Below are 57671 nucleotides of genomic sequence, written 5' to 3' on the forward strand. Positions count from 1 at the left end.
TTAACGGAATGCCGATGGAAGAGGTAGATAATTTCGCAGAATATGTAGATTATCCGGTAAATAAATTCCTGATGACAGGAGAACCGGAAAAGATTGCAAAAGCACAGGATGTGATGCGACAGACCTTTGGAGAACAATTAAACATTTTCCGCTCAGAACCGTTTTTCTTAGAAATTGTTCCACCATCCATTGATAAGGCATATTCTCTTGGAAAACTGTTAGAATATCTGGGAGAAAAGAAGGAGCAGATGATCTGCTGTGGAGATGGCTTTAATGACAAGTCTATGATTGCATTTGCCGGGCTTGGTGTGGCAATGGCAAACGCACAGCCGGAGGTAAAAGAGGTCGCAGATTATATTACCACTTCCAATGATGAAGACGGAGTGGCGCTTGTAATAGACAGATTCATGTAAGGAAGGCGTATGGCATGCAGAAAATAACAGAACTATTGTCAAAGGGAAAATCACCATATCATGTAACAGAATGGACAGGAAAGCAGTTACAGGAGGCAGGGTATGAAGAATTAAAGCTGCAGGAATCCTGGCAGCTTCATGCAGGCGGTAAATACTATGTAAGACTGTATTCCGGTATGGTAGCAGCATTCGCTGTTCCGGAACAGCTGGACAGAAAGACGGCACTCCGCCTGATGCTGGCCCATACAGATTTTCCATGTTTTAAAATAAAACCGAATCCTGAAGTGAAGACGAAGGATTACAGGCAGTTAAATGTGGAGCCATATGGCGGTATGCTCAAAAATACATGGTTTGACCGTCCACTTGGAATTTATGGGAAAGTGGTATTAGAATCGGAACATCCATTTGCACCGGAAGTAAAGCTTTTCGGAAGTGAGGAACCATCAGCAGTGATTCCGTCATTAGCACCACACCTGAACCGTGAGGCAGGCGGAAAACAGGAATATGATATGCAGAGAGAACTGCTTCCACTGCTTGGAATAGAGCAGGACGGAGACGTTACAGAGAATTTTTTCACGGATTACTTAAAAGAACAGCTTGGGGCAGAGGCAAATGAGGTTTTAAGCTATGATTTATTCCTTACCAATATGGATGAACCGGAATTAATAGGAAGTGATAAGAAGCTTCTTTCTTCTCCGAGAATCGATAATCTGGCATCGGTAGCAGCAATTGTGGAGACAATGTGTGAAAAAACGACCGGAGATTCACTGGTTGTGGCAGGATTATTTGATAATGAGGAAATCGGCAGCCGCTCCAAGCAGGGAGCAGACAGCAGTCTTCTTAAGGATATCATAATGAAGATTGGTGCAGCCTTTGGAATGGCAGAAACAGAGGTAAATGATATGCTCCGGGGAGGCTTTCTCTTGTCTATAGACGGAGCTCATGCCGTACACCCGAATTACGCAAATAAATCAGATATTACGAATGATGTGATATTGGGAAAAGGAATTACCGTAAAGACTTCTGCCAGCCAGCGGTATCTTTCTGACAGTGAGGCAACAGCGGTGGTGATGCAGCTTTGTAAAAAGACAGATATTCCATATCAGGTGCAGGTAAACCGTTCTGGAATGCCGGGTGGACAGACCCTTGGACCAATTGCGGTTTCCTACCTGCCAATGCAGGGGGCGGATATTGGAATTCCAATGCTTGCCATGCATTCAGCAAGAGAACTGGCAGATATGAGAGATTATCAGGCATTGGTAATGTTTTTGAAAATATTTTCTGCATAAAGAAATTGCAAAAAAGGTTGGACTTTTTGGAAAAATATCACAAAATGTCGTTGACAATCGGCAGGATTCAGTACAAAATTAGTAGTATAACGTAATGCACAGAAAGTGCATTGATTGGAGGAAATATATGGCGTTGGGAAAGAACAAAAAAATTGTAAATCTGGTTCAGTCAATCAGTGAGATGAAAGAAGAGAATTATGCTGCAGGTTCACCGGAACTGCAGCATATGTATGAACGCATGAATGCTGGCAGACGTCAGCTTGCACAGGTATATGGGGAAGATATGAAGGCAGTTATGACAATGAGTGCTTTGGGTTTGAAAGTTGGGCATGATACCGTAAAGATGACAACGGCAGCAGAGGATGTCAATACAGCAACAAAGACAATCCATGATGCAACAGCAGAAACATCCAGTATTGCAGAGGAAGTAAGAAATGCCCATGAGGGTCTGACCAATACAATTATTGATGTATCAGAGAAAACTACTGATATTTATAAGAAGATAGAGAATGGCCAGGAAGAACTGACAGCTATCCGGGATTTATCCAAAGATGCAATCTCAGAATCCACAGAAATGAAGAAAAATATGGATGCATTGATGGATGTTATCAATCATATGAATGAAGTCATTGAAGGCATCAATGCAATTTCCGAACAGACCAACCTGCTGGCATTGAACGCATCAATTGAGGCAGCAAGAGCAGGAGAAGCAGGAAAGGGATTTGCCGTTGTAGCGGAAGAAATCCGTCAGCTGGCAGAGGGAACCAAGCAGTTAACCGGAAATATGGGTGAATTCGTAGAAGGAATCCGCGATGCTTCTGAGAAGAGTTCTAAGAGTGTGGATGTTGCAATTACATCTCTTGACAATATTGATCAGAAGATTAATGCTGTATGGAATATTAATGACGAGAACAAGAAAAATGTTGGAACCATCAGCGAATCGATTGGTTCCCTTGCTGGTATCAGTGAAGAAATCAGCAGCTCCATGAATGTGCTGGAAACCCAGGTGTCCTGTATTGAGGACCAGTGCAGTAATCTCAGCAATGATGCAGAATTGCTGACCGTTATAAATGTAAATTTAAAAGGTTCGTTAGAACCATTAACCCAGGTTGAAACGGGTATGGATAATGTGGCGAAGGTTATAGGAGAAATGAGCCGTGATGCATTTTACCGTATGGATAATGCAGTTTTTGATACTTATGTACAAAAAGCAATGGAAGCACATAGGGCATGGCTTGAGACTTTACATACCATGGTAACTGAGAAGAATGTCCTTCCGTTACAATTTGATGATACAAAATGCGGCTTTGGTCATTTTTACCATTCCATGCATCCGGGAAATCCGGCAATTGCACCGGTCTGGAATGCGCTGGCAGAGAAACACAGAAGATTCCATGGCTATGGAAAAGAAGTGCAGCAGGCACTGTTCGATGAAAATGCTGAAAGAGCAGAAGAAATTTATCAGGAAGCAGAGAAATGCTCAAATGAATTACAGAATGATTTTGCTTCAATTTTAAATATTTCTGCAGGATTATCCCAGAACGGACAGAGTGTGTTTGCGTAAACAGAAAGTAAGAAAAGGATATTTTATGCCTGAATTTTTTAAAAACAATGAAATGGAAGAAAGAGTCATCCTGGTTGGCGTAAGCAGCCAGGATGGCGATGATACAGAAGACTCCCTGGATGAATTGGAGGAGCTGGTGAAGACTGCCGGAGCAGTAACGGTGGGCAGGGTAATCCAGAACCGTCAGACAATACATCCGGGGCTTTATATTGGTAGCGGAAAAGTAGAAGATCTGCTGGATGAAATTGCATGGACCAATGCAACAGGAATTGTCTGCGATGACGAACTAAGCCCGGCACAGCTTCGGAATCTTTCGGATGCCCTGAACGTAAAAGTGATGGACAGAACCTTAATTATCCTTGATATTTTTGCTGCCAGAGCATCTACCAGTGAAGGAAAGATACAGGTGGAGCTGGCACAGCTTCGTTACCGCATGAGTCGCCTTTCCGGCGTAGGAAAGAGTATGTCAAGGCTGGGAGGAGGAATTGGAACGAGAGGTCCGGGAGAGAAAAAGTTAGAGGTAGACCGTCGTCTGATTGCATCAAGAATCAGCCAGCTCAAACGGGAGTTAGAGGAAGTAAAACGACACCGGGAAGTGAATCGTGTGGCAAGACAGCGGAATCATGTTCCAGTGGCAGCGATTATAGGGTATACCAATGCCGGTAAATCAACCCTTTTAAATGCTCTGACCGGAGCTGGAATTCTTGCAGAGGATAAACTTTTTGCAACCTTAGACCCGACTACCAGAATGTTAGAACTTCCGGGAAGCCAGAAGCTTTTGCTTACGGATACGGTAGGGTTTATCCGGAAACTGCCGCATCATCTGATTGATGCCTTCCGTAGTACTTTAGAGGAAGCTAAGTATGCAGATTTTATCATTCATGTGGTGGATGCATCCAATCCACAGGCTGCCAAGCAGATGCATATTGTATATGAGACATTGCACCAGTTAGAGGTTACAGATAAAAAGATACTGACATTGTTTAATAAGCAGGATGCTATTACAGACCGGGAACCATTGCGGGATGGCAGGGCAGATATTACTTTACGGGTATCTGCAGCAAGAGGTGATGGCCTAGAAGAACTGAAAGACTGTCTTGCCCGGATACTGCGGGAGAACAAGCGCTATCTTGAGACAGTGCTGCCATATGACAAGGGTGGATTGCTGCAGCAGATAAGAGAAACAGGAGAATTAATAGCAGAAGAATATCTGCCGGAGGGAATCCGTATAGAAGCATATGTACCTCCGGCGCTATTTGAGAAAATACATGCATGAGCAGATTGCCCCAGAACTGCTTGTATGCTAAAATAGGAGCAACAGGAGGTATTCCACATGACAATCTTAATAAAAGGTGGCCGCATTTTAGATCCGGCTACGAAAACAGATGATGTAATGGACCTTTTCATAGAAGATGGAGTCATTACCAAAAGAGGGAAAAATATTAAAAAAAAGGCAGAGAAGACTATTGATGCCAAAGGACTGTATGTAATGCCGGGACTCGTTGATATGCACGTGCATTTGCGGGATCCAGGATTTACCCATAAGGGCGATGTTGAAACAGAAACCCGTTCCGCAGCACGAGGCGGATATACCACGGTACTTGCAATGCCAAATACCAAGCCGGTGGTAGATAATGCTGATGTGGTACGTTATGTACATCATAAGGCAGAAAGTGTCGGACTGGTGCATGTATTACAGGTTGGCGCTATAACAAAAGGACAGCAGGGAGAGGAATTAGCTGACATCAAAGAGATGGCGGAGGCAGGAAGCCCTGCAATCAGTGAAGATGGCAAATCAGTCATGAATTCACTTCTTGCAAGAGATGCCATGCTGGTAGCAAGGGACTGTAACATTCCGGTACTGTCACATTGCGAAGATAAGAATCTGGTTGGCTCCGGCGTGGTCAACGAGGATGAGAATGCAAAACGGTGGGGACTGGCTGGAATTACCAATTCCGTAGAAGATATCATGATTGCAAGAAATATCCTGTTATCCAAAGATACCGGTGCACACCTGCATCTTTGCCACTGCTCCACAAAGAACAGTGTAAACATGGTAAAATATGCCAAGTTAGAGCATATTCCGGTATCCGCAGAGGTATGTCCGCATCATTTCACACTGACATCAGATGATATGGTAGAGGGAGATACCAATTATAAGATGAATCCGCCACTTCGCCGTAAAGAGGATGTGGAGGCATTGAAAAAGGGACTTTCCGACGGAACCATGGAAGTCATTTCTACAGACCATGCACCGCATACAGCAGATGAAAAAAATAGCAGCATGGTAAAGGCACCATTCGGAATTGTTGGAATGGAAACTGTAGCAGCACTGACTTATACAGAACTCGTGCTGGGTGGATACTTAACACCGATGCAGATGGTAGAGAAGATGAGCTATAACCCGGCACAGATTCTTCATTTGAAGAAAGGAACTTTGGAAGAGGGAAGAATGGCAGATGTCATGCTTTTTGATCCGGAATGCACTTATGCCATTGATAAGAACAAGTTCTGGTCGAAAGCAAAGAATACACCATTCCACGGCAGAAAAGTAACCGGTAAAGTAATGATGACTATCTGTGACGGCAAAATTGTATATGATGCAGCAGAAGAATAAGAAAAAGAAAGGCTTAAAGATATGATTAACAAATTAATTAAAAAAATCGAGAAAACCCATGCACCAATCGTTGTCGGCTTAGATCCGATGTTAGATTATGTTCCGGAACATATTAAGGCAGCAGCATTTAAGGAGCGTGGTGAGACTTTAGAGGGCGCAGCAGAAGCAATCTGGCAGTTTAACAAAGCAATTGTAGATGCCACTTATGATCTGATTCCTGCTGTAAAACCACAGATTGCCATGTATGAGCAGTTTGGAACAGAGGGTGTGAAAGCATATCAGAAGACAGTAGATTACTGCCACTCCAAAGACCTTGTGGTAATCGGAGATGTAAAACGTGGCGATATCGGTTCTACATCCGCAGCTTATGCAGTGGGACATCTTGGTAAAGTCCAGGTGGGAAGTAAGAAGCTTTCTGCTTTTGATGAAGACTTTGCAACCGTTAATCCATATCTTGGTTCAGACGGAATCAAGCCTTTCCTGGAAGTATGTAAAGAAGAGAAAAAAGGTATCTTCATTTTAGTTAAGACCAGCAATCCATCCAGTGGAGAATTCCAGGACAGATTAATTGATGGCAGACCACTGTATGAATATGTCGGTGAAAAGGTAGCACAGTGGGGCGAAGAAGTCATGGGAGATAACTACAGCTATGTGGGAGCAGTAGTAGGAGCAACCTATCCGGAGATCGGAAAAGTCCTTCGTAAAGTAATGCCAAAGAGCTTTATCCTGGTTCCGGGATACGGTGCCCAGGGTGGAAAAGGAGCGGACTTAGTACATTACTTCGACGAAAACGGACTGGGTGCAATTGTCAATTCATCCCGTGGAATCATTGCCGCATATAAGCAGGAAACATATGCATCTTTTGGAGCAGAGCATTTTGCAGATGCATCCAGAGCAGCAGTAGAGGCAATGATAAAAGATATCGATGGAGCTTTACAGGCAAGATAGGAGAAGAAGATGGCAGAGAAGTTTAAAGAACAGGCGATTATTATCCGCCAGGAAGAAATTGCGGATGACATTTACAGTATGTGGCTGCGTACGGAAGAGATTGCAGCACATGCAAAAGCAGGTCAGTTTGTATCTGTATATTGTAATGAAGGAAGCAGGCTGCTTCCAAGACCAATCAGTATCTGTGAAATTGATAAAAAGGATAATGCCATCCGTCTGGTATACCGTAAAGTTGGAAAGGGAACAGAAGAGTTTTCCGGTATGCATACCGGCGGAATTCTTAATATAACAGGACCGCTGGGAAATGGATTTCCGAAGAAAGAAAAGAAAGCGTTCTTAATTGGTGGTGGAATTGGTATTCCACCAATGTTAGAGCTGGCAAAAGAATTGGACTGTGAAAAGCAGATGGTACTTGGTTTCCGGGATGAGCTTTTCCTGATGGATGAATTCCGTGAAGAAGGAGAAGTCTATGTGGCAACTGAGGACGGAAGTGCCGGGACAGAAGGAAATGTATTGGATGCCATCCGTGAAAATGGGCTGACAGCAGATATTATCTATGCCTGCGGACCAAAGCCGATGCTGGCAGCTATTAAGGAATATGCAAAAGAGAAACAGATTGAGTGCTGGATTTCTATGGAAGAACGTATGGCTTGTGGAATCGGAGCCTGTTTAGCCTGCGTGTGCCAGTCTAAGGACAAGGACGAACATTCCAATGTCAATAATAAACGTGTATGTAAAGAAGGACCGGTTTTCCGGGCTGAGGAGGTGGAACTTTAATGAATACAAGAGTGAATCTGGCAGGAGTATTATTGAAGAACCCGATTATGACAGCATCCGGAACCTTTGGCTCCGGTCAGGAATACAGTGAATTTGTAGATTTGAATAAACTGGGTGCAGTAGTGACGAAAGGTGTTGCCAATGTACCATGGCCGGGGAATCCGACCCCTCGTGTGGCAGAAGTGTACGGTGGAATGTTAAATGCTATCGGTTTACAGAATCCTGGTATTGATGTATTTGTACAGCGTGATATTCCATTTCTTACCCACTATGACACACGCATTATTGTAAATGTTTGTGGAAAAACAGCCTCCGATTATATAGAAGTTGTGGAAAGACTGGCCGAACAGCCGGTAGATATGCTGGAAATCAATATTTCCTGCCCAAATGTCAAAGAAGGCGGTATTGCCTTTGGACAGAATGCAGCTTCTGTAGAAGAAATTACAAAAGAAGTGAAAAAATATGCAAGACAGCCGGTTATTATGAAATTGAGCCCGAATGTAACGGATATTACAGAGATGGCAAAAGCGGCAGAAGCAGGCGGAGCAGATGTAATTTCCCTGATTAATACACTGACTGGAATGAAGATTGATGTAAACCGCAGAAAATTTGCTTTGGCAAACAGAACTGGTGGGATGTCCGGACCGGCAGTGCATCCAATTGCAGTGCGTATGGTATATCAGGCAGCCCAGGCAGTGAATATTCCGATTATCGGAATGGGAGGTGTACAGAGCACGGAAGATGCATTGGAACTGATACTGGCAGGAGCAACCGCAGTATCTGTGGGAACTGCAAACTTTACCAATCCTACCGCAACGATTGATATTATCAATGGTATACAGGATTATATGGAAAATAATGGAGTTGAAGATATCAATGAACTGATTGGTGCAGTCACTGATTAATGGGACTGTTTTTGATGCTGCCGGAAGAATATCACGGGATTCACAGGGGATTATCTTTTGCTACGAAATACCGCAGTTCTAAAATGCGTGTTTTTCTTTTTGTTATGAAAACAGTCTTTCCAATGTTTGTCAGAATATCGACACAGTTCGCCGAAACACAGATGCCTGATAAGGGCTGTTAGGGGCACTGGGAATTTCGTCTGGCAACAGGCAACGCAGGTACAGGGATGTACCAGCGAGGCACAATTGAACATGGATGTGAATTTGTGCCGGTTGCCAGACAAAAAGCAACGCATACCGAAATCCCCTGTGCCCCTTGCAGGCATTATGTGGCATCTGTACCCGGCGGACAGCGTCGATATTCAGCCAAAGCAACCGGAAAGACAGTTTATAATCAAGAAAAACACGCATTATAAGAACTGTTGGCATTTCATACCGGATAAAGATAAATCTCCTGTAATCCCGTGATATTATTGGGGCAATCATCTTTTTGTCCCCTTTCGCAACCGCCTAAAGGAATGTAATTGCCAGAAAGGATAGAAACAGTGGAAAAGATTTGGAATTTCTTTGAAAATCTTGATGAACTTGTATATGTCTCAGATGTTGATACATATGAGCTTGTGTATATGAACCGGAAAACACGGGAAAACTTTGGATTTCAGACCCAGGAGGAAATAAAAGGAAAGAAATGTTATGAGGTGATGCAGCATAATGCCGCCCCTTGTAGTATGTGCAATAATCAGGAACTGGTAGAAGGTGAGTTTAAAGAATGGAAGTATTATAATCCGGTTCTTGGCAAACATCTGTTGTTGAAGGATACTATGCTGGAACAGGATGGTCGACGTTACCGGGTAGAAATTGCACTGGATGTCAGCAACGAAGAAAAACAGGGAAGTCTGATTCAAAACTATGAAAATATGGAGGCTATTATAAATGAGGGCATAAGAATTGCGTTAAATGCCCCTACATCAGAACAGTCACTGGAAATTATCCTGGAATATCTTGGAAAGGCATTGAATGGAGAACGTACCTATATTTTTGAAAAAAACTTATTGGGAAATGACGATAACACCTATGAATGGGTAGCGAATGGTATCAGGCCTGAGAAAGATAATTTGCAGAATGTTCCGGCTGAAGTATGCGAGAACTGGTACCGCAATTTTAGGGAAGGCAAAAATATTATCATTGGTAATCTGGAAAATATACGTGAGAGTGATCCACTGCAGTATGAGAATCTGAAACAACAGAATATTTCAACGCTGGTAGTAGTTCCACTGTATGAAGGTCAGAAAATCATCGGTTTTTATGGAGTTGATAATCCTCCCGAAAAAATGTTGGATTATACTTCTAATATGCTTCAGATTATGGGATATTTTATTGTCTCCAGCATCAGAAGGCGTAATCTGGTGCGGGAATTGGAACGGATGAGCTATAGTGACCAGCTTACGAAACTTGGAAACCGGTTCGCCATGGAACAGTATGTTACAGATGCATCAGGGACTTCATGCTTTGGTGTGGTGTATTGCGATATTACAGGACTGAAAAGGGTAAATGATACTTTAGGTCATCAGGCAGGTGACCAGCTCATTCTGCGTGCCGGCGAATTACTCCGTGAGGAATTTTCAGACTATGGACTGTTCCGTATTGGAGGGGATGAACTTCTGGCACTGTGTGCAGGTATCGGAGAAGAGGAACTGAAGCAGCGGATAGAACGTATGAAGGCTGGCATGAAGAAAAAAGATGTAATAATGGCAGTCGGATCAGTATGGCAGGAAAGCTGGGAGCGTGGATTTGACCTCTTGCTGATGGAAGCTGAACGCAGAATGTATCAGGAAAAAGCAGCTTATTATAATAATGCCGGTATAGACCGGCGCCATTAAGAAAAATGCATTGAGGTTTTCAGGGAAGTATGGTAGCATAAGAAATTAGGTAAAAGAAAAAAGTGATAGTTCACTGTTGACATATTCAGGAGGTTTCATACATGGAAGCATATAAGAAAGAGTTTATTGAATTTATGGTGGAGAGTGAGGTTTTGAAATTTGGTGACTTCACATTAAAGAGTGGAAGAAAGTCTCCATTCTTTATGAATGCAGGTGCATATGTAACCGGTTCACAGTTATCCCGCCTTGGAGAATATTATGCAAAAGCAATTCACGACCACTATGGTACCGATTTTGATGTGCTGTTTGGACCGGCATATAAGGGAATTCCGCTTTCTGTTGCAACAACAATCGCATTCAGCCGTCTTTATGGCAAAGAGATTCGTTACTGTTCTAACCGTAAAGAAGTAAAAGACCATGGCGATACCGGAATTTTGCTTGGAAGCAAAATCAAAGATGGTGACCGTGTTGTTATTATTGAGGATGTAACGACATCCGGAAAATCTATTCAGGAGACATTCCCAATCATTCAGGCACAGGGAGATGTAACCATTCTTGGACTGATGGTATCCTTAAACCGTATGGAAAAAGGACTTGAGACAGACAAATGCGCATTGGATGAGATTCAGGAGAAATATGGTTTTCCTGCAAATGCAATTGTCAGCATGGCAGATGTGGTAGAGTGTTTATACAACCGTCCTTGTCAGGGCAGGCTTATCATTGATGATAAGATGAAAGAAGCAATTGATAAATATTATGAGCAGTATGGGGCAAAATAAACAGCAAAAATGAAATGGGGAAAAGGAATTGAGTCAGAAGACGAGAAAACTGCTTCGTATCGGAGCATGGATTTTATTCGTAATATATCTGGGTCTGCTTTGCTATTTCCTGTTCTTCTCAGAAATGATGGGAAGAACCTATTCCGAAAGAAGCTACCATTATAATCTTATGCCCTTAAAAGAAATCAAGCGGTTTATTATTTACCGGAAGGTACTGGGGACGAAAGCAGTCTGCTTTAACCTTCTGGGAAATATTGTCGCTTTTATTCCTTATGGAATGCTGCTGCCATTACTGGCACATAATCAGAGAAAGTTCTACCGGATAGTGCTTTTGAGTTTTGACTTCAGCCTGCTGGTGGAACTGGTACAGCTTGTATCCAAGGTAGGAAGCTTTGATGTAGATGATCTGATTTTAAATACCATCGGCGGGGCAATTGGATATGTTGGATTTTTGCTGGCAAATCATATCCGGTGTCACAAATTTGAGCAGAAAGAATAGACTTCGGTACAATATGGTATCGGGAGAAAGAACATGAGAAAAAGACGAAGAGGATACAGAAAATATAAATTTACAGAAAAAACACTTTCGAAAAGAGGAATTACAGCACTTGTTCTGGCATTACTGTCACTGGTCAGTTTTGTGGTGATGGTAGTTCTTGCATTCAGAAGTGCCGGTAATTTAAGCATATACATAGCCTGCTATGGAATCCTCGCTTTTTTTGCAGCATTAGCCGCAGTGATTCTTGCAATTATAAGCCTGAAGGAGGAAAATTCATTTCGCAGCATTCCGTATGCTGCTACATTTTTCTCGATTTTTTCACTGCTTATCTGGATAGCTGTCTATGCAGGCGGTATTCTGTTGTAGGCAAAATTAGAAATATAAAGGATATAAAGTATGGAATATCAGAATTTAAACGCAGAAGAAAGAGAAGCAATTACAGAACGACTGGATTTGGTAACGGAACGGATACATGAACTTGCGGCAGAACCGGAGGTTTGTGAGCCGTTCCGTGCTTATTTTAAAGGAACGGCAGCATTTATTGTAAAAACGGAAGAAGTATTGCGGCAGGTATTAAATGACAGCTTCTGCAGCCAGAGCAGGGAAACATTACAGAAGATAAATGAAGCATTGTATGAGGATATTTTGCCGGAGCATTATAAAGAAAGCTATGCCAACCCGGATTATGCCTGTGAAACATTGGGAGAGGAATACGGTACACTGCTTAGTATGCTTTACGCAGAGCTTCGGAGCCTGATTCCTTATGCTTATGAGGGCGATGTGGAAGCCTATACCTGCTTCTGTGAATTGTTTATCCAGGTTTATACCTGTTTTAATGACGAAGAGGGAACAACCCCGAAAGAAGTGCAGCAGGCAATTTACTGGTTCTTCCACGATTACAGTGAATTATTTACAGAGCGCAGCGTCTGTGAAATGGTAGATGCCAGCCGGGATTTTTTTACCCGGATTGTAATGGATTCTGATTTACAGGATTTAAAATACCTTTATTATTATGGAGAACCAGTCGGAGAAAATGAAATCCGTATGGCAGAGTATATGAACCAGCTTCCGCAGGAGAAGATTCAGGCAATGGCAGATACTTATACGGAAGGCTACCGGATTGGCTTTATTACCACCGGAAAAGACTTATCCATAAAATCTACCGTAAATGTGGAATATGCCATCGGAATGGAACGTATGGTGCGGGCAGCAATTGCTAATTTTGAGAAGATGGGATTAAAACCGACGATTTACCGGGATGCGTTTTCTTCCTTCCGTAACCGCGGCAATTCCAAGCGGGGCTGCTATGCGGCTTCTGTGAACCGTCAGTTTGATTATGACCATAAAGCAGATAAAGCAGTATATTTAGATAAAGCCTTTGTGGAACGCCGATTAGAGACACTCCGGACTGTATATGAAGATAAGAAAGAACTTGCAGCAGGCTACGCAGGTCCGGCTGTAATCGAGGTGTTCGGAGAGCCGTTATTTGAACCGGAAAATAAAAAAACTGCCTGCCATTACAGTGATAAGCAGAATGAATTAAATGTCTATTATGCGTCACAAGCTGGGCAGATTACCAATCAGTATATTAAGGGAGAGGAAAGAAGCTTTACGATTATTGCTTATCCGCTCCCGCAGATTGGCAGCAACTTTGAAGAAATCTTTGATAAGACGGTAGAATTAAATACACTGGATTATACCCTGTACCGGGATATGCAGGCGAAAATTATTGAAGTATTAGACCAGGGAGTCCGGGCACATATCAAGGGAAAAGGCAATAACGAAACAGATATGACCGTGGAATTATACCGCCTTAAGAATCCACAGGAAGAGACTATCTTTGAAAACTGCGTGGCAGATGTCAATATTCCGGTAGGGGAAGTATTTACTTCACCGGTGCTGACCGGAACCCACGGAGTACTGCATGTATCTTATGTCTATCTTAACGGACTCCGGTATGAGAACCTGAAAATGACGTTTGAAGATGGAAAAGTTGTGGATTACAGTTGCAGTAATTTTGACAGTGAAGAAGAGAACCATAAATATATTTATGATAATGTGCTGATGCACCATGATACGCTGCCGTTAGGGGAGTTTGCTATTGGAACCAACACCACGGCATACCGGATGGCAAAGGACTTTGATATTGCAGATAAATTGCCGATTCTGATTGCAGAGAAGACAGGTCCACATTTTGCAGTGGGAGATACCTGTTATTCCCAGGCAGAGGATACGCCGGTTTATAATCCGGATGGCAAAGAAATTGTGGCAAGGGACAATGAAATCTCAATTCTTCGGAAAGAAGACGAGAGTAAGGCATACTTTAACTGCCATACGGATATTACGATACCGTATGATGAATTAGACTGCATTTATATTGAACGGGCAGATGGCAGTACCGGGGATATTATAAGAGATGGCAGGTTTGTAGTACCGGGCACAGAAAAACTGAATGAGCCGTTGGAAAATAAGACTTCATTTCCGGCGTAAAACAGTGTATACTAAAAGGACAAGTATCTATGAGAAAAGGAGAAAGAAAATGGCAAAAGTAGGAATTGTAATGGGCAGTGATTCAGATATGCCTGTAATGGCAAAAGCAGCAGATATTTTGGAACAGCTTGGAATCGAGTATGAGATGACAATTATTTCCGCACATCGTGAGCCGGATGTATTTTTTGAATATGCAAAGAGCGCAGAGAGCAAAGGATTTAAAGTAATTATCGCAGGAGCAGGAATGGCAGCACATCTTCCGGGAATGTGTGCAGCAATCTTCCCTATGCCGGTAATCGGAATTCCAATGCATACCACATCTTTAGGCGGAAGAGATTCTCTTTATTCTATCGTACAGATGCCGACCGGTATTCCGGTAGCAACCGTTGCAATCAATGGTGGCGCAAATGCAGGAATTCTTGCAGCAAAGATTCTTGCAACATCAGATGATGCATTATTGGCACGATTAAAAGAATATTCTAAGAATTTAAAAGAGCAGGTAGAAGCAAAGGATAAGAAGCTTCAGGAAGTCGGCTACAAAGAATACATGAAATAGCAGGCGTAAGTGAGTCAGTATGCCTTTATCGTTGACGAGCGGCGAAATCATTAGATAAGAATAGTGAAATAGAGGAAAAAGAAAAGGGTAGAGAGAAAAAAGTTTTAAAAATAAGGTTGAGGAGAATACGAATGAAAACAACACTGATTATTATGGCGGCAGGCATTGGCTCCCGTTTTGGCGGCGGAATTAAGCAGCTTGAGAAAATGGGACCAAATGGCGAGATTATTATGGACTATTCCATTTATGACGCGGTGGACGCAGGTTTTGATAAGGTTGTATTTATCATTCGCAAGGATATTGAGGCGGATTTTAAAGAAATCATTGGAAACAGAATCGGAAAACAGGTAGAAGTAGATTATGTATTCCAGGATATCAATGATATACCGGAAGGCTTTACAGTGCCGGAAGGCAGAACAAAACCATGGGGAACCGGTCAGGCAGTATTATGCTGCAAAGGCGTAGTGAAGGAACCATTTTTAGTCATCAATGCAGATGATTATTACGGAAAAGAAGCATTTGTAAAGATGCATGATTTTCTGGTAAATCATGAAGAGGATAGGGAAAGATTCCGTCTTGGAATGGCTGGATATATCCTGAAGAACACACTGAGTGATAACGGAACTGTTACCCGTGGTGTCTGTGTGGTAGATGAAAAGAGTGGTTATCTTGAAAAAATTTTAGAGACACACAGCATCTATGCCGATGAAAAAGGAAAAGTACATTGTGAAGAAGCTGATGTGGCAGAATGGATTCACCCGGATGTAAATGTATCTATGAACATGTGGGCTGGCTATCCGGATTTTATTGATTATCTGGAAGAGGGCTTTCGTGAGTTCTTAGCACATATTGAAGACAATCCGATGAAGAAAGAGTATCTGCTGCCAAATATTGTGGAATTGCTTTTGAATCAGGATAAGGCAACCGTAAAAGTTTATGAGACAGCAGACCGCTGGTTTGGAGTTACTTATTTAGAGGACAAACCATTTGTTGTGGATTCCATCCGCGGACTGATTAAAGACGGTGTCTATCCGGAAAATCTTTGGGCATAGAATTGGAGGATTGTAACATGAAAAAGAAGAGAATTGTGATTGCATTAGGACATGAAGCATTGGGAACAACACTTCCGGAACAGAAGAAAGCAACCAAGCTTACCGCAAAAGCAATCGGAGATTATATTAAGGATGACTGTCAGGTAGTTCTTTCCCACAGCAATGGACCACAGGTGGGAATGATACATACTGCAATGGCTGAATTCGCAAGAATTTATCCGGAATATACTGCTACTCCGATGTCTGTCTGCTCTGCTATGAGTCAGGGCTATATCGGATACGATTTGCAGAATGCCATTCGTACCGAATTATTAAACCGTGGAATTTACAAACCGGTATCTACTGTTTTAACACAGGTAACCGTAGACCCATACGATGAAGCATTTTATCATCCAACCAAAATTATCGGCCGTGTCATGACAGAGGAAGAGGCAGAAGCAGAAGAGAAGAAAGGGAACCATACGGTAAAACAGGGCGATGGATACCGCCGTATCGTAGCAGCTCCAAAGCCAATGGACATCGTAGAAATTGATGCAATCCGTGCACTTTCCGATGCAGATCAGGTAGTAATTGCCTGTGGTGGTGGCGGTATTCCTGTATTAGAGCAGGATAATAATCTAAAAGGTGCCAGCGCAGTCATTGAAAAAGACCTTGCAGCAGGCAGACTTGCAGAGCTTTTAGATGCTGACCAGCTCATTATCTTAACTAGTGTAGAGCGGGTATGCTTAAATTATGGTACAGCCAATGAACAGCCATTGGATGAGATGACCGTAGAAGAAGCAAAACAGTATATGGACGAGGGACAGTTTGAAGAAGGAACCATGCTTCCGAAGATTCAGGCAGCAATCGATTACATCGGCAATTCTGCAGTCCGTTCCGTACTGATTGCAAACTTAGAGGAAGCATTAGATGGTGTCAGCGGATTAAAGGGAACTTTGATTCATAAGTAAGATGATATAGGGAAATGTGAGGGAATCTATGAGAACATCAGAAAGAAGCACATTCCATAAGGGCAGCAGGCACTCGGCAGTTACCGTATGCCTGTTGCTTGTTATGTGTCTGGTATTTCTGACCGCTTGCGGGAAGGATAAAAAAGACGATACAGTTGCGAATGTGAATACCGAAGAAACATTAACAAATACAGAGGTACCAACAACAGAAAATGTAATTGACACCGAAGAAGTTGTAGATACGGAAACAGAAACAGAGACGGAAACAGAGCATGTTCCGGCAGTATTGAATCCGGATACGGTAGTTTATGCAGAAGAGACTGTTTATACGACAACAAGAGTCAATGTGAGGGTAGAACCTTCTACCGATGCAGAGGTTTATAAGAAATTATCTGCAGGAAAAGAACTTACCCGCACTGCAAATGATGGAAGCTGGAGCCAGGTTTCATTGGATGAAGGAACTTATTATATAGCATCCGATTATCTGACCACAGAGAAGCCGCAGGAGCCGGTAGCATTGACTGGAAGTGCGGGAACCGGAATTACATCCGGAAGCGGTGGACATGTCATCTGCATTGACCCGGGACATCAGAGCAGAGGAGACAGTACACCGGAGCCGGTAGCACCGGGATCTTCTGAGACCAAGGCAAGAGTAACCGGAGGAACATCCGGCGTTGCAACCGGACAGACAGAATATCAGCTTAACTTATCCGTCAGCTTAAAATTGCGGGATGAACTGGTAGCAAGAGGTTATACCGTAGTCATGACAAGAGAAACCAATGATGTGAATCTCAGTAACAGCGAGCGGGCAGCCATTGCAACCAATGCGGGAGCAGAAGCATTTGTCCGTATACATGCCAACGGATCTACCAACAGCGGAGCCAATGGGGCTATGACAATCTGTCAGACCGCATCCAATCCATATGTAGGAAGCTTTTACAGCCAGAGCCGATCCCTTTCCCAGAATATACTGGATAGTTTGTGTGCCCAGACAGGTGCAAAGAAGGAATATGTGTGGGAGACGGATACCATGAGTGGAATTAACTGGAGTACCGTGCCGGTAACGATTGTAGAAATGGGATATATGACAAATCCCACCGAAGATTCCAACATGGCAACGGACTCTTATCAGACTCAGATTGCACAGGGAATCGCCAATGGGATTGATGCTTATTTTGCCGGTAATTAGGCAAGATAGTTAATGACAGCAAAGAGAATGAGATCTTCTTTTGGAGAAGCATTTGCAATGCTGTGGGACTCTCCGCTTTTGCAGACGCAGGTATCACCGGCTTCTAAAGCAACGATGGTTCCGTTATCGTCATAGGCTGCATGACCGGAGAGAATGGTGATGATTTCTTCTTCCCCTTCATGCATATGCTTTCCGAGAGAACAGCCCGGTCTTAAGATGAGTTTTGCAATCATCTTGGCTGGGCTTTCATAGTCTATAGGATTGACGGAACGGATAATCTCAACAGTGCCGGTTCCGCCTTTCATATTTTCGTTAAAAATATGTTTTAATTCAGATGCTCTATGATACATATATTACCTCCTGAATAGTTGTGCTATGCATTACAGTATAGCCAGTGAGCAGTCAAATGTAAATATGTATTGTGATAGAAAATTATTGCCAATAAGAATGAAAAAGAAATACAGGAGACCTTTATGAATTTATTATCAGCAGAGAATATAACCAAGACATTTACCGGAAGAAAGTTATTTTCCAATGCCTCCTTTTATTTGCAGGAAGGAGAGAAAGTCGGAATTGTGGGAATTAACGGAACCGGAAAATCCACTTTACTGAAAATGCTGGCAGGCTTAGAGGAACCGGATGCTGGAGAAATCACCAAGGCAAATCATGCGGTAATCCGCTATCTTCCGCAGATGCCGGAATTTGGAGAAGAAGAGACTGTTTTAGAAAGTGTACTGGTAACGGCACACCGGAAAAATCAGGCAGATGCTTCCGGGGAAGATTATCAGATGTGGAATTTAGAGAGCAAGGCAAAATCCATGCTCACAAGACTTGGCGTATATAATTTTGAGGAAAAGACGAAAAACTTATCCGGTGGAGAAAGAAAACGTCTGGCTCTTGTGGCAGTGCTTTTAACACCCTGCGATATTCTGCTGTTAGACGAGCCTACCAACCACCTGGATGCAGATATGGCAGAGTGGCTGGAAGGATACTTAAAGGGCTTTAAGGGAACACTGATTATGGTAACCCATGACCGGTATTTTCTGGACAGCGTATGTAACCGTATTGCAGAAATTGATAAAGGCTCCATTTACAGTTATCAGGAAAATTATTCCGGTTATCTGAATTTGAAGCAGGAGCGTATGGATATGGCAGTTGCCGGGGAACGGAAGCGGCAGTCCATCCTTCGCAAGGAGATCGCCTGGATGCAGCGGGGCGCAAGGGCAAGGTCTACCAAGCAGAAAGCACATATCAGGCGCTATGAGAATCTTAGAGACCAGGCGGGACCACAGTTTGATAAGCAGGTGGAATTAAGCTCGGTTTCCAGCCGTATGGGAAAGACGACGGTAGAGCTTCATCATATCAGTAAATCCTATGGAGAAAAAAAGCTGATTGAGGATTTTTCCTATATCTTTCTTAAGAATGACAGAGTCGGATTTGTGGGACATAATGGATGCGGTAAGACCACTTTGATGAAGATTATCGATGGCAGGGTAAAGCCGGATGCCGGAGAACTGGTTATCGGACAGACCATAAAGATAGGCTATTATTCCCAGGAGATTGAAAAGGATGCATCGGCGGGAGTTGCCTATATGGATCCGTCTTTAAAGGTTATTGAATATATCCGCAATACTGCAGAATATGTCCGGACAGAGGATGGACTGGTGTCCGCATCAGCCATGTTGGAGCGTTTCTTATTTCCACCGGAAGAACAGTATGGCGTTATCGGAAAACTTTCCGGTGGAGAAAAGCGGAGACTGAATCTGCTTCGTGTATTGATGGAAGCACCGAATGTACTGATTTTAGACGAGCCGACCAATGATCTTGATATTACCACACTGGCAATCTTAGAGGATTATCTTGATAATTATGATGGAATCGTCATTACGGTATCCCATGACCGGTATTTCCTTGACCGTATCGCAAAGCGGATTTTTGCATTTGAACAGGGAAACATAAGACAGTATGAGGGCGGTTATACGGATTATCTTGCCAAGCGGCCGGAGGAAGAGACTGCAGCAGGAAATGCAGGCACAGAGACTTCCAGGAAAAAAGCAGATCAGGAGGAAAATGCGGACACCATAGAGAATACCGAAAAGAAGGATTCCAGGGCGACCTGGAAGAGCGGCAGGAAGTTGAAATTTACCTGGCAGGAGCAGAAGGATTATGAGACCATTGAGGACGATATTGCAGCTTTGGAAGCAAAGTTAGAAGAACTGGATGAGAAGATGGGAAGCTTTGCCAGTGATTTTGTAAAGTTAAATGAGCTGACCCAGGAGAAGATAAAAGTGGAAGATGAATTAGAGCATAAGATGGAACGCTGGGAGTATTTAGAAGAACTGAATGCCAGAATAAAGGCTCAGGACAAGTAGGAGATAAGGCTATGGAGAAGGAAAAAAACAGTAAGAATATTATGGATTATGCAACGGTTACACTCTTAGATGCAGAGAATGCCATTGAAATCATCGACCAGACAAAGCTGCCGGGAACGATAGAACTGATCCGGTTAAAGAGTGCACAGGAAATCTGGGATGCCATTTATTTATTAAAAGTCCGTGGCGCACCGGCAATTGGTGTAGTAGCAGGCTTTGGCATTTATCTTCTGGCAAAAGAAATTGAAACAGAGGATTATGAAGTCTTTTATGAAACTTTTCAGAAACAGAAAGAATATTTGAATTCTTCCCGCCCGACCGCAGTCAATCTTTCCTGGGCATTAAACCGGATGGAGAGAGTCTGCATTGCAAATAAAAATAAGCCGGTTGCAGAGATAAAAGAATTGCTTCATAAAGAAGCCCTTGAGATTCAGGAAGAAGATATCAGGGTCTGCAAAAGCATCGGAGAACACGGACTGGCACTGGTGAAGCCGGGTGATGGTATTTTGACCCATTGCAATGCCGGACAGCTTGCCACCAGTAAATATGGAACTGCTACAGCACCGATTTATCTGGGGGAAGAAAGAGGTTATCATTTTCATGTATTTGCAGATGAGACAAGACCTCTTTTGCAGGGGGCGAGACTTACTTCTTTTGAACTGCATGCAGCAGGGGTGGATGTGACCCTGATTTGTGATAATATGTCAGGCGCCGTTATGAAGCAGGGGCTGGTACAGGCTGTATTTGTAGGCTGTGACCGGGTGGCAGCCAATGGAGATACGGCAAATAAAATCGGAACCTCCGTTGTGGCAACGGTAGCAAAGCGGTATCATGTACCTTTTTATGTCTGTGCACCGACTTCTACCATTGACTTAAATACAGCAACCGGGGATGATATCTGCATTGAAGAGCGTCCGGCAGAGGAAGTGACGGAGATGTGGTATCAGGAGCGGATGGCACCGGAAGGCGTCAAAGTATACAATCCGGCATTTGATGTGACAGATCACGATTTAATAAGCGGAATTGTAACAGAGTATGGAATCGCAAGAGAGCCATATACGGAGAGCTTAAAAGAAATCCTTTCGAAGAGAAATGCATAAGGTATCAATTTTTGTGCAAACTGATATCTTGAAAAGTATCTATCAGTAAGGTATGATAGTAATAATGAGGTTTTAATAAAAATATAGGCGGTGTCGATCACGTACACCGCCTGTTTAGCGAAAAGAGGGAATAGAAATGGCAATAAAGTTTCAGAAAGAGCCAATGAATGCACATTCATCCATAAAGCATGTAATCGGCGTAGTCAGCGGTAAAGGTGGTGTTGGAAAATCTTTTGTCACAGCATCCATGGCAGCCGCTATGCGTAAGAAAGGTTATGAAGTAGGTATTATGGATGCCGACATTACCGGACCATCCATTCCAAAGATGTATGGAATTCACGGAAAAGCAGTCGGAGATGGAAAAGAGATTCTTCCGGCAGTGGCAGAAGACGGAACCAGGATTATGTCTGTAAATTTATTGGTTGATACAGAAGAAACACCGGTTGTATGGCGTGGACCAGTCGTTGCCGGCGTAGTAAAGCAGTTCTGGAGTGACGTGGTATGGGGTGACATTGATTACCTTTTTGTAGATATGCCACCGGGAACCGGAGATGTTCCACTGACTGTATTCCAGTCTCTTCCGGTAGAAGGAATCATTATCGTAACTTCTCCGCAGGAACTGGTTCAGATGATTGTAAAGAAAGCATATAACATGGCAGGGATGATGAATGTTCCTGTCCTTGGAATCGTTGAAAATTACAGCTATTTAAAATGTCCGGATTGTGGAAAAGAGATTTCCTTATTTGGAGAAAGCCATATTGATGAAATCGCAGCAGACCTTGATTTGTCCGTTCTTGGAAAACTCCCATTGGACCCGGCATATGCAAAAGCTGCCGATGCAGGACAATTTTATACTATGGACAACCCATATATTGCCAAAGCAATTGAAGCGTTGGAACAAATTTAGATAATAACAGGTAATCTGCCATTTCGGTGGGTTACCTGTTTTATGCGGGAAAATATGTTTCCCGTAGTTAAAGCGGATGCAGCATAGCAACAGAAAAATGCATGAAAAGCACCGCAGACGTGGAAAATAAAATTCCACGGATATCACACATTATATTTTAAGGAGGAGCTTTCGTTATGAACGAACGAAAAGACGCAATTCGCGACGCACGGACACTTGGTGTTCCGAAGATGCTGTTGTTAGGACTTCAGCACATGTTCGCAATGTTTGGCGCAACCATTCTTGTGCCGATTCTGGTGAACAGCTATTTTGAGGGAGAAGGCCTTTCCGTACAGGTTACTTTAATCTGTGCCGGTCTTGGAACTTTATTCTTCCACCTTTGTACCAAATTAAAAGTACCTGCATTCTTAGGTTCATCCTTTGCATTCTTAGGAGGATTTTCTACGATTGCACAGTTGGATACCGGAGTCTTTGCAGACATGACCATGGGAGAGAAGCTTCCATATGCCTGTGGTGGTATTGTTGTTGCAGGAGCTTTATATCTGATTCTTGCACTTGTTATCAAGGTCGTAGGAGTAAAGAAAGTAATGCGTTTCCTGCCACCTGTTGTAACAGGACCAATCATCATCTGTATCGGCCTTTCCCTTGCACCATCTGCAGTAAACAATGCATCCACCAACTGGATTCTTGCACTGATTGCACTGGCAGTTATCATTATCTTTAACATCTGGGGAAAAGGAATGTTCCGCATTATCCCGATTCTTTTAGGTGTTGTCATTTCCTATGCAGCAGCACTGATTATGCAGGCAGCAGGACTGACTAATCCGGATGGAAGTGCTATCTTAAACTTTACCGAAGTAGCATCTGCAAGCTGGGTAGGACTTCCTCCATTCCAGTTATGCAAATTTAACCTGACTGCAATCTTGGTTATGGCACCAATCGCACTGGCAACTATGATGGAGCATATCGGAGATATGTCTGCAATTTCTGCAACTGTTGGTGAGAACTTCATCGAAGATCCGGGACTTCACAGAACCTTAATCGGTGACGGACTTGCAACCGCATTTGCAGGTATGGTTGGTGGTCCTGCAAATACTACATATGGTGAGAATACCGGTGTATTGGAATTAAGCCGTGTGCATGACCCTAGAGTGATCCGTATTGCAGCTGTATTTGCAGTTATATTAAGCTTTATTCCGAAAATGGCTGAAATCATTGGCTCCATGCCATCTGCAATCATCGGTGGTGTCAGCTTCATGCTTTATGGTATGATCTCTGCAATCGGTGTCAGAAACGTAGTAGAAAATCACGTTGATTTTACCAAATCCCGTAACTTAATCATTGCAGCAGTAATCTTAGTCAGCGGACTTGGATTTTCCAATGGACTTACCTTTACCATTGCAGGAACCAGCATTACCTTAACCGGACTTGCAATCGCAGCTTTAGCTGGAATTATCTTAAATGCAATCTTACCTGGTAAAGATTATCATTTCGGAGATGATCCAAAGGCAGATGCCAACCGTGGACTTGACATGAATCCGATTCAGGAAGAAGATATTCAGTAAGTAATAAAAAGCAATTTATGTAGAAAGAAACAGGTCATATTCAGCTTGTGAGGGCTGGGATGACCTGTTTTGCGTTGCTTGGGAATGGCTGGAGTTTAGTTTTTTAATATTTCATTAAGTTGTTTCGAAATCAAAGGAAACACGGTATACTATAAGCAGCAGTAAAAGTGATGAAAACGTACGGAAAGAAGAGGAACATATCATGTTAGAACAGTTATTACATATAGATGGGCAGATTTTATTATGGATACAGGAGTATCTGCGATTCCCGGCACTGACTTCCGTGATGAAGGATATTACAAATCTTGGAAATGCTGGAATCTTATGGATTCTGATAACCATTGTGCTTTTGTTGGACAAGAAGACGAGGAACGTAGGCTATATGTCGGCACTGGCTTTAATTGGTTCGTTAATTGTAGACAATATTTTACTTAAAAATCTGGTGGCAAGAACCAGACCCTATGAAGTGGTTGATGGATTGAAGCTTTTAATTGAAAAGCAGCCAGATTATTCTTTCCCATCGGGACATACCGGAAGTTCTTTTGCATCAGCAATTGTATTATGGAAAGAGCTTCCTAAAAAATATGGAGTAATGGCATTAATTGCAGCTGTTCTGATTGCATATTCACGGTTATATGTAGGGGTGCATTATCCATCGGATGTGTTGGCAGGAGTGGTGATTGGAACCGTACTGGCGTTAGTTTCGGTATGGCTGGTAAAAAAGATTCAGGGACAGAAGAAACTTGTGAAATAAAAAATGTTTCTAAACCGGATAAGAAAAAAGTAGAGTCAGGAAACAGACTCAAGGCAGGAGGAGAAGGATGGAATTACAGCAGGCGGTGGAATTATCAAAGCGGGTTCAAAATGAAATCAAAAAAAGCGTAAAAGGAAAAGATGATTGTATCCGGAAGGCATTCTGTGCAATTTTAGCAGGAGGACATATTTTAATTGAAGATGTACCGGGAGTGGGAAAGACAACGCTGGCACTGGCTTTTTCGAGGGCATTGTGCCTTGAAAATCACAGGGTACAGTTTACGCCGGATGTGCTGCCGGCGGATATTTTGGGATTTTCCATGTATGATAAGGAGCAGAGCGGCTTTTATTATCATCCGGGTGCAGTCATGTGCAATCTGTTTTTGGCGGATGAGATTAACCGGACTTCTCCAAAGACCCAGTCAGCCCTGTTAGAGGTTATGGAAGAGGGAAAAGTGACGGTAGATGGCATCAGTCATCCGGTTCCGAAACCATTTCTTGTAATGGCAACCCAGAATCCGAAGGGAAGTGCCGGGACACAGATGCTGCCGGAATCCCAGTTAGACCGTTTCATGATTTGTATGAGCATGGGATACCCGGATTTGAAAAGTGAGATTGAGATTGCCAAAGGAAAGAGCATCGGACAGAGCTATGAGAGCATAGAAGGTGTGATGACAGGGGCGCAGCTGCAGGCAATGAAAGAAACCGTAGAAAATATTTTTATACATGACAGAATTTATGAATATATGATGGCGCTGATTCATGCCACCAGAAAAAATCCTTATATTGAGCTGGGCGTCAGTCCGCGTGGAATGGTGGCACTGACGAAAATGGTGCGTGCCAATGCATTTTTAAATGAGAGAGATTATGTGATTCCGGCTGATGTAGAGGATGTTTTTTATGATGTCACAAAGCATAGAATCGTATTAAATACCAAAGCACGGGTCACCGGGGTGTCCGGGGAAGCAGTTCTTGAAAAAATTATGGAAGATACCACAAAACCAACTTCATTTAAGGGAAAAGAGTAGCCTATGGCAGCAGGACTGATACTTGTACTTATTGTTGGTGCATTAGGATATCTTGGAATCATTTATACCAGCCCGGCATTGATGCTTTTGGCGATTTGCTGCGGAGTAATGCTGTTTTTAGGCTATGGCTATATTTTATATATGATGCTTCGGGTAAAATGCCGGATTCAGATTCCGATTGTTATGGCAGAGCAGGAAGAAGGCGTTATGATCTGTGCGGTGACGGAAAACCGGAGCAGGCTGCCATTGCCGAAGGTAGTATACCGGATGGATTACCGGAATTCTTTTGGCAGGAAAAAAAGAATATTATCCATACAGGCGGCAGCGGATGCAAAGAGCAGCAGCCGGATGAGCGTGGAGGTAGCAGCAAAAAGCAGTGGAAATTATACATTCCGGCTGGTTCGGGTAAGATTTTATGGCCTGCTTGGAATCGGCTATCTGACCAGGTATGTGCGCTATGAGGAACGGCTTTCCATTATGCCAAAGATAACACCGGTAATGATAGAGGTGGGATTAGCTTCCCGGTATTTTCAGGGAGAATCGGAAGTATATGATGATAAAACCGGGGGAGATGACGTATCTGAGGTATTTCAGATCCGTTCCTTTCAGCCGGGAGATAAAATCCAGAATATTCACTGGAAATTATCGGCAAAAGAAGATGAACTGATGGTGCGGGAAAACAGCCAGTCGATGGGCTGTCCGGTGGTGATTCTTCTTGACATCAGCGGAGGACAGAAAGAGACGGAGAAGCAGAGAAACCACTTTTTTGAAATGGTAATTTCGATTTCTTTTGGACTGGTGGAAAAACAGTGCCCTCATTATATCGCATGGTATGATGAAAAGGAACATGACCTCATCCGGGTAAGGGTAGATAAGGAAGAGAAGGTATATTATTTTATTCTGCTTTTGTATGGAGCGGTTCAGAGCCGGGAAAAGATGGATATTGCACTTTTATATCAGGAGAAATACCGGGGTGAGACAGCAGTTACAAAGATAGAAATGAACCTTGCAGGAAAACTTATTGTGGCAGGAACGGAAATAGAAGATTTCGCAAAAGCGGAGATTAGAGTATGAGAAAAAAGAAGAAAACATATGCATCGGTTATGAAAAAGACCGGAAACATACGGTATTCGCAGAAAGGACGGCGGGCAGGAAAAATTGCATTGCCGCCGCAGGTCATGCGTGTGGGAATGCAGAGCCTGCTGGCTGTACTTTGGGAGCTTTCCATGTTCTTTATATTTGGAGACATCTTTCTGACTAATCGGTTTGGAAAGCCTGCATTGATATGGGTTTCTGTTTCTGCGGCAGCATTGACGTTTTCTTTTTCCTATTTTAAGAAGGCGGACAAGTGGCTGCTGCCTGTGGGAGAACTGCTGGTGGGACTGGTGCTTAGCCGGAAAGAGCTTTACCCAGGGCTGGCAGGACTGATCCGGCTGGTAGTGCAGAAAATCAATATGTACTATAATGTGCAGATTGTATCCGGATTTGAACGGTATCTTGATTTAAATCCGGTGGTAGAAGTAACAGCATGGCTGTTAGTTATCTTGTCTATTCTGCAGATTTATTTTCTGGTGGTAAGAAAACGGCTGGCTGGAGTGTTGATTCCACCGCTACTTCTTATAATGCTGGATTTTGCGGTGGGCTATGCACTATCAAAGCGGGCATTGATTTGTTTCTCACTGGCTGCGGCAGGAAGCTTTGGTTACCGGGCTGCCGGCCGGGTGGAATTAAAGCAGTTGGAATATCTAAGGCAGAAAGCAGTATGCCTTTTTCTGGTGGTGGCGGTAGTTGTCTCTTCGCTGGTATTTAGAGTGGCAGAACCGAAAGCCAAAGAAATGGTGGCAAGAAGAAGTGAAATTGAAAAAACTGCGCAGGATATGGTAACAGAAATGGCAATGACAGCTGCCAATCTTTTGGCAGAAATTCCTTTTGGTAAAGATATTTTCTCCTTCCATCAGCCGGGACGGGTCAGCAATATGGCACCGGAATTTGAGGACAAGCCGGTTATGGAAGTGACTGCTTATCAGATACCGGATGATACGGTATATTTAAGAGGTTATGTAGGCGATTATTACAAAAATGGAAGCTGGAAGACTTATGATTCCAGTGATTTTGTGACTGCCATGCAGGAAGTGGACAGCAGTCTTAAGGAACAGACCGCGGGACAACAGGTACAGAATATTCTGGCATATACCCAGAGCTATTATACCTATTACTGGGATACCATTTACCGGGTGCAGTATTTTGATGAGAAAGACCCCTATGCATACCTGCCATACTATACGTTGGCAAGCTATTATCAGGATGAACGGCAGCCCGCCGGGGTTCTTATGGATGGAGACCGTACTGTGCTCCGAAATGGCAATGACGTTCTGGAAGTAGACGGAACCATAAGAAACAGCATGTCACATCTTTATATGAATGCTTTGTTTACAGCAGATTTGGCAGATGGTGCTTATGTGGACCGGAATGAGACACTGAGCGAATCGGAAGTAAATGAAATTATAGAGAATATGAATAGCTGGCGGTATGATTTGGCTGGGTTTAACAGTAAATTACCGGAAGACGAATGGGCATTTATAAAGAAATATAATGAGTATACGGAAAAATATACGTATGTGCCGGAAAATCTCACAAGAATCCGGGAACTGGGAAATCAGTTGGAAGCGGAGTATGAAAGAGATTATTCGGATTTTGTAGATAACCGATTTACTGAGAATGGTACTTATTATGATAATATTTATAACTTTAAGGAAATCTATGCAGTCTATCTGGTGAAACGGGAACTGGCGAAGTGTAACTATAATCTGGATTTGGACAATGTGCCATGGGGACAGGATGTAACAGAACATTTTCTGTTTGATACGAAGGAAGGCTTCTGTCAGCATTTTGCCAGTGCGGGAACACTGCTTCTGCGGCAGATGGGAATTAAGGCACGGTATGTCAGCGGCTATGCTGTAAGTACATCGAAGTTTAAGATGGACAGTGATGGTAATTATACGGCAGAGGTTCTTGATAATCAGGCACATGCCTGGACGGAAATCTATATAGACAGTGTTGGCTGGGTGCCGGTGGAAATGACACCGGGAAATAAAACCGGCATTGACCGTCTGGAGATTCAGCAGGAAAGTGACAGCATTACCATCCGGATGAATGATGGCAGAACAGCTGACCTAATTACGCTGGAGCGAAGTGATTATCAGGACAGTTCCAAAGATGACAGTCAGTCGGATTTATCCGGCAGCGGAATGCCAAATACGGAAAATCAGAATACAAAAAATCAAAACACAGAAAGTCAGGATACAGAAAACCCGGATACGGAAAATCAGGGCACGGAAAACCGGAATACAGAAAATTCCATGCAGGATGGCAATAAGGCAGGAAAACAGAATCAAAAGGGAAGCCGTTTAAAGGTCATTTTGATTGCTGTGGTAATCATCATTCTGCTTCTTGCAGCAGGTATCTGGTATTACTTAAGAGCGATAGAAGGAAAACGGAAGAAGGGAACACATAGTTACAAGCGTATCATCCGTTGGAATTCGAACCAGATTTATCGTATTTTACGGCGGAAGGGCATTGTAAATGCAAAAGTACAATCCGACCGGGCATTCCGGGAACAGCTTTTAAATTATGGGGGCTGGAGCATGGAAGAAAAGGAACATTATCTTCAGATTCTTGAAGTGGCAGCGTATAGCCATAAGAAACTTACCAGAGAGGATGTGCAGTTTGTACAGAAGCTTTACCGGAAACTGAAAGAATAAAAAGAGAAGCTTTGCAAAAAAAAACAACAGCCGCGCCAGTGTATACACTGATACGGCTGTTGCGATGGCATTATACGGTTTCCGGTTCGTCGTAATCAACACCAAAGGTTTCTACGGTAACGGTTTTCATTCGCTGGTCTTCCATTGGACGGTCGCTGTAGTCGGTTGCAACTTCTGCAATTTTATTTACCACATCCATGCCTTCGATGATTTTACCGAAAGCAGCGTAAGCACCATCTAAGTGTGGAGCATCCTTATGCATGATAAAGAACTGGGAGCCGGCAGAGTTTGGCATCATGGAACGAGCCATGGAAAGAACGCCTGCAGAATGCTTTAAGTCATTGGCAAAGCCGTTCTGTGCAAATTCACCCTTGATACCATATCCTGGACCGCCCATTCCGGTTCCTTCCGGGTCACCACCCTGAATCATAAAACCGTTGATGACACGATGGAAGATAAGTCCATCATAAAATCCCTTGTTGACAAGGCTGATAAAGTTATTTACTGTGTTAGGAGCAACCTGCGGATATAATTCCGCTTTCATAATATCTCCGTTTTCCATTTCAAATGTAATAATAGGATTCTGAGCCATTGTAAGATACCTCATTTCTGTTCATTGAATTCATCCTGCATAACAGAATGTAGTTCTACTATAGCGGAAAAAGGCTTTTTTGTAAAGAAAGAGAGAAGGGAATATGTGTCACTGGAATATTGTAAACTGGAACTGTATCATACGAAAAGAAACATTAGAAGAAAAACTTCCGGCAGAAGAAAAACATGCATTAAGCCGCCTGCAAAAAGAACTGTCAGAGCAGAAAAAAGTGGGACTTCTTTTTACAGATGCTGATTTGGAAAAAGATATCACATTTTTCCTGAGCGGACATCATGTAAAGCCGGAGGAATGTATGCTGCTTGCAACAGAACCGGAAGAAGTGGCATGGGCGAAAAAGGATGCAGATGCAGACTCAGACTCAGACCAGCTTACCATCATTGGCTATGAAGTACCGGATTTTTCAAAACAGATGCCTTTAAGCAATGTGGATATGCTGCTTCTTGGACTGGAAGAAGTGGACACAGAATTTTTACTTCGGACATTTCAGCGGAAGCATCACCTGCCGTGGCGGATACTAGAGACAAAGCGGTGCTATCTGAGAGAGATTACGTTAGATGACATGGACGATTTATTTGATTTATATAATAAGAAGGGAATCTCCGATTATATCGAGCCCCTTTACGAAAGGCAGGAAGAGGAGGAGTACCAGAGAGCATACATTGAAAATATGTATGGCTACTATGGATATGGCATGTGGCTGGTAAAGGGAAAAGACACCCATCAACTGATTGGAAGAGCCGGGATCGACTATCGCAAACTGCTTGACGAAGAAATTATCGAGATGGGCTATGTCATTGCACCGGAATACCAGAGGCAGGGTTATGCATATGAGGTCTGTCAGGCAATCATGGCATGGGTAAAAAATAATCTTGAATTTCGAAGAATTGACTGTCTGGTGGAGCCGGGGAATGAAGCATCGTTGGGACTGCTTCATAAACTTGGCTTTCAGGAAACAGAGAAGATAAAACAGGATGGAAAAATATTCCGGCATTTCTGGTATTTTTATCCGTGATTGGAAAGTTAAACGGCAGGAGACATTTTTATACATAATATAAATCTTTTTTTCATATATAGTACAAAGCGAAAATGTATCCGGAACATGATATAAAAAATAAGTTACGGATGCAGGCGCAAGGTACGAAGATGGATGGAGGATATATGGGAAAAGAGAAGGTGGCAGGAAAAGGAAATCTTTTTACGACAATGGGCAAAGTGTTGCTGGTCATGTATATTCTGACGGGAATGCTGCTTTTTATTCTGGCGGCAGTCTTATATAAAATGGAATTAAGCGAAGCTGCGGTAAATATCAGCATTATCATAAGCTATATTGTAGTGGGATTTGTCGGCGGCTTCATCATTGGAAAGATTAAGAAGAGCCGGAAATATCTGTGGGGAGCCGTGATGGGGCTATTATATTTTGCAGTGCTGCTCATTGTGTCCCTGATATTGAAAAAGGGACTGGATTCCGGAATGCAGCATATCCTTACAACACTGATTTTATGCACTGCTTCGGGAACTGTGGGAGGAATGCTCAGTTAAAAAAAGTGCTTTTCTTATGAAAGACTATGTGTTATACTAACTAGAGGTATTTTTTCGAAAGGAGATAACGAGATGAAACATATTAAGACCCTGAATACAAGAAAGTTACAGAATACAGTAAAGAAGGGCGGATGCGGCGAGTGCCAGACATCTTGTCAGTCAGCATGCAAGACTTCCTGTACTGTAGGAAACCAGACTTGCGAGCATTGCAAATAATTACCAAAAGTTCAGATTGAGAACGAACGAAACGACCGTACGCCTGCGCGGACGGTCGTTATAATGTTGTAAGAAAGTGAGGAAATATTGTAGTGGTTCACCAGTATAAAAACAACGGCTATAATATTGTCCTGGATGTAAACAGCGGCGCCATCCATATTGTGGATGACTTAACCTATGATGTCATTGCATTGTGGGAAGAGACAAGCCGTGAAGAAATCATACAGAGACTGAATAAGACCTATGATGAGGCGGAGATAAAAGAAGCAATTGAAGAGATAGAGGAATTGCAGAAGAACGGAGATTTGTTCACACCGGATGATTATGAAGAATACATCGGTGATGTAACAAAGCGTCCTACTGTAGTAAAAGCACTGTGTCTGCATATTGCCCATGATTGTAACCTTGCCTGCAGATACTGTTTTGCAGAAGAGGGAGAATATCACGGCAGACGTGCGTTAATGTCCTATGAAGTAGGAAAAGCTGCATTGGATTTCCTGATTGCCAATTCCGGCAACCGCCGGAACTTAGAGGTGGACTTCTTCGGTGGAGAACCTACCTTAAACTTCCAGGTGGTAAAAGATTTAGTAGCATATGGAAGAGAGCAGGAAAAAATACATAATAAGAATTTCCGGTTTACACTGACCACAAATGGCGTTCTTTTAAATGACGATATTATGGAGTTTGCCAATAAAGAGATGGACAATGTTGTATTAAGTATTGACGGAAGAAAAGAAGTCAATGATTATATGCGTCCGTTCCGTGGTGGTCAGGGAAGCTATGATGTGATTGTTCCGAAATTCCAGAAATTTGCAGACAGCAGAAATCAGGAACGCTACTACGTGCGTGGAACCTATACCCATCATAATTTAGATTTTTCCAAGGATGTACTGCATCTGGCAGACCTTGGGTTTAAGCAGATTTCCGTAGAGCCGGTTGTGGCACAGGAGACAGATGATTATGCCATTCGTGAGGAAGACCTGCCACAGCTTTTTGCAGAATATGATGCACTGGCAAAAGAGATGGTAAAACGGAAAAAAGAAGGAAAAGCATTCAACTTCTTCCATTTTATGATTGATTTGGAGGGCGGCCCTTGTGTTGCCAAGAGACTTTCCGGATGTGGTTCCGGAACCGAGTATCTGGCAGTAACACCTTGGGGAGACTTGTATCCATGTCATCAGTTTGTTGGAAATGAAGATTTCCTGATGGGAAATGTTTTTGAAGGCTTAAAACGTACCGATATCCGGGATTCCTTTAAGAGCTGTAATGTTTATTCCAAGGAAAAATGCAGAGAGTGTTTTGCAAGATTCTACTGTAGCGGTGGATGTGCAGCGAACTCTTATAATTTCCATGGTGATATTCATAATACCTATGACATTGGTTGTGCATTGCAGAAGAAACGTGTGGAATGCGCAATTATGATAAAAGCCGCAGAGGCGGAAATTTAAGTCAGGAGAAAGGAAGAAGAAAATGAAGAAAAGTAAGGGCGTAGCCATATTACTTGCAGTTCTCTTGGTTTTAGCAGGACTGTCGTATTATGCGTCTATCATCTTATCTTCAACCGGAAAAGGTGAAGATAAGAACATTAAGCTTGGATTGGATCTGGCAGGTGGTGTCAGCATCACATATCAGGTGGAATCCGAGAATCCGACTTCCGAGCAGATGAAGGATACTATTTACAAGCTTCAGAAGCGTGTGGAAGGCTACAGTACAGAAGCATCTGTATATCAGGAAGGTGATGACCGTATCACCGTTGAAATTCCAGGAGTAAAGGATGCCAACAAGATTCTGGACGAACTTGGAAAACCGGGTTCCTTAGAGTTCCGGGATCCGGACGGAAATGTTTACATGACCGGTAATGATGTAAAGGATGCACAGGCTGCAACACAGCAGGATAACCTTGGCAACAAGCAGTATGTGGTCCAGCTTACACTTACCGATGAAGGCGCACAGAAATTTGCAGATGCAACCACTGCCAATGTTGGAAAGGTCTGCCCAATTGTATATGATGATGAGGCAATCAGTACTCCTCGTGTAAAAGAAGCAATTACCGGCGGAAGCGCAGTAATCGATGGAATGAGTTCCTATGAAGAAGCAGAGACTTTAGCTTCTAACATCCGTATCGGTTCTCTTTCCTTAGAGTTATCTGAGTTACAGTCCCAGATAGTAGCAGCACAGCTTGGTACAGAAGCAATTTCAACGGCATTAAAGGCAGCAGCAATCGGTCTTGCCCTGATTGCGGTATTCATGATTGCTTACTACTGGATTTCAGGTGTGGCAGCAACCATAGCACTTGGAATTTATACTACAATGGTAGTTGCAGTTATTTATCTTTTTGAAATTACACTTACCCTTCCGGGTATCGCAGGTATCATCCTTTCCATTGGTATGGCGGTAGATGCAAATGTTATTATCTTCGCCCGTATCAGGGAAGAAATTGCATCCGGCAAGACTGTTTCGACAGCGATTAAGACCGGATTCCAGAAAGCGTTATCTGCAATTTTAGACGGAAATATCACCACTCTGATTGCTGCAGCAGTGCTGGCATTTAAGGGAAGCGGTTTCGTAAAAGGATTTGCTTATACACTGGCAATCGGTATCGTATTATCTATGTTTACTGCATTAGTTGTAACAAGACTGGTATTACATGGACTGTATGTAATTGGTTTCCGTGATGCAAAATTCTATGGAAGACAGAAAGAACGCCGTCCAATGCATTTTATTGCAAAACGCCACGTATTCTTTATTATTTCAGCAGTAATTATCATTGCCGGATTTGTGGGAATGGGCGTAAACAAAGCCAATGGCAAGGGCGCATTGAACTTAAGCCTTGAATTTGTCGGTGGTACATCTACAACCGTAGATATGGGTAAAGATTATACTCTTGCAGAATTAGATTCTGAAGTAATTCCTCTGATTGAGGATGTGACTGGAGATTCCAGTGTACAGGCTCAGAAGGTAGAAGGAAGTACACAGGTTGTATTTAAGACCAGAAGCCTTGATTTGGACGAAAGAGAGCAGTTAAATACTACATTAGAAGAAAATCTTGGTGTAGATACTTCAACTGTTTCCTCTACTAATATCAGTTCCACTATCAGTGGTGAAATGACAAAAGATGCAGTCTGGGCAGTAGTAATTGCAACAATCTGTATGCTGGTTTATATCTGGTTCCGGTTTAAAGACATTCGTTTTGCAACCTCTGCTATTTTAGCACTTATTCATGATGTACTGGTTATTTTAACCTGTTACTCTCTGCTGCGGCTGTCTGTAGGAAGCACATTTATTGCAGTAATGCTGACAATCATCGGATATTCCATCAATGATACCATCGTTATCTTTGACCGAATCCGTGAGAATATGCATCTGGTAAGAAATGTGGATAAGGAAAGCTTAACCGAAATAGCTGACCGCTCCATTTCCCAGACAATTTCTCGAAGCTTAAATACTTCAATTACAACTTTTGTAATGGTATTCCTGCTTTATATCCTTGGAGTTGCATCCATTAAAGATTTCTCACTTCCTCTTATGGTAGGTATTGTGAGCGGAACTTATTCTTCTATCTGTATTGCAACGGAGCTGTGGTTTGTATTCAAAACACGCTTTGCAAAGAAGAATGCATAAGTAACAGAAATGGTTTCCCCTCTTCTGATTTGGAAGAGGGGATTTTTACATTTATGTGCAGTTTAAAGATTAGTATCTGGTGATTGCGGTAGGGAGAAGAGAATTTTGGAATAAAATGTTTTGTGGAATTCGATGTATATTTGATTTTTGGGGATGTGAAATACCAACTGTTCTTAGTGGTCCATTTTTCTTGATTATAAACTGTCTTTTCACTTGCTTTGACAGAATAGTAGTACCGTCCGTCAAGAGCGGATGCCACATAAAGCCTGCAAGGGGCACTGGAAATTTCGGCATAATTCTATTTTTATCTGGCAACCGGCACAAATTCACATCCATGTTCAGTTGTGCCTCGCTGATACATCCATGTATCAGCGTTGCCTGTTGCCAGACGAAATTCCCAGTGCCCCTAACAGCCCTTATCAGGCATCCGTACTTTGACGAACGGTATCACTATTCTGTTAAACATGGAAAAGACTGTTTTTATCAGAAAAAGAAAAATGGACTACTTAGAACAGTGGCATTTCATCATCTGAAAATCAAATATGCATCGAATATCACAAAATTTATTTTATCTTGAAAATCTTCTTCCTACGCAATCACCCGAAATTAATATTTGAAAAAGGAGAAAAGAATGACTACAATTCAGAAAATAGCAATTGCATATGCAATAATTGCAAATATTGTCGGGCTATCCGTCATGGGAATAGATAAACGCAGAGCCATCTGTCATAAATGGCGTATTCCGGAAACAACATTATTTCTGGTAAGCATACTGGGAGGAAGCATTGGGACATGGGCAGGTATGTATCTGTTCCGTCATAAGACAAAACATTGGTACTTTGTAATCGGAATGCCATTTATTCTGATTGTGCAACTGGTTTTATACTATTATTTTTGGTAAAAATATTTTCAAACCGGGATAGGCGTGATAAAATATATCAAACAGAAATGAGATATGGATAATAGGTGAACAACAGTATCAGGGAGAAATGCAAATTATGGCAGGAATGATGGAGTTAAATGGCTGCCGGATTATTGTAAAGGAAATTGCCGGCGGGAAGAGGGTATTAGATACAAGAATTAAATCTTATGATCCGATCCGTAAAGTAGTAAAGGTTAGTGCAGGAAGCCTGGACAACCGGATGGAGCATGCAGTGACGGTTATCATATTTGGACCGAATGGGAGCCTGGTAGAAGCTACCGGTAATCTTCGGAAGGTTATAATTGCCAATGAAGTAGAAATCGAGCTGGGCAGGAGTAAGAATGGTGAGAAGCGGAAGCATGTCCGTTATCCCTTAAAAGAAAAGGGATATATAGAATCTGTTATTGTGGATGGAACATTAATTGAATTGCAGAAGCCAATTGAAATGGAAACCTGTAATATCAGTGGAAATGGAATTCTGATTCAGACAATGGCAGGAAGCGGGACAGTTGGAACGGAACTGCGGATTTGCGTGAAACTTGGAGATACAATGTTACAGAAGACATATCGGATTGTCCGGATACAGAATGCAAATCTTAAGACAGAAGAGTATGGCTGCATGATGATTCGTGACAGGAATATATAAGGGCGGAGTGACAGAATGAGACTTAGAAAAATTCCAATTGATTTTTTATGGGAAGGCCTGGAACTTTCCGGAGATATTTATAATGACAGAGGTTCGGTGCTGCTTTTGAAACGGGGCGAAGTCCTGACACAGGACCGGTTAGATAAACTTTCCAAGTTTGAACGTGGTGGATATATTACAACCAGTGAGGAAACTTATCAGGAAATTCTCAACAGTGGAAAAGCACCAAGAGCTGCATTGCAGAGAGTATACGAAGAAGCAATCGGCTATACAGCATTAAAAAACGATGTAGACAGTATTTTTTCTGTAACCAGAAATGCTTCCGAAATTAATATGGAAGCAACGGAGACTGTTACAAAGGATATTTTTACTAAGATTAAGGTATTGGATTTTCCTAAAATATTTCAGTGTATTGATGCACCGAGAGAGATGGATGAGAATTTGCAGCGCCATTCCCTGAACGTAGCATTTACCAATGGTGTTATCGGGCAGTGGCTGAAGCTTCCGGAACCGGTGATTAAAAAGCTGGTATGCGCCGGATTAGTGCACGATATCGGAAAGACGAAGATACCGGAAGAAATCTTAAATGCACCGAGAAGACTTACGGAAGAAGAATTTGAAATCATAAAAGCTCATCCCGTTTATTCATATGAGCTGCTTTGGGATAATGTAGATGAAGATATCCGGTTAGCGGCAAGACATCATCATGAGCGGCTGGATGGCAAGGGTTATCCGGATCAGATTGCAGGAGATGAGATTTCTCTGCTGGCAAGGATTACCGCCATTTCCGATGTGTATGATGCCATGATTTCCCAGAGAAGTTATAAGGAATCCATGATTCCTTTTGATGTGTTGGAGAAATTTAAAAAGGGTGAATTTCCGGGACTGGATGAACGCCTGGTAGACTTATTTGTGAAAAATATGGTGGAAAATTACCGGGATGTAAAGGTACAGATGTCCGATGGAAGAATCGGTGTGGTACGTTACATTCCACCAAATGACCTGAATCATCCGATTATCAACTGTAATCATGATGTCAGTCAGACAGATGATAAATGGTATTGCGTCTGCATTGCAAATCAGACAGGAAAATAGATTTCGCATAAATAAAAACCTCTTTACCAGAAAACTGGTAAGGAGGTTTTTGTTTACAGGCTCTGTTTCAGACAGGTTTTGATATCATCGGAAGCATTGCTGATTGGTTTCAGGTGGAAGGTATCGGTAAGATACTGCAGCACATTTGGACTGATGAAGGCAGGAAGCGTTGGACCTAAATAAATATCATGAATGCCAAGGCTTAAAAGGGCAAGCAGGTCAGCAACCGCTTTCTGTTCATACCAGGATATAATCAGTGACAGTGGAAGTCCGTTTACGTCCGTTTCAAAAGCATCTGCAAGTGCAGTAGCAATGCGGATGGCAGAGTAGACATCATTACACTGTCCCACATCCAAAAGACGTGGAAGCCCTGCTACTTCACCAAAATCTAGTTTATTAAAACGGTATTTTCCGCAGGCAAGCGTCAGAATCATACAGTCGGATGGAACCATCTGGGCAAAGTCAGTGTAGTAATTTCGACCCGGACGGGCACCGTCACAGCCGCCGATAAGGAAGAAATGGCGGATTTGTCCGCTTTTAACAGCTTCCACAAGCTGTGGGGCATAGCTTAAGGCAGCGTGGTGTCCGAAACCTACCAGAATCTCTTTTGCCGGCTGGTCTTCCTGAAAACCGCCAAGTTCAATTGCCTGTTTTATGATTTCACTGAAATCTTTGTCTCCATTTTCTTTCCGACCGACATGTTTCACACCATCCCAGCCCACTACATTCGTGCTGTAAATCCTGTCTTTGTAGGAATCTCTCGGGCGCATCAGGCAGTTGGTGGTCATCAGGATACAGCCGGGAATGTTGTCAAACTGTTTCTGCTGATCCTGCCAGGCTCCACCGAAGTTACCTACAAGATGAGAATATTTTTTCAGTCCATCATAACCGTGGCAGGGCAGCATTTCACCATGGGTATAGATGTTGATGCCGGTGCCTTCCGTCTGCTTCAACAGCATTTCCAAATCCTTTAAGTCGTGACCGGAGACAATGATAAATGGCCCTTTTTTAATAGTAACATTTACCTTATGCGGGGAAGGATTGCCATAAATAGTGGTATTGGCATCGTCCAGTTTTTTCATGACTTCAATAGCCATTTCACCGGTACGCATGGTCAGACGGATCAGGTCTTCGACAGTCAGCCGGTCATCGGTAATGGCTTCTAATGCCAGTATATAAAAGTCATCCACTTCATCACTGAAGTAACCTAATTCTCTTGCCTGATGACCATAGGCACTGATACCTTTTAAACCGTAGAGAATAGTCTGACGGAGGGAGCGGATGTCTGGGTCTAAGGATTTGTCATACATAATGCCCGCCATAGGAGCATCCTTTAACATATCCGTTTTTGAATCCGGCAGATGATAGGTGGCATGGAGTGTGGAATTCGAAATTTCACCTACCAAATTGTGAAGTTCTTCTTTGATTTGCTGTGATTGCCGGAGCAGTGCCACATGTACATCTGCATCAAAATTTACATTGGTAAGTGTCGTAAAAAGTACATTTTCAATAAAGCTTACAATCGATTTGTCCATATGTTGTCCCTGCTCCACCAGCACTTTTCCGTAGCAGCTGATTCCCTTTATCTGAAAAATAAGTAAATCCTGCAGGTTGGCAATTTCCGGTGTCTTTCCACATACGCCAAGCTTTGTACAGCCTTTGCCACCGGCTGTCTGTTCACACTGATAGCAGAACATTTCATAATTTAAATCCATGTTATTTCCCATACGATAATCTCCTTTTATAGAAAATTTTTTGGACGATTGCGAAAAGATATATTTTTCTTTCAAAATTTTTACTATAGAAGGGCATTTCAGCACAAATTACTTCCAATGCCCTTCTATATTTAAAATTTTGGAAATAAATTCTTACGTTCTTTTTCATAATCGCCTAAGAAAAGTTTATATATCGGCATTAGCATGAGCCGGGAAAAGGAATATTATGCATGAAGAAATAGAGTAGATAAAATAGAAAGTTGACAATGGAATAAAATCTGGCTAAAATACTTAGGAACCGAACTAATTAGAAATAGTAATAAGTTTAAAGAAAGGAACAGATTTGCCATGGAAACAGGAAAGGTAATTAATAAAATATCCAACCGGCTCCGCAGACGTTCTAAGAAAATACAGGAATCTATTGGAATCAGCGGAGCAAAGGGTAACATTTTAAATTATATTCTGGTGGAATCAGAAAACCATCCGGTATACCAGAAAGAGATTGAGGAAGAATTTGGCTTGCGTCCGTCTACTGCGACAGAGACTTTAAAGAATCTTGAGCAGGCAGAACTAATCTGCCGGGTGCCGGAATCAGAGGATGGAAGATATAAGAAGATTGTTTTTACAGAACAGGCGCGGAAGATTGAACATATTCTGCGAAAGGAAATTATGGAATCGGAAGAACTTTTATTACAGGGAATTACGGAAGAAGAAAGAAAAGAATTTTTAAGAATTGCCGAGAAGATGCTTCGGAATCTGGAATGAGAAATTTAAAGTTACAAGAGGCCAATGAGTGTCTTTGGGAAGCAGATTTTACCGGCAGAAAGGAAGGGTTACAATGGACGAAAATGAATTAATGGGCAGCATGAAGGTGTCGAAGGCAGTAGCAAAGATGGCAATTCCAAGTGTCATCAGCAGTCTGGTTACTGTCGTTTATAATATGGCGGATACATTTTTCGTAGGGCAGACAGGGGATCCGTTGCAGGTGGCAGCAGTCAGTCTGACGAATCCGATTTTTATATTATTCATGGCATTTGCCAATATGTTTGGTATGGGCGGAAGCGCAGCGGCATCTATGGCATTGGGCGAAAAGAAGGAAAAAAGAGTAAAGCAGGTTTCTTCTTTTATTACCTATGCATCACTTATCGTGGGAATTGTTTTTGCTGCAATTTTACTGGTTGGAATGCAGCCGGTTTTACAATTGTTTGGAGCAGATGCAGATACTTATGAACTGGCGAAAGGATACACAACATACATTTCTTATGGTGCACCGTTTATTATCTGGTCTGCGACAGCAAGCTTTGTTGTGCGTGCGGACGGAGCCAGCCGGGAAGCTATGACAGGAAGTATGATAGGAACCGTGGCCAATATTATTTTAGACCCGATATTTATCAGTGGATTTGGTATGGGTGCAGCAGGCGCAGCCATTGCAACGACTATTGGAAATATAATGGCGAGTGTATATTATCTTTGGTATTTCTGTAGAAAGAGCAGGAACATGTCTATGGCATTCCGGTATTTTAAATGTGGGGACAGAATTCTGTCCCAGGTATGCTCGGCAGGACTTCCAACAGCTATTTTTTCTGCATTGATGAGCATTTCTACGATTATTTTAAACCAGATTCTGGTGGCATATGGAAATGCACCGGTAGCGGCTATTGGAATTGTATTTAAGGCAAATATGTTTATCACATTTTTACAGATGGGACTGGCAAATGGAGTACAACCGTTATTAGGCTATAGTTATGGTGCAGGGAACAGGGAGCGTTTTATTACAGTGGAACGTTATACGAAGAAATGCTGTCTGATTGTAGGTGTATTGGCGACAGCACTGTTTTTCTTTTTCCGGGAGCCGATTATCCGCCTGTTTATTTCTGATACAGAGGTCATAAATTATGGTGTGGAAATGCTGATTGCTTATATGATTTCCGGTCCGGTCATTGGCATTTTATTTATGAATATGAACTGTATGCAGTCTACCGGAAATGCACTTCCGGCAACGATTCTTTCTATATTGAGACAGGGCGTACTTTTGATTCCGGTGCTTTACGGCTTGAATGCATTGCTCGGTCTGCACGGTGTTATCTACGGACAGGCATTGACGGATTATGTGGCAGTTCTCCTTTCTATTGTAATCTGGCGTTGGAAACGCAGGAAAACTTTATAGGCGAAAATGGTCAGGTTGCCTTTTTCACAGGTTGGTGCTATGCTGACGATAGTAGATTGGCAGAGTAAGTGGAGGAGAAGGCATGGAGCAGAATGTTCAGAAAGCAGAACAGATGAAATACCGGCTGGCAGATGCCATGAAGCAGTGTATGGCGAAGATGCCGATAGAACGGATTACAGTCCGGCAGATTGTGGAACTGAGCGGAACGACAAGACAGACATTTTACCGTCATTTTCAGGATAAATATGATCTGATAAACTGGTATTTTGACAAAATTTTAGCAGAATCCTTTGAACATATGGGAGAGGGAAAGACGGTATATGAGGGGCTGGTAAAGAAATTTGAATATATTGAACAGGAAAAATTATTTTTCCGGGCTGCATTTAAATCAGACAGCCAGAACTGCTTAAGAGACCATGATTTTGAACTGATTACCCGGTTTTATACGGATAAAATAGAAAAGAAATCAGGACAGAAATTATCGGAGCATCTTCATTTCCTTCTGGAAATGTATTGCCAGGGTTCAGTTTATATGACAATTCAGTGGGTGCTTGGAAGAAAGAAGACTACACCGAGGGAACTGGCAAAGGCACTGACGGAAGCGGTGCCGGCAGAACTGAAAGCAGTATTTGAAAAATTGCAGATGATATAGTGGTGACGGATGATGATTGAGAGTGGAATTTGTCCATGACAGATATTGAAAAATCAAGTGACAGAGTTGGCTTTTTGTAACTTTTTATTTGTCGCTTTCATTGGTAAAATAGAGGTATCAATAAAGGACAAAGGAGAAGATAAAATGGCAAACAGAATTATGTTAAACGAGACTTCCTACCATGGCGCAGGAGCAATTAAAGAAATCGCAAACGAGGCAAAGGCAAGAGCATTTAAGAAAGCATTTGTCTGTTCTGACCCGGATTTGATTAAGTTTGGTGTAACATCCAAAGTAACCGATGTATTGGATGAAGCAGGACTTGCTTATGAAATCTATTCAGATATTAAGGCAAATCCTACCATTCAGAACGTACAGCATGGTGTGGAAGCATTTAAAGCATCAAAAGCAGATTATATCATTGCAATTGGTGGTGGTTCATCTATGGATACATCAAAAGCAATTGGTATCATTATTGCAAATCCGGAATTTGAGGATGTCAGAAGCTTAGAGGGTGTAGCTCCGACAAAGAAGCCTTGTGTTCCGATTATTGCTGTACCGACAACAGCCGGAACTGCAGCAGAAGTTACCATTAACTATGTAATTACAGATGTAGAGCGTAAGAGAAAATTTGTATGTGTAGACCCGCATGATATGCCGGTTATCGCAGTAATTGACCCGGAGATGATGTCATCTATGCCAAAGGGACTGACAGCTTCCACTGGAATGGATGCACTGACACATGCCATTGAAGGATATACTACAAAGGCTGCATGGGAAATGACTGATATGTTCCATTTGAAAGCGATTGAAATTATCAGCAGATCTTTAAGAAGTGCAGTTGCCAATGAAAAAGAAGGCCGTGAAGGAATGGCATTAGGACAGTATATTGCAGGAATGGGATTTTCTAATGTAGGACTTGGAATTGCACATTCCATGGCACATACATTAGGTGCTGTATATGATACTCCACATGGAGTTGCCTGTGCAATGATGCTTCCAATCGTAATGGAATACAACGCAGAATGCACTGGTGAGAAATATCGTGAGATTGCAAGAGCAATGGGTGTAAAAGGCGTAGATGACATGTCTGTAGAAGAATACAGAAAGGCAGCCATTGATGCGGTACAGCAGTTATCTGTAGATGTTGGAATTCCAACAAAATTAGAGGCGTTAAAGGAAGAAGACTTAGAATTCCTTGCAGAATCCGCTTTTGCTGATGCCTGTGCACCGGGCAATCCAAAGGATACAAATGTAGAGGATTTGAAAGCTTTATTCCGTAAACTGATGTAATCAGAAACTTAGACAATATATTATAGAAGAAAAGATAGCAGACTCCCGGAGTATCGAAAAAACGATGTTCCGGGAGTTCTTTATGAAAAATTTATTTGCGTCTGATAGGATGGAACCGTATAATGAAATTGGATTGATATTCAATAGAGCATACTTTGTGAAGGGTTTGAGAGAGGAATCGGAAACAAAGGAGGCTATTAACCTGAACAGCGAAATTACAAATGCAGTAAAAGCTGCAAGAAATCGGGCACAATATGATGAATGTGCCAAAAGACTCTTAGGACAAAAAAGTATTCTGGCGCATATTTTGGTGAATACCGTGGATGAATTTAAAGGTATGAATCCCAAGGATGTGATACCGTATATTGAAGGAGAACCACAGGTTGGTGTTGTGCCCATAGAACCGGGACTTACAAATGCAAGCGATATGGCAGGACATATTGGCGGATTTAATTCAGAAAATGCAGAAATAAATGAAGGAACGGTCAGGTTTGATATTGTTTTTTATGTGCGCATGAGAGATGGAATTTCTCAAATTATAGTAAATATTGAAGCTCAGAAGAACAAACCTGTTACATATAAAATATTGAACCGGGCGATATTCTATGTAAGCAGGCTTATTTCATCCCAAAAGGAACGTGATTTTTGGCATTCGGATTATGATGACATAAAACGGGTATTTAGTATCTGGATTTGCATGAATATGGATATGAATTCGATGAGTTATATTCATCTGATGAAAGAAGATATCGTAAATGAATATGACTGGGAAGGAAATATAAACCTTTTGAATATTGTATTGCTTGGTGTAACAAATGAAGTTCCCAAAAGAGAGGAACGCTATGAGCTGCATCGGCTGATAAGCACACTTTTGTCAAATGAAATAGAAGCAGAAGAAAAATTAAATATGATAGAACTGGAATATCAGATTCCGGTAAGTGAAGAATTGAGAGAGGAAGTGAACCTGATGTGTAATCTGAGTGAAGGAATAGAAGAAAGAGCAGCAGAAAAGGCTACAGAAAAGACATTAAGAGAAACAAACAAAAAAGTAATTACCAATATGCACAGGAAGGGCTATACCTTAGAACAGATAGCAGAGATTGTGGAAATCAAACCGGAGGAAGTAGGAAAAATCATAGAAGAATCTATGTCAGTATAGAATAGAGAGAGGAAGTAGAAAAATGGCAGCACAGTTAGCGTTTGCAAGTGATTATATGGAAGGAGCTCATCCGGCAATTCTAAAAAAGTTAACGGAGACAAATCTGATAAAAAGTGCCGGATACGGACTGGATGAATATTCGGAAACTGCAAGGGAAAAGATTCGGAAAGCCTGCAATGCACCGGAGGCAGAGGTGCATTTTCTGGTGGGAGGAACGCAGACCAATGCCACGGTAATTGGTGCCCTGTTAGCATCCTATCAGGGAGTGATTGCGGCAGAGACCGGACATGTCAGTTCCCATGAGGCAGGAGCTATTGAAGCGGGTGGACATAAAGTGTTGACGATTCCGCAGACAGATGGAAAAATCAGCGCAGAAAAGGTAGAAGAAGTCTTAAATAAATTTAAAGAGGATGGCAACCGTGATCATATGGTGATGCCGGGAATGGTATACATTTCCCAGCCGACAGAATATGGAACCTTATATAACAGGCAGGAATTAGAAGCATTAAGTAAAGTATGCCGCAGCAATGGTGTTCCACTTTATTTAGATGGAGCAAGACTTGCTTATGCACTGGCATGCCCGGTGAATGATGTGACATTAGAAGATATTGCAGCATGCTGCGATGCCTTTTATATCGGAGGAACAAAATGCGGTGCATTGTTTGGAGAGGCGGTGGTATTTCCAAAGCCGGGGCTTATTCCGCATTTCTTCACCATTGTAAAACAGCATGGAGCACTGCTTGCCAAGGGACGGATACTTGGCATCCAGTTTGATGTGTTATTTGAAAATGATTTATATGAGCATATCGGAGAGCCGGCAATTGCAGCGGCAGATAAGATTCGGGAAGGCTTAAAGGAAAATGGAATCGAACTTTATCTGGATGCTCCCACCAATCAGGTCTTTTGCGTGGTAGAGAATGCATTTATGGAAAAGCTTGCGCAAAAAGTTGAATTCAGCTTCTGGGAGAAAAAGGATGAGAACCATACGGTAATTCGTTTTGCAACCAGTTGGGCAACGACAATGGAAGACGTGGATGAGCTGATAAAATTGATTAAACAGATAAATGAGTAGATGAATGATAGACGGATAAACAGATAATGAATAAAAAGGATGGAATGAGGATTTAAAAGATGTGGGCAATACTAATGATAGTACTGTTTTTCAGTGCGTTTGCAGGAATCATCTATCTGATAAACCGGATTGGAAAATTTGGTTTCCTGAATAAAATAACAAAAGGAAAAAAGTGGCTGCGCATCCTAATTAGTGCGGTTTTGGTATGTGGAATCACCGTAATACTCTGGGTAGCGTGGGGTTCGATGAATGCTATAGTATGCATTCTGCATCTGATTATATTCTGGCTTATCAGTGACGGAATTTTTGCACTGATAAAAAAACGCCGGAAGAGATCTTTGAAAAGATATTATGCCGGAGCTGTGGCACTTGTATTTACCATAGGATATCTTGGAAGCGGCTGGTATCTGGCACATCATGTATGGGAGACGGACTATCAGATTCAGACGGATAAGGAAGTAGGAAGCCTTCGGGTGGCAGTATTTGCAGATTCCCATGTAGGGACAACTTTTCATGGGGAAGGCTTTGCCGAGCATATGAAAACCATAGAGGAGCAGCACCCGGATGTGGTTCTGATTGTGGGAGACTTTGTGGATGATGATACGACAAAAGAAGATATGATAGCCTGCTGCAAAGCATTAGGAGAGCTTGATGCGACTTATGGTGTATATTATGTCTTTGGAAATCATGATAAAGGATATTATCCGCCGGAATACCGGGGCTATGATGGAAATGATTTGATAGTGGAATTAGAAAAAAATCAGGTACATGTTCTGCAGGATGAGGTAGAACTGATTGCGGATAAATTCTATATAATAGGAAGACAGGATAAATCCGAAGAATATGCAGAAAAAAGAGCCACAATGGAAGAACTGACGGCAAACCTTGATCCGGATAAATTCTCCATTGTATTAGACCATCAGCCACAGGATTATGCAGCGCAGCAGAATGTCAATGTGGATCTGGTTCTTTCCGGACATACCCACGGTGGACAGCTATTCCCGCTGATGACCATTGAGAATCTTACGAAAATGACACCGGATGACCGTGTCTATGGATATGAGCAGAGAGAAAATACGAATTTTATTGTAACATCAGGAATTTCCGACTGGGCGATTAAGTTTAAAACGGGATGTAAGTCGGAGTATCTTATGATTGATATTGAAAGAAAATAAAAGAGGTGTATATGAAAAAGTTATTTTTGTATTTGACGGAATTTTTTGCAGGAATGTCAGTGATGGCAGTAGAGTTAGGCGCAAGCAGATTACTTGCACCATATTTTAGTTCTTCTCAGATAGTCTGGACAATCATTATCGGAACCATTATGATTGCCATGGCATTGGGAAATATTTATGGCGGAAGGACGGCAGACAAATCACCGAACCCGGATAAACTGTATGGAAGAATTATCATTGCCGCAATCTGGATTGCATTAATTCCGGTAGTGGGAAAATATATTATCATAGGAATATCAGCCCTTTTAATCTTTGCGGTAAATAATAATTTCCTGATTATTGCAGCTTTTGCAGCCTGCATGGTAATTTTCGTATTTCCGCTGTTTCTGTTGGGAACGGTAACACCATCCCTGGTAAAATATTCTGTTGATAATTTAGATGACAACGGAAAGACAGTAGGTACCTTAGGGGCATTTAACACCATCGGAAGCATCATTGGAACCTTTATCCCAACCTTTGTGACAATTCCGGCAGTAGGAACATCCGTTACATTTCTTATCTTTGCGGGAATTTTACTGGCATTATCCATCGTATATTTTATCAATGCGCATACCGGAAAGAAGAAAATAGTTGCATCTATTCTGATATTTGCACTGTGCTGCGGGTTTGGATATTCCGACTCATTTGCATTCTGGGAAAATAATCTGACCTATGAGGGGGAATCCGTATATAACTATCTTCAGGTATACGAAAATCAGGACAAGGTGTCCTTATCCACCAATGTGTTATTCGGTGTGCAGTCTGTGTATATGAAGCAGGATGAACTGACCGGCATGTATTATGATTATGCCATGGCGGCACCGCTTATGTTAAAAGACAAAGAAATATCAGACATGGATGTGCTGATTCTTGGAATGGGAACCGGTACTTATGCAACCCAGTGCCGGAAATATTTTGGAGATATGAATGTGGAAGGTGTTGAAATTGATGAGAAGATTACAAAGCTTTCCAGACAGTATTTTTCACTTTCGGAGGATGTGCCGGTAACGACTTATGATGGAAGAGCATTTTTAAATGCATCCGATAAGAAATACGATGTCATTATGGTAGATGCTTATCAGGATATTACGATTCCGTTTCAGATGTCTTCCGTTGAATTTTTTACGCTGGTAAAAGAGCATTTAAATGAAAATGGCGTAATGGTGGTGAATATGAACATGCGTGGGCAGAAAGAAGGAAATATTAACCAGTATCTTTCCGACACCATAGGAAGTGTATTTGGAACAGAATATACTGTGGATGTGGCAGGCTCTACAAACCGGGAACTGTTTGCATCCGACAATGGAGAAATTTTAAAGAATCTTTCTAACAACATTTCCAAGCTTGAAAATCAGGAGTTAAAGGGAATGATGACAGAGGTATTGGCAGATACCGTTTCCTATGAAAAGGGCGATTATATTCTTACAGATGATAAGGCACCGGTGGAACTTCTTGGAATGCAGGTGATTGATGAGATGATAAAAGATGAAGTTGCATATTATAAGGGAGTTTATAAAGAGGAAGGGCTGAAAGGACTGCTGAATTCCTTTTAAATATAAGAAAAATAGAAATTAACAAAAATTGTCTGAAAATTTTAGCACTCACCTATTGACAGTGCTAATAATGCGTGCTATATTTATGCTTGGAAACAGAAATAACAGGAATTCGTTCATAGCACAGTGGGAAATGAGGTGAAAGATATGAACATTCAGAAATTTACACAGAAGTCAATGGAAGCAATCCAGGATTGCGAAAAATTAGCATATGAATATGGCAATCAGGAAATCGAGCAGGAACATCTTTTAGTGGCATTACTGCAGCAGGAAGATGGACTGATTTTAAAACTGATTGAGAAAATGGAAATCCAGAAGGAGCATTTTGTAGACAATGCAATCCGCCATCTGGAAGCAAGAACCAAGGTGTCCGGCGGCCAGGTTTATGTCGGTCAGGCATTGAATAAGGTATTGATTAGTGCAGAGGATGAGGCAAAGCAGATGGGAGATGATTATGTCTCTGTAGAGCATCTGTTTTTATCCTTATTAAGATATCCGAATCCTGCATTAAAGGAAATTTTTAAGGAATATGGTATTACAAGAGACCGTTTCCTGCAGGCACTGTCTACGGTGCGTGGCAACCAGCGTGTGACCTCCGATAATCCGGAAGCTACTTATGATACCTTAAATAAATATGGATATGATATGGTAGAGAGGGCGAGAGACCAGAAGCTGGATCCGGTCATCGGACGAGATGCAGAAATCCGGAATGTAGTGCGAATTTTGTCCCGTAAGACGAAAAACAATCCGGTACTGATTGGCGAACCCGGTGTAGGTAAAACCGCAGTTGTAGAGGGACTGGCACAACGGATTGTACGTGGTGATGTTCCGGAAGGATTAAAGGATAAGAAGCTCTTTGCACTGGATATGGGTGCATTGGTAGCCGGAGCAAAATACCGTGGTGAATTTGAGGAACGTCTGAAAGCAGTATTGGATGAAGTAAAGAAATCCGAAGGTCAGATTATCCTCTTTATCGATGAGCTGCATACCATTGTCGGTGCAGGAAAAACCGATGGAGCCATGGATGCCGGACAGCTTTTAAAACCAATGCTTGCCCGTGGAGAACTGCATTGTATCGGTGCTACCACATTGGATGAGTACCGGGAATACATTGAAAAGGATGCCGCATTGGAACGAAGATTCCAGCCGGTTATGGTAGACGAACCAACGGTAGAAGATACTATTTCTATCCTGCGTGGATTAAAGGAGAGGTATGAAGTATTCCATGGAGTAAAGATTACCGACAGTGCACTGGTTTCCGCAGCAGTGCTTTCGAACCGTTATATCTCAGACCGGTTCTTACCGGATAAGGCAATTGACCTGGTGGATGAAGCCTGTGCACTGATTAAGACAGAACTTGATTCCATGCCGACTGAGTTAGACGAACTGAACCGTCGTGTCATGCAGTTAGAGATTGAAGAGACTGCATTGAAAAAAGAGGATGACCGTCTGAGCCAGGAGCGTCTGGCAGACTTACAGAAAGAGTTGGCAGAGCTTCGGAGTGAGTTCCAGAATAAGAAGGCACAGTGGGACAATGAAAAGAAATCCGTAGAGAAAGTCCAGAAGCTGCGTGAGGATTTGGAAAGCCTGAAAAATGAAATCCAGCAGGCAGAGCAGAGCTATGATTTAAATAAAGCGGCAGAATTAAAATATGGTAAGCTGCCGCAGTTACAGCAGCAGTTGGAAATTGAAGAAGAGAAAGTCAAAGGTGAAGATTTATCACTGGTACATGAAAGCGTCAGCGAAGAAGAAATCGCAAAGATTATCTCCCGCTGGACCGGAATCCCGGTAGCAAAACTGACTGAGAGCGAACGAAATAAGACACTGCACCTTGATGAAGAACTGCATAAACGTGTCATTGGACAGGACGAGGGCGTTACCAAGGTAACAGAAGCAATCATTCGTTCCAAAGCCGGAATCAAAGACCCGAGCAAGCCAATCGGTTCTTTCCTGTTCTTAGGACCAACCGGTGTAGGTAAGACAGAGCTTGCCAAAGCATTAGCAAGCTGCCTTTTCGATGATGAATCCAATATGGTCCGTCTCGATATGAGCGAGTATATGGAGAAATATTCCGTCTCCCGTCTGATTGGAGCACCTCCTGGATATGTAGGTTATGATGAAGGTGGTCAGCTGACGGAGGCAGTCCGCCGGAAACCGTATTCCGTAGTCCTCTTTGATGAGGTGGAAAAAGCACATCCGGATGTCTTTAATGTACTGCTTCAGGTACTGGATGACGGGCGAATTACCGATTCCCAGGGACGTACCGTAGACTTTAAGAATACCATTATTATCATGACTTCTAACTTAGGCTCCATGCATCTGTTGGAGGGCATTGACGAAAATGGCGAGATTCGTCCGGAAGCAGAAGAAGCTGTCATGGAAGAACTGAAGGGTAACTTCCGGCCGGAATTTTTAAACCGTCTGGATGAAATCATTATGTTCAAGCCGCTGACCAAAGACAACATCGGCAACATTATCAAGTTACTGATGGAAGATCTGAATAAACGTCTTGCAGACCGTGAACTGAAAGTGGAACTGACCAAGGCTGCCGAGGATTATATTACCGAGAAAGGTTATGACCCGGTATATGGTGCAAGACCGCTGAAACGTTTCCTGCAGAAATATGTGGAGACATTGGCAGCAAAATTGATTCTTGCAGATAAAGTCAGAGAGGGAGATACCATTCTTATCGACCTTACCAATGGAGAACTGACTGCCAGCGCAAAACCGGCGACCGCCTGAAATGGTTCAAGCCTGACATAATAAGAAATGCAGTTGCTGCATATATTGTCAGGAGAGCAGAAAAGTAACGGTGTAAAATGAGTCGAATCCGAAAAGCATTGATATGGATGAATCTGGCACTGGCGGTATTGGTAATTGCCGCCGGAGCCTGTCGGATCCGTGTCAATCATCTGGTAAATGCAGAGAGCATGAATATAAAGAAAACAAGTGGAATAAAAGAGGTTGCATTGACATTTGACGATGGACCAAGCCCGGAATGTACGAAAGATTTACTGGAAGGGCTGAAGGAGCGCAATGTCAAAGCAACCTTTTTTGTAATCGGAGAGAAAGCAGAGGCATATCCGGATTTGATAAAGAAAATTCAGGATGATGGGCATATCATAGGAAATCATTCCTATACCCATGTGAACCTTGGCATCTTATCGAAGAAAGATGCCTGTGAGCAGATTCGAAAGACCAATGATGCCATTTATCAGATTACCGGGGAATATCCGCAGTTTTTGCGCTCTCCTTTCGGAAGCACCCAGAAGAATCTGGACTGTCAGATGAATATGATAGAGGTGCTCTGGGATGTAGACCCAAGGGACTGGGAGGTGCAGAATAAGGAAAAAGTCGTCAATAAAGTAATGACGGATGTCAAAGATGGTGATATTATTTTATTACATGACGGTTATGACAGCAGTATGCTGGCAGCCTTTGAGATTATTGACCGGCTGCAGGCACAGGGTTATGAATTTGTAACGGTAGATAAGCTGATATTTGAGTTACCTTGAGAAAAAAGAATGTTTCAATGGATTTTTTGCGTGTTTTCGCTGGAAAATCGAGAAAAAATACCAGAATAGACTTGTCAAAAGGCAAAAATTAAGGTATGGTATCTTAGGATGAAATGAATTATTTTAAAGCTCAAATGTCATTTTGAAACCAAAAAAGTATAAAAATGAAGAAAAATAAGAGTAAAAATGCAAGATTCGTTTTGAAATTATGCAAGGAGCAAAAATGGATTTATTTGATTACATGCGGGAACAGAATATGGAAAAAGAGTCTCCCCTTGCGGCAAGACTTCGTCCCACGACCTTAGACGAAGTGGTCGGGCAGGAACATATTATCGGAAAGGACAAGCTGTTATATCGTGCCATTAAAGCAGATAAGTTAAGTTCTATTCTTTTCTATGGACCGCCGGGAACCGGAAAGACCACGCTGGCAAAAGTGATTGCCAATACCACCAGTGCTGAATTCCTTCAGATGAATGCTACATCTGCAGGAAAGAAGGACATGGAGGAAGTGGTGCAGCAGGCAAAGAACAATCAGGGAATGTATGGAAAGAAAACGATTCTTTTCATCGACGAGATTCATCGTTTTAATAAAGGACAGCAGGACTACCTTCTGCCTTTTGTAGAAGACGGAACGATTATCCTGATTGGTGCCACAACGGAAAATCCATATTTTGAAGTCAATGGAGCTTTACTATCCCGTTCCATTATTTTTGAACTGCATGCACTGGAAAAAGAAGATATTAAGAAGCTTTTGGTGCGGGCAGTTACTGATAAGGAAAAAGGAATGGGTGCATATCAGGCAGTCATCGATGAGGATGCACTGGAATTCATGGCAGATGTAGCCAATGGAGATGCAAGGGCAGCCCTTACCGCCATTGAACTTGGAATCTTAACCACACCACGAAGCGAAGACGGACTTATCCATATTACAATCGATGTGGCACAGGAATGTATCCAGAAGCGTGTAGTGAAATATGATAAGGCAGGCGATAATCATTATGATACGATTTCTGCATTTATCAAAAGTATCCGTGGAACAGACCCGGATGCAGCCCTTTATTACCTCGCAAGAATGTTATATGCAGGAGAAGATATCCGTTTCATCGCAAGAAGAATCATGATCAGCGCGGCAGAGGATGTTGGTACAGCAGACCCGATGGCATTGAATGTAGCGGTTTCTGCAGCACAGGCAGTAGAACGCATCGGTATGCCGGAGGCACAGATTATTCTTGCAGAAGCAGTTGCCTATGTGGCAAGTGCACCAAAGAGTAATGCATCCTATATGGGACTGAATCGCGCGATGGATGTGGTAGAACATACCAAAACGGCACCGATACCAAATCACTTAAAGGATGCACATTACAAATCCGCCGGAAAATTAGGACATGGTCTGGGTTATCTTTATTCCCATGATTACCCGCACCACTATGTCAGACAGCAGTATCTTCCGGATGGGCTGACGGATTCGGTATTTTACGAGCCGACCGACAATGGAAAAGAAAAAGAAATCGCCCAGTGGCTTCACTGGTTAAAAGAAAATGATGAATGATACAGGAGGAAGGAATAAGATGCAGTCTTATCAGGAAATGTCAAAAGAAGAATTGTATAAGGTAAAGGAAGGTCTTGAAAAAGAGTATGCAAAATACAAGGGAATGGGTCTTTCTTTAAATATGGCAAGAGGAAAGCCGGCAGCAACCCAGCTCGACCTTGTCATGCCGATGCTGGATGTATTAAACAGCAGCAGTGAATTAATTGCAGAAGATGGTACAGATTGTAGAAATTATGGAGAATTAAAAGGAATTCCGGAAGCAAGAAAATTAATTGCAGATATGGTAGGAAGCACACCGGACCATGTTTTTGTATACGGTAATTCCAGTTTAAATGTTATGTACGATACCGTATCCCGTTCCTTTACCCACGGTGTCATGGGAAGTACACCATGGTGCAAACTGGATAAAGTAAAATTCTTATGTCCGGTACCGGGCTATGACCGTCATTTCGGAGTAACAGAATTTTTCGGTGTAGAAATGGTAAATGTACCGATGACTTCCGAAGGACCGGATATGGATATGGTAGAGCGTCTGGTAAGCAGCGATGATTCCATTAAAGGAATCTGGTGTGTACCAAAATATTCCAATCCTCAGGGAATCACTTATTCCGATAAAACTGTCCGCCGTATGGCAGCATTAAAGCCGGCAGCAGAAGACTTCCGTATTTACTGGGACAATGCCTATGTAGTACATCATCTCTATGAAGATGAGCAGGATGACCTTTTAGATATCATCAGCGAATGTGAGAAAGCCGGCAACCCGGATATGGTATATGAATTCTGCTCTACATCAAAGGTAAGCTTCCCAGGAAGCGGTATTGCAGCAATCGTAACTTCCAAGGCAAACCTTGACTTCATTGAAAAACAGTTTACGATGCAGACCATCGGACATGATAAGATTAATCAGCTTCGTCATGTACGTTATTTCAAAAATATTGACGGAATCAATGCACATATGATGAAACAGGCAGCAATTATGCGTCCGAAGTTTGAAATGGTAGAAAGAACATTGCAGGATGAATTAGGCGAGCTTGGAATCGGTTCCTGGATTAGCCCGAAGGGTGGATACTTCATCTGCTTTAATACTTTACCGGGATGTGCAAAGAGTGTTGTTGCCAAAGCAAAAGAAGCAGGCGTTGTTTTGACACCGGCAGGAGCACCTTTCCCTTATGGAAAAGACCCGGAGGATTCTGTTATCCGTATTGCACCAAGCTTCCCGACTATGGAAGAACTTGAGACAGCAACTAAAATTTTTGTACTTTGCGTCAAACTTGCAAGCGTAGAAAAACTGCTTGCAGAATAGAAAGAATCATATGAAACAGGAAAAAAGACAGGGAATTTTATTTATTATAGGAGCAGGCTTCTTCTTTGCACTGATGACATTTTTTGTCCGGCTGTCAGGAGACCTGCCTACGATGGAAAAGGCTTTTTTCCGAAATGCAGTAGCTGCCGTTGTGGCAGCTTTTCTGCTCATCCGGGCAAAAGAGCCATTCTATGCACCAAAGAAAAGCTGGGGCGGACTCTTCATGCGAAGCTTCTGCGGAACGGTAGGATTAATCTGTAATTTCTATGCCATTGACCGGCTGAATATTGCAGATGCCAATATGTTAAATAAGTTATCGCCTTTCTTTGCAATTATTATGTCAACCTTTATCTTAAAGGAAAAGGCAAATAAAGTAGAATGGGGAGCAGTCGTGCTGGCATTTACCGGAGCACTGCTTGTCATTAAGCCATCCTTTGATATACAGTTTGTTTACGGACTGATTGGAGCACTGGGCGGACTGGGTGCAGGAATTGCTTATACCTATGTGCGTAAATTAGGGAAAATGGGAGTGAAGGGACCGGTTATCGTCCTTTGTTTTTCACTCTTTTCCTGTGTTGTCACATTGCCGTTTTTCATCATCGGATATAAGCCTATGAGCATGACACAGTTTGTCTGCCTTATGCTGGCTGGCGTATGTGCAGCAGGCGGACAGATCTGCATTACCACAGCATATACGAAAGCACCGGCAAAAGCGATATCTGTTTTTGATTACACCCAGATTGTCTTTGCAGCACTTCTTGGCATTCTGTTCCTGGATCAGATACCGGATGTCCTCAGTATTGCAGGCTATATTGTAATCATTGGAACTGCCATATTTAAGTGGCAGTATAATATGAAATACGACACCTAGAAAAGGGAACTGGAAAAGATATCTGAAAATGCACTTTTTTACGGTAATGCGTAAAAATATTGTTGCGTTGAATCAGGCTATCACTTATAATGATACTCAAAGTAAATTTATTGGGCGATTGCGAAATTGGATAGATGTACTTTCTGAAATTTTAGATATAAAAGGGTATTTGAAGTTATTTGTACTGGAATGCCAGCAGTTCTTAAGTGTATGTTTTGCGTGATTGTAAACTGTCTTTCCGTTGCTTTGACGGGGTCGCTGTACTGTCCGTCAACTGCGGATGCAGCATAAAGTCTGCAAGGGGCACTAAGAATTTCGGTATAATGCCATATTTTCCGGCAACCGGCGCAAATTCACATCCATGTTCAATTGCGCCTCGCTGGCACGTCCCTGTGCCAGCGTTGCCAAAGAACCGACGAAATTCTAAGTGCCCCTAACAGCCCTTATCATGCATCTGAAGTTGACGAACAATGCAGCGACGATGTCAAACATTGGAAAGACTGTTTTTATCGCGTTACGCAAAACATGCCTTTTAGAACTGCGGGATTTCAGTGCAGACTTCAAATCCCCTTTCATAGCAAAATTTTGAAAGAAAAGCTGTCCCCTTTCGCAATCGCCTAAAGAAAATCACATAGAGAAGGAGAAGAAACATGTATACATTAGAAGATATTCAGGCAGTGGACATGGAAGTTGCAGATGCCATTACCAAAGAATTTGACCGTCAGAACAGCCACATTGAGCTGATCGCATCTGAGAACTGGGTAAGCCCGGCAGTAATGTCAGCAATGGGCAGTGTAATGACTAATAAATATGCAGAAGGCTATCCGGGAAAGAGATATTACGGCGGATGTGACTGCGTTGATATTGTAGAGAATCTGGCAATTGAGAGAGCAAAAGAGCTGTTTGGCTGTGACTATGTAAACGTACAGCCACATTCCGGTGCACAGGCAAACATGGCTGTACAGTTTGCTATTTTAAAACCGGGTGATACCGTAATGGGAATGAACTTAGACCATGGTGGACATTTAACACACGGAAGTCCGGTAAACTTCTCCGGAACATATTTCCATATTGTGCCTTATGGTGTAAATGATGAAGGCTTCATTGACTATGACAATGTTATGCAGATTGCAATGGAATGTAAGCCAAAGATGATTATTGCAGGTGCGTCCGCATATGCAAGAACCATTGATTTCAAGAAATTCCGTGAAATCGCAGATGCCTGTGGTGCAGTTCTTATGGTTGATATGGCACATATTGCCGGACTTGTTGCAGCCGGACTTCATCCAAGCCCAATTCCATATGCAGATGTTGTAACAACAACAACCCATAAAACCTTAAGAGGACCAAGAGGCGGAATGATTCTCTGCAATCAGGAAGCAGCAGATAAATATAACTTTAATAAGGCAGTATTTCCGGGAATCCAGGGTGGACCTTTAATGCATGTCATTGCAGCAAAGGCAGTCTGCTTAAAAGAAGCGTTACAGCCGGAATTCAAGGTATATCAGCAGGGTATTATTGATAATGCCCAGGCACTTTGCAAGGGCTTATTAAGCCGTGACATC

Annotated in this window: 50 protein-coding genes (2 of these 50 running past the window's edge); 47 read left to right on the plus strand and 3 right to left on the minus strand. The window is 42.4% G+C overall.

What is annotated here, in order from left to right; all coding sequences use genetic code 11:
- The 17 genes from DWW33_RS06520 to DWW33_RS15945 all read left to right on the plus strand — a co-directional run.
- Positions 1-413, plus strand: partial view of a Cof-type HAD-IIB family hydrolase gene (locus DWW33_RS06520; protein ID WP_243088566.1) — the 3' portion only. Its footprint begins 403 nt before the window's first position; 413 of the gene's 816 nt are visible here — the last part of the coding sequence; its start codon lies beyond the left edge, outside the window; the stop codon is at positions 411-413.
- Between the two features lie 14 nt (positions 414-427).
- Positions 428-1702 carry a M18 family aminopeptidase gene (locus tag DWW33_RS06525; RefSeq protein WP_118639113.1) on the plus strand — a complete coding sequence of 425 codons (1275 nt, stop codon included), beginning with the start codon at positions 428-430 and terminating at the stop codon, positions 1700-1702.
- Positions 1703-1829: 127 nt separating this feature from the next.
- Positions 1830-3266 (plus strand): methyl-accepting chemotaxis protein, encoded by a 1437-nt coding sequence (locus tag DWW33_RS06530; protein WP_158564701.1) that lies wholly within the window; start codon positions 1830-1832, stop codon positions 3264-3266.
- Between the two features lie 25 nt (positions 3267-3291).
- Positions 3292-4542, plus strand: a complete 1251-nt coding sequence (hflX, locus tag DWW33_RS06535; protein WP_118639158.1) for a GTPase HflX — start codon at positions 3292-3294, stop codon at positions 4540-4542.
- 57 nt (positions 4543-4599) lie between these two features.
- Positions 4600-5883: a dihydroorotase gene (locus DWW33_RS06540; RefSeq protein WP_118639114.1), complete on the plus strand. Its 1284-nt coding sequence runs from the start codon at positions 4600-4602 to the stop codon at positions 5881-5883.
- 21 nt (positions 5884-5904) lie between these two features.
- Positions 5905-6831, plus strand: coding sequence for an orotidine-5'-phosphate decarboxylase (gene pyrF / locus DWW33_RS06545; protein ID WP_118639115.1), 927 nt, complete (start codon positions 5905-5907; stop codon positions 6829-6831).
- A gap of 9 nt (positions 6832-6840) precedes the next feature.
- Positions 6841-7608: a dihydroorotate dehydrogenase electron transfer subunit gene (locus DWW33_RS06550; RefSeq protein WP_022244410.1), complete on the plus strand. Its 768-nt coding sequence runs from the start codon at positions 6841-6843 to the stop codon at positions 7606-7608.
- Positions 7608-8513, plus strand: coding sequence for a dihydroorotate dehydrogenase (locus DWW33_RS06555; protein ID WP_022244409.1), 906 nt, complete (start codon positions 7608-7610; stop codon positions 8511-8513). Before DWW33_RS06550 ends, DWW33_RS06555 begins: the two co-directional genes overlap by 1 nt.
- Before the next feature lie 545 nt (positions 8514-9058).
- Positions 9059-10393, plus strand: a complete 1335-nt coding sequence (locus DWW33_RS06570; RefSeq protein WP_243088571.1) for a sensor domain-containing diguanylate cyclase — start codon at positions 9059-9061, stop codon at positions 10391-10393.
- Positions 10394-10494: 101 nt separating this feature from the next.
- Positions 10495-11172 carry an orotate phosphoribosyltransferase gene (pyrE, locus tag DWW33_RS06575; RefSeq protein ID WP_022244161.1) on the plus strand — a complete coding sequence of 226 codons (678 nt, stop codon included), beginning with the start codon at positions 10495-10497 and terminating at the stop codon, positions 11170-11172.
- A 28-nt stretch (positions 11173-11200) separates the two neighbouring features.
- The gene (locus DWW33_RS06580; RefSeq protein WP_117697497.1) at positions 11201-11671 is read left to right on the plus strand and encodes a VanZ family protein; all 471 of its coding nucleotides are present in this window, start codon (positions 11201-11203) and stop codon (positions 11669-11671) included.
- Positions 11672-11704: 33 nt separating this feature from the next.
- Entirely contained in the window at positions 11705-12037 is a 333-nt protein-coding gene (locus DWW33_RS06585) for a DUF6142 family protein (protein WP_117697499.1), read from the plus strand.
- A 30-nt stretch (positions 12038-12067) separates the two neighbouring features.
- On the plus strand, positions 12068-14161 hold the full coding sequence (locus tag DWW33_RS06590) for an aminopeptidase (RefSeq protein ID WP_118639117.1): 2094 nt from the start codon (positions 12068-12070) through the stop codon (positions 14159-14161).
- 49 nt (positions 14162-14210) lie between these two features.
- Positions 14211-14717, plus strand: coding sequence for a 5-(carboxyamino)imidazole ribonucleotide mutase (gene purE, locus DWW33_RS06595; protein ID WP_022244165.1), 507 nt, complete (start codon positions 14211-14213; stop codon positions 14715-14717).
- A gap of 131 nt (positions 14718-14848) precedes the next feature.
- Entirely contained in the window at positions 14849-15769 is a 921-nt protein-coding gene (locus tag DWW33_RS06600) for a sugar phosphate nucleotidyltransferase (protein WP_118639118.1), read from the plus strand.
- Positions 15770-15786: 17 nt separating this feature from the next.
- A complete protein-coding gene (gene arcC, locus DWW33_RS06605) occupies positions 15787-16719 on the plus strand; it encodes a carbamate kinase (RefSeq protein WP_022244167.1) in 933 nt (310 codons plus the stop codon).
- Between the two features lie 28 nt (positions 16720-16747).
- Entirely contained in the window at positions 16748-17908 is a 1161-nt protein-coding gene (locus tag DWW33_RS15945; protein WP_022244168.1) for an N-acetylmuramoyl-L-alanine amidase, read from the plus strand.
- Here DWW33_RS15945 and DWW33_RS06615 read toward each other — a convergent pair.
- Entirely contained in the window at positions 17905-18258 is a 354-nt protein-coding gene (locus DWW33_RS06615) for a cupin domain-containing protein (RefSeq protein WP_022244169.1), read from the minus strand. The two genes, DWW33_RS15945 and DWW33_RS06615, sit on opposite strands and share 4 nt — an antisense overlap.
- 123 nt (positions 18259-18381) lie before the next feature.
- Between DWW33_RS06615 and DWW33_RS06620 the strand changes: the two genes are divergently transcribed.
- From DWW33_RS06620 to DWW33_RS06655, 8 genes are all read left to right on the plus strand, one after another.
- Positions 18382-20280: an ABC-F family ATP-binding cassette domain-containing protein gene (locus DWW33_RS06620; protein WP_118639119.1), complete on the plus strand. Its 1899-nt coding sequence runs from the start codon at positions 18382-18384 to the stop codon at positions 20278-20280.
- 11 nt (positions 20281-20291) lie between these two features.
- Positions 20292-21380 (plus strand): S-methyl-5-thioribose-1-phosphate isomerase, encoded by a 1089-nt coding sequence (gene mtnA / locus DWW33_RS06625; protein ID WP_118639120.1) that lies wholly within the window; start codon positions 20292-20294, stop codon positions 21378-21380.
- Positions 21381-21516: 136 nt separating this feature from the next.
- On the plus strand, positions 21517-22287 hold the full coding sequence (locus tag DWW33_RS06630) for an Mrp/NBP35 family ATP-binding protein (RefSeq protein ID WP_022244172.1): 771 nt from the start codon (positions 21517-21519) through the stop codon (positions 22285-22287).
- A gap of 176 nt (positions 22288-22463) precedes the next feature.
- A complete protein-coding gene (locus DWW33_RS06635) occupies positions 22464-23852 on the plus strand; it encodes a uracil-xanthine permease family protein (RefSeq protein WP_117946494.1) in 1389 nt (462 codons plus the stop codon).
- Positions 23853-24054: 202 nt separating this feature from the next.
- The gene (locus DWW33_RS06640; protein ID WP_118541300.1) at positions 24055-24606 is read left to right on the plus strand and encodes a phosphatase PAP2 family protein; all 552 of its coding nucleotides are present in this window, start codon (positions 24055-24057) and stop codon (positions 24604-24606) included.
- A gap of 67 nt (positions 24607-24673) precedes the next feature.
- Positions 24674-25633 carry an AAA family ATPase gene (locus tag DWW33_RS06645; RefSeq protein WP_117946496.1) on the plus strand — a complete coding sequence of 320 codons (960 nt, stop codon included), beginning with the start codon at positions 24674-24676 and terminating at the stop codon, positions 25631-25633.
- 3 nt (positions 25634-25636) lie between these two features.
- The gene (locus DWW33_RS06650; RefSeq protein ID WP_118177121.1) at positions 25637-26707 is read left to right on the plus strand and encodes a DUF58 domain-containing protein; all 1071 of its coding nucleotides are present in this window, start codon (positions 25637-25639) and stop codon (positions 26705-26707) included.
- A complete protein-coding gene (locus DWW33_RS06655) occupies positions 26704-29394 on the plus strand; it encodes a transglutaminase-like domain-containing protein (RefSeq protein WP_118639121.1) in 2691 nt (896 codons plus the stop codon). Before DWW33_RS06650 ends, DWW33_RS06655 begins: the two co-directional genes overlap by 4 nt.
- 70 nt (positions 29395-29464) lie before the next feature.
- On the opposite strand, the gene DWW33_RS06660 is transcribed toward DWW33_RS06655, so the two are convergent.
- Positions 29465-29986 (minus strand): peptidylprolyl isomerase, encoded by a 522-nt coding sequence (locus DWW33_RS06660; RefSeq protein WP_117840572.1) that lies wholly within the window; start codon positions 29984-29986, stop codon positions 29465-29467.
- Between the two features lie 103 nt (positions 29987-30089).
- Between DWW33_RS06660 and DWW33_RS06665 the strand changes: the two genes are divergently transcribed.
- From DWW33_RS06665 to DWW33_RS06700, 8 genes are all read left to right on the plus strand, one after another.
- Positions 30090-31019 carry a GNAT family N-acetyltransferase gene (locus tag DWW33_RS06665; protein ID WP_118172965.1) on the plus strand — a complete coding sequence of 310 codons (930 nt, stop codon included), beginning with the start codon at positions 30090-30092 and terminating at the stop codon, positions 31017-31019.
- A 146-nt stretch (positions 31020-31165) separates the two neighbouring features.
- Positions 31166-31546 (plus strand): TIGR04086 family membrane protein, encoded by a 381-nt coding sequence (locus tag DWW33_RS06670; protein ID WP_118173145.1) that lies wholly within the window; start codon positions 31166-31168, stop codon positions 31544-31546.
- 72 nt (positions 31547-31618) lie between these two features.
- A complete protein-coding gene (scfA, locus tag DWW33_RS06675; RefSeq protein WP_022244181.1) occupies positions 31619-31762 on the plus strand; it encodes a six-cysteine ranthipeptide SCIFF in 144 nt (47 codons plus the stop codon).
- A 92-nt stretch (positions 31763-31854) separates the two neighbouring features.
- On the plus strand, positions 31855-33210 hold the full coding sequence (gene scfB, locus DWW33_RS06680) for a thioether cross-link-forming SCIFF peptide maturase (RefSeq protein WP_022244182.1): 1356 nt from the start codon (positions 31855-31857) through the stop codon (positions 33208-33210).
- Positions 33211-33232: 22 nt separating this feature from the next.
- Positions 33233-35383: a protein translocase subunit SecD gene (secD, locus tag DWW33_RS06685; protein ID WP_118639122.1), complete on the plus strand. Its 2151-nt coding sequence runs from the start codon at positions 33233-33235 to the stop codon at positions 35381-35383.
- 631 nt (positions 35384-36014) lie between these two features.
- Positions 36015-36284, plus strand: a complete 270-nt coding sequence (locus tag DWW33_RS06690) for a DUF1294 domain-containing protein (RefSeq protein WP_118639123.1) — start codon at positions 36015-36017, stop codon at positions 36282-36284.
- Between the two features lie 97 nt (positions 36285-36381).
- Positions 36382-36951 carry a PilZ domain-containing protein gene (locus DWW33_RS06695; RefSeq protein WP_158577463.1) on the plus strand — a complete coding sequence of 190 codons (570 nt, stop codon included), beginning with the start codon at positions 36382-36384 and terminating at the stop codon, positions 36949-36951.
- Positions 36952-36966: 15 nt separating this feature from the next.
- Positions 36967-38046 (plus strand): HD-GYP domain-containing protein, encoded by a 1080-nt coding sequence (locus DWW33_RS06700; protein ID WP_117946503.1) that lies wholly within the window; start codon positions 36967-36969, stop codon positions 38044-38046.
- A 53-nt stretch (positions 38047-38099) separates the two neighbouring features.
- Here DWW33_RS06700 and hcp read toward each other — a convergent pair whose 3' ends face one another.
- Complete coding sequence (hcp, locus tag DWW33_RS06705; RefSeq protein WP_117840582.1) at positions 38100-39773, minus strand: hydroxylamine reductase; 1674 nt, start codon at positions 39771-39773, stop codon at positions 38100-38102.
- 336 nt (positions 39774-40109) lie between these two features.
- Here hcp and DWW33_RS06710 point away from each other — a divergent pair, with 336 nt between their 5' ends.
- From DWW33_RS06710 to glyA, 14 genes are all read left to right on the plus strand, one after another.
- On the plus strand, positions 40110-40526 hold the full coding sequence (locus DWW33_RS06710; RefSeq protein ID WP_118639125.1) for a MarR family winged helix-turn-helix transcriptional regulator: 417 nt from the start codon (positions 40110-40112) through the stop codon (positions 40524-40526).
- A 73-nt stretch (positions 40527-40599) separates the two neighbouring features.
- Positions 40600-41928 (plus strand): MATE family efflux transporter, encoded by a 1329-nt coding sequence (locus DWW33_RS06715; RefSeq protein ID WP_118639160.1) that lies wholly within the window; start codon positions 40600-40602, stop codon positions 41926-41928.
- A gap of 82 nt (positions 41929-42010) precedes the next feature.
- The gene (locus DWW33_RS06720; protein ID WP_117840586.1) at positions 42011-42580 is read left to right on the plus strand and encodes a TetR/AcrR family transcriptional regulator C-terminal domain-containing protein; all 570 of its coding nucleotides are present in this window, start codon (positions 42011-42013) and stop codon (positions 42578-42580) included.
- A gap of 144 nt (positions 42581-42724) precedes the next feature.
- Positions 42725-43870 carry a lactaldehyde reductase gene (gene fucO / locus DWW33_RS06725; protein ID WP_022243917.1) on the plus strand — a complete coding sequence of 382 codons (1146 nt, stop codon included), beginning with the start codon at positions 42725-42727 and terminating at the stop codon, positions 43868-43870.
- A gap of 202 nt (positions 43871-44072) precedes the next feature.
- Positions 44073-45029 (plus strand): hypothetical protein, encoded by a 957-nt coding sequence (locus DWW33_RS06730; protein ID WP_117946574.1) that lies wholly within the window; start codon positions 44073-44075, stop codon positions 45027-45029.
- 22 nt (positions 45030-45051) lie between these two features.
- Entirely contained in the window at positions 45052-46101 is a 1050-nt protein-coding gene (locus DWW33_RS06735; RefSeq protein ID WP_118639126.1) for a threonine aldolase family protein, read from the plus strand.
- A 59-nt stretch (positions 46102-46160) separates the two neighbouring features.
- Positions 46161-47276, plus strand: a complete 1116-nt coding sequence (locus tag DWW33_RS06740) for a metallophosphoesterase (protein WP_118177123.1) — start codon at positions 46161-46163, stop codon at positions 47274-47276.
- 11 nt (positions 47277-47287) lie between these two features.
- The gene (locus tag DWW33_RS06745) at positions 47288-48868 is read left to right on the plus strand and encodes a spermidine synthase (protein ID WP_242988696.1); all 1581 of its coding nucleotides are present in this window, start codon (positions 47288-47290) and stop codon (positions 48866-48868) included.
- Between the two features lie 147 nt (positions 48869-49015).
- Entirely contained in the window at positions 49016-51610 is a 2595-nt protein-coding gene (clpB, locus tag DWW33_RS06750) for an ATP-dependent chaperone ClpB (RefSeq protein ID WP_118177124.1), read from the plus strand.
- Positions 51611-51687: 77 nt separating this feature from the next.
- A complete protein-coding gene (locus tag DWW33_RS06755) occupies positions 51688-52383 on the plus strand; it encodes a polysaccharide deacetylase family protein (protein WP_022243921.1) in 696 nt (231 codons plus the stop codon).
- A 223-nt stretch (positions 52384-52606) separates the two neighbouring features.
- Positions 52607-53932 carry a replication-associated recombination protein A gene (locus DWW33_RS06760; RefSeq protein WP_022243922.1) on the plus strand — a complete coding sequence of 442 codons (1326 nt, stop codon included), beginning with the start codon at positions 52607-52609 and terminating at the stop codon, positions 53930-53932.
- A 19-nt stretch (positions 53933-53951) separates the two neighbouring features.
- Complete coding sequence (locus DWW33_RS06765; protein WP_118177125.1) at positions 53952-55235, plus strand: aminotransferase class I/II-fold pyridoxal phosphate-dependent enzyme; 1284 nt, start codon at positions 53952-53954, stop codon at positions 55233-55235.
- 10 nt (positions 55236-55245) lie between these two features.
- Entirely contained in the window at positions 55246-56106 is an 861-nt protein-coding gene (locus DWW33_RS06770) for a DMT family transporter (protein WP_118639127.1), read from the plus strand.
- Between the two features lie 650 nt (positions 56107-56756).
- Positions 56757-57671, plus strand: the 5' portion of a protein-coding gene (glyA, locus tag DWW33_RS06775; RefSeq protein ID WP_117697555.1) for a serine hydroxymethyltransferase. 324 nt of this gene lie beyond the right edge of the window; 915 of the gene's 1239 nt are visible here — the first part of the coding sequence; its start codon is at positions 56757-56759; its stop codon lies off the right edge, out of view.

Origin of the sequence: Roseburia sp. AF15-21 (assembly GCF_003479505.1) — a bacterium.
GTDB lineage: Bacteria > Bacillota > Clostridia > Lachnospirales > Lachnospiraceae > Roseburia_C > Roseburia_C amylophila.

Excerpts from the sequence above, each read along its gene's own strand:
- DWW33_RS06585 (WP_117697499.1), top strand. The coding sequence starts at position 11,705 with ATGAGAAAAAGACGAAGAGGATACAGAAAATATAAATTTACAGAAAAA.
- DWW33_RS15945 (WP_022244168.1), top strand. The coding sequence starts at position 16,748 with ATGAGAACATCAGAAAGAAGCACATTCCATAAGGGCAGCAGGCACTCG.
- DWW33_RS06735 (WP_118639126.1), top strand. The coding sequence starts at position 45,052 with ATGGCAGCACAGTTAGCGTTTGCAAGTGATTATATGGAAGGAGCTCAT.
- DWW33_RS06660 (WP_117840572.1), bottom strand. The coding sequence starts at position 29,986 with ATGGCTCAGAATCCTATTATTACATTTGAAATGGAAAACGGAGATATT.
- DWW33_RS06620 (WP_118639119.1), top strand. The coding sequence starts at position 18,382 with ATGAATTTATTATCAGCAGAGAATATAACCAAGACATTTACCGGAAGA.
- DWW33_RS06770 (WP_118639127.1), top strand. The coding sequence starts at position 55,246 with ATGAAACAGGAAAAAAGACAGGGAATTTTATTTATTATAGGAGCAGGC.
- secD (WP_118639122.1), top strand. The coding sequence starts at position 33,233 with ATGAAGAAAAGTAAGGGCGTAGCCATATTACTTGCAGTTCTCTTGGTT.
- arcC (WP_022244167.1), top strand. The coding sequence starts at position 15,787 with ATGAAAAAGAAGAGAATTGTGATTGCATTAGGACATGAAGCATTGGGA.
- DWW33_RS06720 (WP_117840586.1), top strand. The coding sequence starts at position 42,011 with ATGGAGCAGAATGTTCAGAAAGCAGAACAGATGAAATACCGGCTGGCA.
- hcp (WP_117840582.1), bottom strand. The coding sequence starts at position 39,773 with ATGGGAAATAACATGGATTTAAATTATGAAATGTTCTGCTATCAGTGT.
- DWW33_RS06700 (WP_117946503.1), top strand. The coding sequence starts at position 36,967 with ATGAGACTTAGAAAAATTCCAATTGATTTTTTATGGGAAGGCCTGGAA.
- DWW33_RS06695 (WP_158577463.1), top strand. The coding sequence starts at position 36,382 with ATGGCAGGAATGATGGAGTTAAATGGCTGCCGGATTATTGTAAAGGAA.
- hflX (WP_118639158.1), top strand. The coding sequence starts at position 3,292 with ATGCCTGAATTTTTTAAAAACAATGAAATGGAAGAAAGAGTCATCCTG.
- DWW33_RS06650 (WP_118177121.1), top strand. The coding sequence starts at position 25,637 with ATGGCAGCAGGACTGATACTTGTACTTATTGTTGGTGCATTAGGATAT.
- fucO (WP_022243917.1), top strand. The coding sequence starts at position 42,725 with ATGGCAAACAGAATTATGTTAAACGAGACTTCCTACCATGGCGCAGGA.
- DWW33_RS06710 (WP_118639125.1), top strand. The coding sequence starts at position 40,110 with ATGGAAACAGGAAAGGTAATTAATAAAATATCCAACCGGCTCCGCAGA.
- DWW33_RS06760 (WP_022243922.1), top strand. The coding sequence starts at position 52,607 with ATGGATTTATTTGATTACATGCGGGAACAGAATATGGAAAAAGAGTCT.
- DWW33_RS06745 (WP_242988696.1), top strand. The coding sequence starts at position 47,288 with ATGAAAAAGTTATTTTTGTATTTGACGGAATTTTTTGCAGGAATGTCA.
- DWW33_RS06665 (WP_118172965.1), top strand. The coding sequence starts at position 30,090 with ATGTGTCACTGGAATATTGTAAACTGGAACTGTATCATACGAAAAGAA.
- DWW33_RS06670 (WP_118173145.1), top strand. The coding sequence starts at position 31,166 with ATGGGAAAAGAGAAGGTGGCAGGAAAAGGAAATCTTTTTACGACAATG.
- DWW33_RS06645 (WP_117946496.1), top strand. The coding sequence starts at position 24,674 with ATGGAATTACAGCAGGCGGTGGAATTATCAAAGCGGGTTCAAAATGAA.
- pyrE (WP_022244161.1), top strand. The coding sequence starts at position 10,495 with ATGGAAGCATATAAGAAAGAGTTTATTGAATTTATGGTGGAGAGTGAG.
- DWW33_RS06655 (WP_118639121.1), top strand. The coding sequence starts at position 26,704 with ATGAGAAAAAAGAAGAAAACATATGCATCGGTTATGAAAAAGACCGGA.
- purE (WP_022244165.1), top strand. The coding sequence starts at position 14,211 with ATGGCAAAAGTAGGAATTGTAATGGGCAGTGATTCAGATATGCCTGTA.
- DWW33_RS06615 (WP_022244169.1), bottom strand. The coding sequence starts at position 18,258 with ATGTATCATAGAGCATCTGAATTAAAACATATTTTTAACGAAAATATG.
- DWW33_RS06525 (WP_118639113.1), top strand. The coding sequence starts at position 428 with ATGCAGAAAATAACAGAACTATTGTCAAAGGGAAAATCACCATATCAT.
- DWW33_RS06630 (WP_022244172.1), top strand. The coding sequence starts at position 21,517 with ATGGCAATAAAGTTTCAGAAAGAGCCAATGAATGCACATTCATCCATA.
- DWW33_RS06640 (WP_118541300.1), top strand. The coding sequence starts at position 24,055 with ATGTTAGAACAGTTATTACATATAGATGGGCAGATTTTATTATGGATA.
- DWW33_RS06555 (WP_022244409.1), top strand. The coding sequence starts at position 7,608 with ATGAATACAAGAGTGAATCTGGCAGGAGTATTATTGAAGAACCCGATT.
- DWW33_RS06690 (WP_118639123.1), top strand. The coding sequence starts at position 36,015 with ATGACTACAATTCAGAAAATAGCAATTGCATATGCAATAATTGCAAAT.
- DWW33_RS06540 (WP_118639114.1), top strand. The coding sequence starts at position 4,600 with ATGACAATCTTAATAAAAGGTGGCCGCATTTTAGATCCGGCTACGAAA.
- DWW33_RS06755 (WP_022243921.1), top strand. The coding sequence starts at position 51,688 with ATGAGTCGAATCCGAAAAGCATTGATATGGATGAATCTGGCACTGGCG.
- DWW33_RS06590 (WP_118639117.1), top strand. The coding sequence starts at position 12,068 with ATGGAATATCAGAATTTAAACGCAGAAGAAAGAGAAGCAATTACAGAA.
- DWW33_RS06740 (WP_118177123.1), top strand. The coding sequence starts at position 46,161 with ATGTGGGCAATACTAATGATAGTACTGTTTTTCAGTGCGTTTGCAGGA.
- DWW33_RS06715 (WP_118639160.1), top strand. The coding sequence starts at position 40,600 with ATGGACGAAAATGAATTAATGGGCAGCATGAAGGTGTCGAAGGCAGTA.
- DWW33_RS06530 (WP_158564701.1), top strand. The coding sequence starts at position 1,830 with ATGGCGTTGGGAAAGAACAAAAAAATTGTAAATCTGGTTCAGTCAATC.
- pyrF (WP_118639115.1), top strand. The coding sequence starts at position 5,905 with ATGATTAACAAATTAATTAAAAAAATCGAGAAAACCCATGCACCAATC.
- DWW33_RS06635 (WP_117946494.1), top strand. The coding sequence starts at position 22,464 with ATGAACGAACGAAAAGACGCAATTCGCGACGCACGGACACTTGGTGTT.
- DWW33_RS06550 (WP_022244410.1), top strand. The coding sequence starts at position 6,841 with ATGGCAGAGAAGTTTAAAGAACAGGCGATTATTATCCGCCAGGAAGAA.
- DWW33_RS06765 (WP_118177125.1), top strand. The coding sequence starts at position 53,952 with ATGCAGTCTTATCAGGAAATGTCAAAAGAAGAATTGTATAAGGTAAAG.
- mtnA (WP_118639120.1), top strand. The coding sequence starts at position 20,292 with ATGGAGAAGGAAAAAAACAGTAAGAATATTATGGATTATGCAACGGTT.
- scfA (WP_022244181.1), top strand. The coding sequence starts at position 31,619 with ATGAAACATATTAAGACCCTGAATACAAGAAAGTTACAGAATACAGTA.
- DWW33_RS06600 (WP_118639118.1), top strand. The coding sequence starts at position 14,849 with ATGAAAACAACACTGATTATTATGGCGGCAGGCATTGGCTCCCGTTTT.
- clpB (WP_118177124.1), top strand. The coding sequence starts at position 49,016 with ATGAACATTCAGAAATTTACACAGAAGTCAATGGAAGCAATCCAGGAT.